The organism is Chitinophaga sp., from assembly GCF_017745275.1.
GTDB lineage: Bacteria > Bacteroidota > Bacteroidia > Chitinophagales > Chitinophagaceae > Chitinophaga.
In genome coordinates, this window is record NZ_JAGHZS010000004.1 from 1 (window position 1) to 57,671 (window position 57,671).

Consider the following 57,671-nt stretch of genomic DNA (forward strand, 5'->3'; position numbering starts at 1 on the left):
AAGCCGCATAATTTTTAAACGTTTAAAAAAAGTCTAACCTTTAGGGTGCACTTCATATTTATTCGCTTTGATCAATCGCTTCAATAGCTTTTTGCTTTCTGCTTTCTGCTTTCCTATAATCTGATGCTCGCTCCTACTGTTACCCATCTGCCGGGCATCATAACTGCGCCTGCTTCCACATAGGTTACATCCAGCAGGTTGCTGGCATCTGCATATACCTGGTAACGGGATTGCTTATACGCAATACGCGCATCAATCAGCGTATAGTCTTTGTAGTTAATACGCATGCAATAACGTGCCGCTGCAGAAACACTGAAGTGGTGCAACAATTCTGTCCGCACATTTGCCGTGAACTGATGGCGCAGGCTTTCAATTACATAGCGGGAAATTTTCGTGGTAATGGCATCGCCTTTGAATGAGGGCGAAAGGTAGTTGTAGCCGGCGTTTACACCGATGCTATTGAACAGGTAATGTGGTTGTAACGCAGTGGTATAGCCTGCATTGAGCGTAAACCCGGTCATGTCGGCCCGTTGAAAATTCTGCGGCTGCCAGTTGATAGTAGCCGGATTGGCTACGCCGGCGGTATCTTTTACGTAGTCGATAAAATTGCTGATCTGGCGATAGAATACAGATCCGCTGTAAGAGAAGTTCCCACTGAATTTACGAATCCCCACTTCCCCATAGCCGGCCTTTTCAGGGCCTAGCTTTTCGTTGCCAATAATACCTTGTCCTTTGTAATAGAGGTCGGTGTATGTAGGCAGTCGCTGGGCAGTACCGGCATTGGCATAGAGCTTCAGGTCAGGCGTGATATTAAAGCCCACATCGGCACCCGGGAAAAATTCCCAGCCATAGAACGAGTTATAGTTCAGGTAGCCGCCAACAGTAAAGCTAAAGCGACGATCAGCGATGGATTTATATTCACCGGAGAGCCCCAGGTTGGTTCTTTCATGATTCCCCAGGCTGGTACTTTTAATATGCTCATATCGGCCTTCCACGCCGGCGCCGAAGGTACCGATAGCAGTTGTAAAAGTGTTATTCAATTCTGCGCCCAGCACATTGGTATTGTGCAGGTTGCGGTATTTGTTGGGTTTGATGTAGATATAATCGTCTTTGGTATAGCGGTAGCTGATACGGGGTGTCATCACCCAGTTACGGGTAATGCGGGATGTATTGCTGACTGCTGCCAGGAAGGTTTTCACCGTTTCCTCTGAATTCAGATCTCCCGGAGGTGCATAAAAACCATTGGCGCCATAGCTGTTGTTGATGAAGCCTGCCATTACATTATACTGATGCAGGGAATCATTGTTAAACCCTGCCTGGTAAAGGGCGCGGTAGTTATCATACGCCGTATTGTAGCGATAGCCATTACCCTGGTTGCGGCTCGCCGACAGCGAATGGCTGTTGCCTCCTTTTACCAAATCACCGCTGGCGCCCAGGCTATAGGCATCATACAGTTTATTGTTTTCGTTCTTCTTAAAGCTGCTACCGACGCTGCCGTTGATGGTAAGACCACTTTCTGTGGCTTTCCGGGTCACGATATTAATAGCACCATTGAGGGCATTAATGCCGTATATGCGGGCAGCGGCCCCCCTCAGTACCTCAATATGGTCGATATCCGCCAGTGATACCGGCAGGTTCATCATATTATGGCCGGTTTGCGGGTCGGTAATTTTCACGCCATTCAGCAACAGCAGGGTTTGATCGAAGGTGCCGCCATCTATCCCGATATCAGCCTGAATGCCTTCCGGGCCGCGCTGACGCACATCCAAACCGGGTACAAATGCCAATACTTCTGTAATCGAGGATACCGGCATCGCCTCTATCTGTTTACGGGTAATGATGGTAATATTACGGTTAATGGCCTTTACAGGCGCCGCCAGCCTGTTTTCCTGTACAATCACCTCATCGAGCTGACGGGTAGCCGGGAGACTATCCCTCCGGTTTTGCGCAGACGCACTACCACAAAGGCCCAGCAAGAGGGAAAAGACTACTTTATTATTAGAAATTGCTATGCGCATCTTTTAAAAATCATTGCTAAAAAGAGCGCAAAGGTAAAGAATTACGAATTACGAATTACGGATTTGTGGGGAGATAGTAAACGCGAATAATGCCATTCGATACTATCTCCCCACAAATCCGTAATTCGTAATTTATTGTAATGCGTATACATACCCATCTGTGCTACCGAAGAACAACACTCCTTCTTCCAGCCAGGGCGAGGATAATATGCTGCCCATATCCAGGAAATCAGCGTACATTTTAATGTAGTCATCTTTATACCTGGCCATCAGGTCCGGGATTAATTTGTGGGAAACAGGATCAAAGAAGCGGTGTTCTTCCTGCCTGCTGGCGGCGGTTTGGAATATGGTAGTACTTTGGCCGCTGTCCAGTTTCATTTTTAATATTTTACCATCCAGGCTGCCCATATAGCCATAGGCGTTAGTGCTGGTGATGCTGCCGAAAGCATTTATTTCGATAGGCGCCTCCCACTTAAAACGGCCACTGGCAGCGCTAAAGGCGGCCGCGCGGTGAGAGTCGGAAGTAGATACCAGCAGGTGTTTACCTGCCAGGCTGGGCACACTGGGCCAGCTACCGGGTTCGTGGAATACCCATAATCCTTTGCCTGTGCGCAGATGCAGGGCATAGATATTGAAATCGCGGGAGCAGAAATACACGGAGCTGTCGGCTACTACCGCATGAAATTGTACCTCCCCCTCCGGGAAATATTTTTGTCCCATGGTATCAAATTTCCAGCGCAGCGTACCGTCGGTATTAACAGCGTAAAAGAAGCCATCGAAACTACCTGCGAGTACGATGTCTTCTGCCACTGTAGGCGAAGCATGTACTGCGCCACTTGTTTTATACTTCCATTTCAGTTTGCCGGTACGGGCGTTGAAAGCGTATATATGTCCGTCGGTGCTGCCTACGTATACAATACCTTTATGCACAGTGGCGGAAGAAAGGAAATAGTCCCACGGGTCAACGGCATGTTCCCCGCCGGTGTGGAACGTCCATTGCGGGCGACCGGTATGCATATCCAGCGCGTAAAAATTACCATCTTCACTCATAAAAAATACGGCGGTACTATCGCAGGCCACGGTAGCATTTATAGCGCCTTTGGTTTTAAATTGCCACAATACTTTTCCATTGGTACGATCCAGTGCATACATCGTTGAATCGGCACCGCCAATAAAGAGATAATTACCGTTGATCACAGGAGAGGCAACTATTTTACCACCGGTTTTAAACTGCCATTTAACAGTTGGATGATCAGAGATATCCTTTGAGGGACTTTGATTGGCTCTGTTGGCGGAACGGCCCAGCTGTTGGGCGTTGAGGGAGAGGCTCAGGGTGAGTAACCCCATCACTGGCCATAACAATAATTTCATAAGCAGAACAAATATTCGCTTGTTAAGATACATTTATCTAATCATAAAAAGCCGTATTTTCGTTGTGTTATGACACTAGATAATAACAGGAAAACAAAAATCATTAAGTGGCTCAAAAAGATCGGCTTCTGGGGTTTTCTTTTCTTCCTCATTAAAGGGCTTTTGTGGCTGGCTTTGGGCTACTGGGTATTAAAGTAAAGCACGCCCCGGAGAGCGTGCAGTAAATCACTCAAAATAACTATTACTTCTTACCCAAAACATTTAAGGGAATATACCTGCAAATGACTGCGCCGACGTAATGCCGGAGAGTTGTTGGAGGAGTGCTTTGTTAACGGCACGATATACGCTTCCGCCCATGCTGATGCGTTTTACTCCCGCGGCTGTCAGCTCATTAAAAGCGGGCAATCCCGGCATGGATAATACATTCACGGGCAAACTGCTGGCAGCAGTTACCTGGCGGATATCTGCGATATCATGGATGAACGGCACAAAGATCCCGTCTGCCCCTGCTGCGGTAAAAGCCGTTATACGGGTCAGCGTTTCGTTCATTTTGTTGGGTACGTCCAGTAAAAAGGTATCCGTTCTGGCGTTGATGAACATTTGAATATTTTTACGCGCCAATTCATTTTTGATGAAGTAGAGTGTACGACTGAAGGCTTCTACCGGTACCAGTTCCCGCGTGGCGTCTATCACAGAGTCTTCCAGGTTTACACCTACTACCCCGATATCGTGTAATTGTTCCATGTGCTGCACCACCACTGCCGGATCACTACTGTAGCCCCGCTCAATATCTGCAGAAAGCGGCACCGTAGTATGACGGGCAATTTTTTCTATGATAAAAAACAATTCATCAAAAGGAATCTGTTCGCCATCTTCATAACCCAGTGTATCCGCAATAGCGGAGCTGGAGGTACCGATAGCAGCGATACCATTTTCCTGTAAAATGCGGGCGCTGGCCACATTCCAGGCGTTGCCCAATAACAATGGTGCAGGCTGATGGTGTAGCTCTTTAAATAATTCGTAGTTGTTCATGCCTATTTTTTTATTAGGGTAAAAACTAAATGTGGAAAGTACCTTCAATCACCGTAATGGCTTGCCCTTTCAGCAGTACGCGATCGTCCTGCCAGATTACCCGCAGCTCTCCGCCACGGGGCGATGCCTGGTAAGCGAAGAACTCTTTTTTATGTAGCCGCTCTGCCCAATAAGGCGCAAGGCTGCAATGAGCCGAGCCTGTCACCGGGTCCTCGTCCACCCCAATGGGGCCCGCAAAAAAGCGGGAAACAAAATCATAGGGCGTATGGGCGGCACCTTTGGCGGTGATAATACATTTATGTGCCAACAACAGTTGGCGGTCCGGAAGAAAGCCTGCCACGGCATCCGCGGATGATAGCTCCACGATATAACGGTCTACACTATACGCTACATGGATGATTTCCTGGTTAAACATCGGTTGCCATGCTTCCGGTAATACGGCCGGCGCATTTTCCCTGGCGGGGAAATCGAGTGTAATCCAGCCATCCTGGCAGGTGGCGGTGAGAAGTCCACTCAGGGTATAGAAATGAATGGTTGCCGTACGGGGAACCAGCCCGGTTTCCCATAATACATGGGCGCTGGCCAGGGTGGCATGTCCACAAAGGGGTATTTCTACCAGGGGAGAAAACCAGCGCAGGCGGTATCCCTCCTGTTCCGGCAGCAGAAAAGCGGTTTCTGCGAGGTTATTTTCGCCGGCTATAGCGGCAAGGGTTTTATCATCCGGCATGCTGTTAAGGAGGCATACACCGGCAGGATTGCCTTTAAAGGGCTGATTCGTAAATGCGTCTACCTGGAAAAAACGTATACTCATGGCTACTGATTGTGATTATCTCACAAAATTGCCTATAATTTCCAGTTAAAAACAGATGCAAAAGTGCTGATTTGGACCATATCAGATTTGGGAGAGAAAGCAGAAAGCAAAAAGCTATTGTAGCCGGTAAAAGGGGATAAAAAAGCCCGGTAAGCAGCCATGGCCGCCTACCGGGCTTCTATGATATGATATTACTATTTCTTTGGAGGCAGTGCAAATGCTACTGCTTCGTGTTCGAAATGTCCTTTGTGAGAGCCATCACAGAAAGGTTTGTTGGCCGATAATCCGCAGCGGCAGATGCTCACCAGTTCCCGGCCGCCCAGGTCGTACTTGTTGCCGTCTTTATCTACAATTTCGAATTCACCTTCTACCCTGAGTGAACCATTGTTATTAACTGTAATCTTAGTAGCCATAAATGTCCTTGTTTAGCCGGCAAAAGTAGGAAAAACTATGCTACTCACTCACAACAGACAATATATTTCCGGCGGGATCAGTGAACCAGGCTACCGTAGGGCCTTCCGGGCCACGGTGAATGCCTTTTTCATTGGTTTTAATGGCACCTCCGTATTGCAGGAACTCCACCCCTATGGCTGTGAGCTGATCTACCGTATCTTCCACATTGCTCACCGGGAAATTCAAAATGGTGAAAGTGGCGGGTGTATGATCCGGTTTCAAATAAACGATAATAGGATGACCATCTGCTATTTTCAGGGTAAACATATACTCCCCTTTGCTTTCTATGTCTACGCCCAGTTTTTTGCTGTAAAAATCCTTTGCTGCCTGCAGATCATTGACAGAAAATCCGCTATATGCTTTGGTGTTCTTAAACATAAGTAATGATTTTTTCCTGGTGAAGAATACAGGCCGCAGCGGCCTGCTCAATAAAGATATCACCCTAAATGTACGATCATTACTGCAATAGTCGGGGGTGCGAACAAGGCAAAATAAGGGTGCTATTGCGACAATAATTGTTACATCATTTGCTTTCTATAGCGGGCTGCGGATTTTATCATCTTGCTACAACTAATTAACAACGGGTAAAAAACAAATGCCTGCAATATGCCGGTGACTTCAAACCAAACATCATTAGGCATTTCATAGACAGGCGGTGGGAATAGCATCCGAAAAAAAGAATTGTTACCGGTAACTAAAAAAATAATATTTTTAGCGAGGTGATTGTATACGCCTTCGTATAAACCAATCACCAGCAAAGGAAACAATATCACGGCAATAAGATATCCTACCAGCAACGGTTTGCTACCCGGGTGCTTCCGCAACTGCCAGTCTAATACATATACCAGTAACAGTACCGGTATGGCAATAAACAAGATGTGTAAACGCCACGGAGTATGATAAATCACCGCACCATAGGCGTGATGAATAGCGGTAAGCAATAACAATGCAGTGGTAAGGAAAGTGGTTCTTTGTAGTGTTTTCATTGTTTAATTTTTCTACAAAGTTGTTGCTTGTTCGCAGGAGTACCTATAGGTAACCAAAAACTCACTTAGCCACTTTTTTGGTTACCTGCCTTTAAATGAACAGATATGAAAAAAGAGATCACACCTGTTTTAATATATCCACCGGCGTTATGCCCAACGGCGTTAACGCTGAATATCATCAGCGGCAAATGGAAGCTACTGATCCTGCACTTGATTACGCAGCAAATGAATCGCTTTAGCCTGCTGGAGAAACAATTGCCGGGTATCAGCCGTAAAATGCTGGCTACTCAGCTGCGGGAGCTGGAAGGGGACGAATTAATTACCCGCGAAATATTTGCGGAGATTCCTCCTAAAGTAGAATACAGTCTTACTCCCAAAGGAGAATCCCTGGTGGCAGCGGTAATGCACCTGCATAACTGGGGAATAGAGCATCTTAGCCCCAAACAGCCGCGGCATAGCCCTATCCATTAAGGTGTAAACTGTTTAACGGCCTTACCCAGGTCATAGGCTTTCACCTGGTCTTCTAATACCGCCGCAATAATGCTGCTGCCGGCCGCGCTGCGGGTACCGCCGGCACAATGTACTACCACCGGCTTATCCAACGGAATTTCGTTGACCCGTTCCCGTAATTGGTCCAGGGGAATAGAAAGCGCCTGGTCAAAAATTTTGTAGTCAGCCGCCTCGTTGGGCATACGTACATCAATGATCGTGTAGTTTTCCGGGTGAGCGGTAAAATCTTCCAGCGGTACGGCATCCATGTGAGCTGCGCCAGTGGTATACACGGCGGCGCCTGTAATGAAAGGTTCATAACCAATTTTAGTGGTTTTCTTTATAACCTCCTGCAAGGCCGCATCATCGGTTGCCAGCAAATAAAAAGATTCTCCCGGAGCAACAATGCTGCCCAGCCAGGTTTCAAAGCGCCCGCCGTTTTGTACATTGATGGCCCGTGGCGGGTGTGCCTGTTTGAAAGCGTCGCCGGGGCGGGTATCTATAATGAGGGTGCCTGCCTCAAACGCAGGGATACCGGACAACACCGGCACCTTTTGCAGGGAAGCGGCCAAGGGTGCAGCTCCTGCCCTGTTGACATCTACATCATATGTAAAATATTTAGGAATAAAAGGCTGGCTGGATAGCAGCTCTTTTACGAATTCCGTTTCCGTTAATTCATCCAGGCTCCAGTTGCTGACTTTCTCGGCTGCAATGGTGCTGCTGTCTTCGTCGCTAAGCGACTTACCACAAAGCGTTCCCGCGCCATGTGCCGGGTATACTAATACATCGTCTGCCAGCACCATTAATTTTTCACGCAATGAATGATACATCATCCGCGCCAGGGCTTCTCTGCCAGCCGTAATATTACCGGCATTTTCGCGCAGGTCGGGGCGGCCACAGTCGCCAATGAATAAGGTATCTCCTGTAAATACAACCCGGTCTTCGTTCTTATAGGTCAGTACCACACAGATGCTATCGGGCGAATGTCCGGGCGTATTCAGCGCGCGAAGGGTGATATCTCCCAAAACAATGGTATTGCCTTCATCAAAACTGGTATGCGGATAAGCGGCCCCTACCAGGCGGGAACAATAAATCACCGCGCCGGTAGTTTGATGTAATTCCAGGTGACCACTGATAAAATCGGCATGAGGATGTGTTTCAATCACGCCGGTAATTTTTGCATGCAGTGATGCCGCATAAGCGAGGTAAGGCGCCAGATCCCGTGATGGATCAATTAAGATGACCTCATTTGAAATTTCGCTGTAAATAGCATAACTGTAATGAGCCAGTCCTTTGTCTTCGAATTGCTGGATATCCATGGATACGGTGCTGATTAATGGTGGTAAAAATACGAGGCGCTTCCACTGCTAAAATAGCTCACTCAATATACTCCCTATAACGGTCAGGGAGAAAAAAAGTTTGACGTCGCCCCGTATTTACCATGCCACCATTACTTCGCTGTTGCAAACCGGCTGTCAAGATAAGTAGCCAGCCCGGGAAGTTTTACCTTATAGCGGTACATACCTCCGAAGCTGTCTTCTTCTTTGAGGAACTCATGCCCAACTTTGCTGATCCAGAAAGTCTGGGTATAATGCCCGTTGGGTATATCCCCTTCTATAAACAGCTTCCAGCAATCTACCGTCCGGTTATCCAGTGTTTGCAGGGCCTCACTGCCAGTTACTTTGTAGGTCACATAAGCCGGTGGTTCCAGGCCGGCATCATAAAAACGGATCACAAATGTTTTGCCTGCAGCCAGCGGCAGCATTTCAAATGTTTCAATGTCGAGGTGCCAGTTGTAATTGGGCTGATCAAATGCCAGTTTAAATCCGGCGGCTTTGTTGTCCGGTGTGGCATCGCCTTCAATGCCGGTATGGGACCAGTTGTAGGCTTTTGTCGCCTTTCCTTTGATCTCCGCATGATACAACGGCGAAAAATCGGCTGCACTATTCACGGAATGAAATACACGGTATCGTGCGGTATCGTCGCTATACCAGTGTTGCGTGATCCTGAATGCAGGCTTATTATCCTGGCTGGTCTTTTCTATTTCGCGCACCCACAGGCTGAGGTTCAGCATATCGGGGCGTTGTGGCTGCTGGAAATAAACCAGGTATTGCCTTACGCCGGGTTTCAGCAGGCTGGTATTCAGCGGATGATGCCGTTGATCTATGGTGTCTGTTTGTGCGCCGGCACGTGCTGCGATTAACAACAAGATAACTACAGGTAAAGCGATTCGTTGCCTGAACATATGGTACATGTTTATGTAAGATTTAGGTTAATAATACGGTAAGTGTGCATAGGTTACCGGCATCAAAGTTTTCCCGTTTGCAGGAGGATAACAAACCTATTCAATCGTTGGGATGATATTTTAAATGAATGCCCGGATCCACCCCGGTTGAAAATAATGCGGCTTCGATTGAACCGGCCGGTTGTTTTATTGAATAACGATGGCAGTGCCATGGAATAAGTTTAAAACCTTCGTACATTGGGGATATGCAATTTCTCCTGGAAATGACCACAAGTACCCGCTTACAATGGCTCCTATGGCTGATTGTATTTTTGATGATGTTTTTTTCCATGTTACCTGAAGATGGTTTTAAGGAAGCGGCTCTTTTTTCTTCGCTCAACGTATGTTTCTATGCGATTATCATCTATGGCAATATCAATTGGCTATATCCGGCCCTTTACCTGAAAGGCCGTTTAGTAGCGTATATCCTGGCGGCATTCTTTTTCCTCGCCATAACAGGCCTGATTCGCGCCTACCTGCTGGACTGGATGTATATTACCTGGTTTGCACCCGGCTTCCGGCCTACCACCATTCCCATTTTACTGCGGTATATGGCGGGTATTCCGCTGCTGTTTTCACTCAGCTTTATTTTCCGGATTGCCATCATTTACTTTTCGCTGAAACAACAGGCTGCGGCATTGGTACTACAAAATGCCAAAACAGAATTAAACCTGTTGAAGTCGCAGGTACAGCCGCATTTCCTGTTTAATACCCTCAACAATATTTACTATGAAGCTTACCGTGAAGCCCCCCGTACCGCGGTGTTGATAGAACGGTTATCGGAAATCATGCGGTATTTTGTGGATGAAAGTCCTAAAGACCTGGTGCAGTTATCTACCGAAATCAGTTTCCTGGAAAATTATATTGCGCTGGAAAAGATCCGTATCCGCCATGAAATTACGCTTACCTTTAACTGTAAAGTAGCCGATGGCAGCAGTATTCCCCCCATGCTGCTGATGACGTTTGTAGAGAATATCTTCAAACATGGCATTGACAAAACCAGTATGCATAATGTAATTGATATCACCCTGCTGCAGGATCACCAACAGTTGTTGTTTACCACCCGGAATAGTTTACCGGAAGATGCCTCCGGCCAACGGCCAGGAGGTTCCGGTATCGACAATCTACGGAAGCGACTCACGCTGTTATACGGTGACGCCTATACGTTACAAACGGAAAAAACCGCCACTCATTTCACCGCCTTTTTATCTGTTCCCATATGAGCCTGACATGCATTATTGTAGACGATGAACCCAATGCAGTGAACCTGCTGGAACTGCATATACAGCAAACCAGTGACTGGCAACTACTTGCCAAATGCTACAATGCATTGGAGGCCCTGGCTTTCCTGAAAACAAATAAAACAGACCTGATTTTCCTGGATATCAATATGCCTAAACTGGATGGCATGGAGCTGGCCGCCCTGTTGCCCCCGGAAGTAAAAATTGTATTCACCACCGCCTATGCAGAGTACGCTGCGGCCAGTTACAATTTCCAGACTATCGACTACCTGCTGAAACCTATTACCTTAAAGCGTTTCCTGGCCGCGCAGCAAAAAATAGTAACAGCGTTTAGCCATGCCCGTTTACCGGATGCCAGCACGGCGTCTGCACCGGATTACTTCTTTGTAAAATCCGGTAAAACTTTGCAACAGATCCGTTTACCGGAGCTGCTTTACTTCGAAGGGGAAAAAGAATATGTCCGCGTAGTGACGGTTAAAGGTGAGACATTGGTATACAAACGCCTGAAAGATATTGCGGAACAACTGGGGCCGCCATTTATCAGGGTACATAATTCGTATATTGTCAATACCGGGCGGATTGATAAAATACAGGATAATCATATATTCATTGGAGAAAAAAGTATCCCGTTGAGTGATAAGTTCAGAGCGGGTTTTATGGAATTGATCCAGCAGCGGTTTTTATAATTAAAGTATCTCTATGAGCTTACGTAGCATATTTCCTTATATCGCGATTGTATTCCTGTTTGCATTTGTTTACTGGCTGACGATGGTGATTCCTACCGAAACATTGTATGCCATCTTTGGGGAGAAATGGCAGAACAATTGGCGGAGTACGAAGCTAGCTATTCAGATAGGTATCTTTGACTATGGATTAACGCCTTCGATATTGATGGTAAATATATTGGAGTATTGTACTACTGCTGAACATGGATTATTTAGGCGGATTTTGAAATCTACACTAACTATCATATTGGTATTTATAACTGCCTGGTGCATTTATCAGCTAATGGGCGCACCAAAAGTGTTTAATATGTATTATTACCACGGGTCCCCTGCCCGCCTTTGGTGTACACTCATCATTGTTTTCACTTTCCTGAGCCTCATAGTGCTTGAATTAATGCTGATATTTTTATTCTCATTAATCCCGAAAGAAAAAATTATCAGGCGTATTCCTTCATGGCTGCGAATAGAAGCCAGGCCAAACAATATTAACACTCATTGATACCGTATCTTTAAATGGCCTAAATTGTATCATTTATGTCGTTTGAGACAACACCGCATCGTTGTATTTTTGCTACATGAAACGCCATAATCCATCTGTTCCTGTTGTCCGCGAACGAAAGCTCACGGTTATTGTGGTCATGTCGGGGAATATATTGCTGGATATAGCAGGACCGGTAGATGTATTTGCCACCGCAGCCAAAATGCTGGCAGCCAAAGGCGCACCACAGGATTATGATATATTGGTAGCGGCTCCCGGTCGCACCACGGCGATTCCCTGCAGTGGTGGTATGCAATTGCACTGTTCCAGTTCCATACTGGATGCCGGCCCTATTGATACTTTACTGGTAGCGGGCTACGACAGCCACGCAGAAAACCAGCGGGATTATGACGGATTTTATGCGTGGTTGGCTGTTGCCGCAAAAGATATACGAAGAATCGGTTCCATTTGCGTAGGCGCGTTTGCGTTAGCCAAAGCAGGCTTACTTAACGGCAAACAGGTAACCACCCACTGGGAGTACTGTGAGCAGTTGCAATGCAACTATCCGGCGGTACAGGTAAACCCCAATCCATTCTTTATCAAAGACGGGAATATATACACTTCCGGCGGTGTATCTTCCGGCATGGACCTGGCATTGGCGCTGATTGAGGAAGACCATGGAAAGGACCTTGCAATGCAGGTAGCACGTAAGCTGGTGCTTTATCTAAAACGTCCCGGATCACAAGCTTCATTCAACGCATTGGTGCCGGTATATGCCATCCAGGATACCCTGGCAGGCAGGCTGCGTAACTGGATTGTAAAACACGCTCACCTGCAAATTGGCGTACCGGAACTGGCGGAGCAGGTGAATATGAGCACCCGCCATTTCAGCCGGATCTTCACCAGCGAAACCGGTTTATCACCCGCCAAATTCGTAGAAAAACTGCGGGTAGAACTGGCCAGGAAATACCTGGAAGACAGCTCCCTGAGCATAGAAGCGATTGCAGAAAAATGCGGACTAGGCAGCGTCGTATCTATGCGACGGATCTTTCTCCGGCAATTGTTACTATCGCCCAGCGACTACCGGAAAACGTTCCGCAGCTCCCTGGCAAAGGCCCATCATTAGGCGCTACACCCAGGTATCCATCTCCCCTGACTAATCACTGATAAGACATCCTTTCTTTTCATAATGGCATTGGTATGCCCTAAATACATTATATCCATGCAAACACAACTCCCCTCCCATCTCCCGGCAATGTTGGCATTACCGGAAGATCACATTTCCCGCGAAGCGCTGCAATTTGTAAAAAAGCATGAATCGCCGGCCCTCTATCATCATAGCATCCGTAGTTTTATTTTTGCCCGCCTGTATGCCGTCCACAAAGGCTTACACCGGGAGCCCGATTACAAAGAAAACCTGCTTTTTCTGTCTTGCCTGTTTCATGATATGGGGCTTACGGATATTGGCAATGGTCCCCAGCGATTTGAAGTGGAAGGAGCTGACCAGGCATTATTATTTCTTGCTGACACTCCTTGCTCCCACCAGGATGCGGACATTATATGGCAGGCCATTGCGCTACATACTTCTTCCGGTATTGCCGAACGACGGGGCACCATTCCCCTGTTGACCCGGATGGGCATTGTGATGGACTTCGGCGGCCCGCTCACGGCCTTTGTTACCGATGAACAAGCCAATGCTATTTTCACGGCCTGGCCGCGACTGTCTCTCGCCACTCACATAACAGATTGCATTGTTGGGCAGTGCAGGGCCAATCCTGCCAAAGCGCATCGCTATGCCATTGCCGGCGAGTTGCTGCGGGAGCGATCTACCGGCAACGGCACTACGCAATTAGAAGAAAATACTATTCATGGCAGATGGGGAAATTAAAATATTGACTCACGCAGGCTTCTGCCCTACGGTAGCCAACAACAGCGCGACCTTAGCCGCCATACCATCGGCTTGCCGGTTCTGCTGGTCTGCTTTTACCGCCTGATCGCAGGCCCATTGCAATAGCGCGGTGTCTTTTTTTGCGGCAGCCAGTTGCGCCACGCGATAGTAGATGTAAGCCAGCAGTTCCGGCGCATGCGACTCACATTTAATGCTGCGCATATAATAGTTCAGCGCCTCCTCCGGTTTATTTTGCATGGCCGCAATACGTCCGAGGTGATAGAGCAGCGTAGATGCCACACCGGTAGTATCGTTGGGGATACCTTCCTTCAGGTAGGACTGCGCCAGTTGTATCGCCTCCTCATTTTTATCTGCAAGGCGGAGATTGAGCACCCGCACTGCTTTCGCCTGGGATTTGGCCAGCGGTGTAAGGCTTTCGTCCCAGTGCAATACCCGGAAATAAGGATCTACCTGTACGGTTTTCACGGCTCCGTTGACAGGGAGCTTAAAAGTTTGTAAACGTTGGTCCACCAAGAGTTGATGCATAGCGGAAGTACCGTTATCATAAGTAACGAGTACTTCTAACGGTAACCGGTATACGCTATCTGCCTGGGTGATGTTTAGCTGGAGTTCCTGTTGATGTTGCTGCCAGGTGCTTTGCCATGAAGGCGCACCGGTTCTTTCGAACCATTGATTAAAAAACCATTGCAGCGATTGACCATATCCCTTTTCTATCTCCCGCTGAAAATCCTCCCAGCTGACACCCGTTTGCCGGTACTTTTCACCGATATTTCGAAGTGCTTCATTAAACACCCGGCGGCCTACTGTAGCGGCCAGCAGGTCTAATGCCAGGAAGCCTTTGCTGTCGGCCAGGATATGATCATTGGCGCCGGTGAGGGCTACCAGGGGTTCATCATTACCAGCAGCGGCATTTTTCAGGTAGCCCAACCCAGATTGGTCCCGCAAGTAGCCGGGATAGCCGGTCCGCCGATAATCCATGGCGTGGGTGCTGTCGAAGTAAGCAACTGTTTGCAGCGAGCCATATTGCGCCAGTGCTTCAGAAATCATGGATTCACCCTTGCTACCTCTGGCTCTTACTTTATTGCCCCACCACTGGTGGCCGATCTCATGACCGAAAAGCGCATAGTTAAATTGTCGCAGTGCAGCAGTAGGCATTACTACGCCGCCTAAAATACTGGCGCCGCCGATACCGGTCAACTCCGATACTGCATCCGGAAATTCGATAATGGAAAAATTAGGAATAGTCAGGGGGCCAAAGTGCTGCGATAGGAAACTCAATACCCTGGACGCTTTGGCGGACAAGTCGCTGCCATTAATCCCGCTGCTGAGGCTATAAGTATAGAAGGCATGGTTTCCTTTATATTCCTGCCTGGAATAATTTCCGATGTACAGGGAGAAAATATCGGGTTGAGTATAGTGATAAGTAAAAGTTCGTTTATCCGTAGCCGTATTTACTTCACCCGTAGCCGCCGCCATCACTGCCATCAATTTTGCAGATGTAGTGACGGCGATACTACCCGTACCACGGGCGCAACTACCGGTGCTGTCGTCTTCCCGGGAAATTACCTGCGGATACCAGGCCGACCCGTATCCACCGGCCATACAGAACGTGCTGTCGAGATAATATTGGAAAGTGGGTGCAGATCCCCGATCATATGCATATTCTACCTGTACATGGGTACCGGGTTTAAGGGCAGGATGAAAATACCAGCGGTAAACGATATCTCCGCCGGCGTTCACGGAGGTATCCATGCGTCCTGCGGCGCCTTTCATCTGCCAGGTGACGTTGCCCGTACCACGACTAACCACAATATCCAGGGAATCCGCACAGGCAGGCGCTGTTTCAAACGACAAACTACCTTGAACGATAAAGCTGCGTTGCTGCAGATCTACAGCAGCTTTTATCCGGTAATCCACCTGGTGCTGAGCAGCTAAAAAAGAGGGTAACAACAAACATATAAAGACAAGTACCCGACGCATATTTTTTTTATACAAAGTAAGGGTATGGCTGTCCAAAAAAATGGTATCAGATTAACTTTTTCAAGAGACTGCGAAACCGATGTGGGGTGGCCCCATAAAAGAAACGAAAAGAGCGTACCAGGTGAGAAGCATCTGAAAAACCGGCGGCATAGGCGATATCCGCAACGGGGAAGGCAGTAGTAAATAACAGCTCCATCGCCCTTCTTACCCGCATTTTAAGCTGGTATTCGCCGATGGTAACGCCTTCTCTTTCTTTAAAAGCACGGGCCAGGTAGATGGGATGAACAAACACCCTTGCTGCCACCGATTGAATGGTATGATGCGTATCGAACTCATTTTCCAATATCGCTTTTACCTTTGGCAACCAGGCCAGGCGCAGCGGCACCTGCACCGCAGAATATTCCGATAACCAGTTCAGCACATATTCTTCGTGCAAGGTAACGTGAGGATCTGCGGAGAAAAAATATAGCAGGCGATACAAATAATCAAAAGTGCCGGCTTTATACACCGTCATTTTCGTAGGCAGGGTAATGCGTTGTTCCAGTTGTTGCAGGTCGGCCTGTTTGAATTCGATATTGAGGCAATGACCGCCGGTATCGCGGAAATGGTTGGCATGGTGGTACCCGGCTGGTCTGAAGAGTACTTCTCCGGGCCTGATATGACTGCTAGTTTGCCGGTTTACTTCTTCATATCCACCATTGATCAACAGGCTCAGGTACGCATTTTCATGGTAATGTTCATGGAGATGCACCTCCGGCTGGTAAGCCGTAATGTTCAGCTTAAAAGCAGCATTTTCATTGCTCTGCTGCTCCTGGCCGAAATAATGACCGGGTGACAATACAATACCCATAAGTGGTGTCGGTGTAGATGATAAAGATACGGCTTTAAAGGTTATTGCGCCCGCCAGTCCCACGCTACCACGTCCCATTGGGCCCCGCCATCCGTATAGCTATGTATTATCTGAAACCCAACCCTGGCATGGGCGGCGTGAGAGCGGGTATTAGCAGCATTTATTTCGGTGATCAAACAATCGTGGCTACCTGCAAAACGCTCCTTATGCGCCTTATACAAGGCATCAAACAGTCCTTGTCCACGCCAGCCGTCCGCCACGCAGATTTGCCCGATAAAGTAGTGGCGCAAACCGGATACTTTGCTGCCATTAAGCGTGAGCGTGGCTGCCAACTCCATGGTAGGACGCATAATTTCAATGTCGGTGCAGGCACTGATAGAAGTAGCCAGCGCATATCCTGCCAGGGTGTTTCCCGACATGATCACCGGCTGCGCCATATCGGCCATCATCCTTTCTATCATGGGTTTTGTATACTCAAAAGTCAGAAAGCCCTGTGCCTGCGCAGTTTCAGGTGAAATATGTTTTTTGAGATTGCTGCGCAGCAGCGCTAATAAATCATCAACACTACGGGAGGATAATATAGTTGATTCAAATGTATTGGCAGAATTCATGCAGGCTTCAATTAAACAGGGTTCATTTTCTGTAAGTTGCAGTTTTCCCTTTAAAAAAGCAAATACTGTTATTTTGGGAAATGAATTTAGGTTGGCTAAAAACAAATAACTTACACCCACCTAAAATGTAAACCCATTATGAAACGAACTCCATGGTTTGAAAGAGTGTTTCTCCCTATTGAAGACAACGGTATGATGCCCTCCATTATTGAAAGATTAAGCGGCACCCCTGCCAGAGCAGAAGAAATTACGGCGAAACTGGCGCCACCCCAGCTCACCCATAAATTACCTGACCGATGGTCTGTAAAAGAAGAAATAGGTCATTTGGGAGACCTGGAACCTTTGTGGTCCGGCCGTTTAGACGATTTTACCCAGGGGCTGTCTGAACTGAGAGTAGCAGATTTAACCAACCAGGCCACTCATACGGCCAATCATAATGCCACTGAAATAAGGGTGTTATTGAAACGCTTCCGGGAAAGAAGACGTTCCCTTGTAGCCAAATTGTTACAACTGAGCGATGCACAATTAATACATACTGCGCTGCATCCACGGTTGAAAAAGCCCATGCGTGCTATTGACCTGGCCTATTTTGTAGCAGAGCATGATGATCATCACCTGGCGAGTATCCGGGAAATATTGGCCACGATAAACTGATATCTTTCATATAAAAACTAAAAAGCAAAAGCCCGACAGCTGGCTATTCCACTGCACGAGCTTTTGCTCCTAACCATGACTTTCTCAAATCAGTTTAACACAACCAAAATTTATCTAGGGTAAACAACAGTTGCGGAATCACTTCCAACAACTTGTCCCAGTTCATCATAAATTGATTTCATTACATTGGTAGCCAACCCTTTGTCGTTGTATAAATATCTGTACTTTATATGAGATACCGGGTAAGTATAACCTCCACCATTACGTCTGGTTGTTATTTCCTCCTTAATGTTATTAGCTGATAAATAGTAGCCAAACTCTGGTGCTATAAGCACGTAAGCCAGGCCAGCGGGGTAAATATTCTTCTTATCATCATAGGTATAGATAGTAGTATAAAGATCATGGGTCCAGGCATCATATCTCTCCTTTTTTATAACGTTGCCTCCGTCCCAAAAAAAACGATCAATGGATCCGATCATTGGCTGAAATTCGGGCCTTACGGTATGCGATTCTATCAGTTGTTGTTTGTCATTAAATATCAGTGAATCATATTGTTTTCGGTTGATGGTAGACCAATTAAAATTGACTCCCTTATCTTTATATTCAAATGTCCCGTATATATTGTCTGCTCCATCTGTCAGGTAATAGCCACGCCAAAACTGATATGGCTTATCATTGGCATAGCGGAAAATATAATTGTAGGTTATCATTCCCCAATGCGTTAAGTACATACGTTCCAAAGTATTATCAGTATTGTAGAAAAAACCCATTGTATCCGCACGCCAGCAGATGGCATCCGAATGTCTTTCCAGAATTGGCTTTGAAACGGTAGGCTCAGTATTTTTCTTGGAGCAGGCAACAAGCATTATAGCTACAACAGATAGGCTGACAAATAATTTCATAGGAAAATTTTGGCCAAAGATATAATATCTTCATATATATTATCGCCAATTGTTCAGTAAGTTTTTAGAAGATAGGTTTTCCGGCAGCTCAACAACTATTGCCCCTGTTATAACAACGGGCATAGCTGTGCAGCTACGCCCGTTTTTGGCAAAGGTGTATGATTACATCATTATAACTCCCCCAGCACTACATCTAAATGCCGTAAAAACGTATCGGCATTTTCTTTATTGAATACTAATGGTGGTTTTATTTTCAAAACATTATGCAGTGGCCCGTCGGTGCTGATCAGAAATCCGCGGTCCTTCATCTTTTCTACCACTACATCTATTTCCGGTACTGCCGGTTCCAGGGTTTCCCGGCTGCGTACCAGTTCGGCGCCAATGAATAATCCATGGCCACGTACATCACCGATGATCGGGTATTTCGCCATAAGCTCCCGTAACCCTGCCATAAAATGCTCACCGGTTTCCAGGGCATGCTGCTGCATTTCCTCGTCCTGGATGGTTTGTAATACTGCTTTACCGCAGGCCATGGACACGGGGTTACCACCGAAGGTATTGAAGTACTCCATGCCGTTATTGAAGGCATCTGCAATGGCTTGCGTAGTCACCACTGCTGCCAGCGGGTGACCGTTACCAATTGGTTTACCCAGTACTACAATATCCGGTACTACTTCCTGTAACTGGAAGCCCCAGAATTGGTTGCCTACACGGCCAAAACCTACCTGTACTTCGTCGGCGATACAAAGGCCACCGGCGGCGCGTACATGTTTGTATACCTGCTCCAGGTAGCCGGGAGGCAATGGTATTTGTCCGCCTACACCGAGCAGCGTTTCACAAATGAAGGCCGCAATGCCTTTTCCTTCTCCCGATAACCGGGTAATAATATCTGCCACATCCTGCGCATAAGCAGTGCCGGCGTTAGGATCATTATACTTGTAAGGACCGCGGTATAAGTCCGGGTTCATGGCTTTGTGCGTATGCGCCGGCTTCCCGAAGCCGCCTTTGCCATCGAATTTATAAGGGCTCAGTTCCATGGCAACGGTAGACGTACCATGGTAGGCGTGGTCCAGTACAATGACATCTTTCTGTTTTGTATAGTGGCGACTCATGCGGATGGCCAGGTCATTGGCTTCACTACCGGAATTGGTAAAGAAGCATACCTGTAATGAATCCGGCAAGGTAGCTGTGAGTTGCCGTGCAAAGTCTACCAGCTCATCGTGCAGGTAGCGGGTATTGGTATTAAGACGGGCTGCCTGGTGCTGAATAGCCTGTACTACGGTGGGATGGCAATGTCCTACATGACTCACGTTATTCACACAATCCACGAAGGTGCGGCCTTTATCGTCGTACAGGTATTGCAAAGCGCCCTTCCATATTTTCAGCGGCTGTTTGTAGCTGATGCTGAGGTTACGGCCAATGCGTTGTTTTCTTTCCGCCAGTAGTGGCGCATAATCATCGGCGGGCTTGATCAGCGGCGCCATTCCCGCAGCTACGCGGAAAGCGTCTGTAGCAGCCATGGGGTTGATCTGAATCAGTTGGTATAATAATTTCCAGGCCCCCGCTTCTGTAATAAAGTGGAAGGGATTATTACTCCCTTCTGCGGTACGGAGCGCAGAGTTAGTAACGCTGATGCATAAACGCGCTGCTACCAGGTAATAGAGGCAACCAATTTCCTGGTCTGTTAACGGCCACTCTGCCTGGTATCCTTTTACCACCTGTGCGGCCGCTGTTAAAGGATCTTCCTGGTGTAACATGGCGTAGGTACAGGCAATGGCCAGGTTGTTGACCAGTTGCGTGTATACCATGTCGCCAAAATCTATCAGGCCGGTTACGGCTTCATTTTTTACGAGCAGGTTATAGTCGTTGGCATCATTATGAATGACAGCCATTCGCAGTTGTGGCAACAGTGGAACTATTTCCGTTTCAAACTGTAACAGGAAATAGGCCACCATGCGGCGGCGTTCATGGTCTTTGATAGCGGGTAAATTAACACGGGCAGCGAGGGTATTGCGCAGGTCCCAGCTATAGATGCGATAAGCAGCCGGGTGTGCAAAGCCTTGCAGTGCACGATCCATCCTGCCCAAAAAATGCCCCAGGCTTAGTAACAGTTGTGGGGTATGTGCTATTTCATCTGCCCATATTCTTCCTTCCAGGAAAGTCAGGATGCGCATGTACCCGGTGGACAGCCGGGTTATTTCTTCTCCCTGTTGATTTAGCAGTACCTGCTGAAACCCTTTGGCTACGGGTGTATCCGCCAGGTGGCGCAGCATTTTCAACTGGGCATCCAACAGGTGCAGATCACTGCTGATGTCCGCCACTTTGCAGATGTATTGCTGCCCGGCTTTGTCTGCCAGGAGGAAGTTACGATCTTCATAACCGTCCAGCGCCTGTACACTTACGTCAATTCCATAGTGCTGCTGCACCAGTGCTTTCATTTCTGCTATATCCATGATGTTTAATTTACTCGCGCAATAACAATAAAGTATGTGCTGCCGACCAGCTAAAATTAGGCGCATTCAGTCCTTTGCCGGTCAGCGGATGATAATTTTCGTACAACGGCAGGTTGTCATTCATGCCGGTAGCGTTTTGCCACAATTTGTTGGTCAGCTCCGTTGCCAGGTCGTTATAGCCATATGCTTTCAATCCGGCGATGCCAAAATAAAACTGATCCAGCCATACAGGTCCCCGCCAGTAACCCTTCAGCGGGTCGAAGTTAGGATGATCTGCTGTTAATACCGGCATCGGCACTTTAGTATTGAATTTTCCCGGCTGTGCCATGATGGCGGCTACACCTGCCGCCTGCTGCTTGCTGGAGATGCCTGCCCACAGCGGAATCCAGCCCTCTGCACCTTCTATTCTGATCAACTCTTTCCGGCGATCATAATAAAAGCCGGTAGCGGAATCAAAATATTGCTGGTTAATTTTCGCTTTCAACGATGCGGTCTGCCCGGTCCAGGTATCCTCCAAATGCAGCAGTGATGCCATTTTCGCAAGATACTGCTTTTCTGCATAAAGATAGGTATTGAGATCTACGGATGACTGATCCAGGGACCACGCCTGTGCGTTGTTTTTCTGCATGCGTGCATGGTCGAAGCGTACAGCGTTGTCCATACCACTTTCCCAGGCAGCCGCAATGCGGGTACCATCGGTGGAACCGTATTCACAAAGACTATCCCCATCATGATCGCGGTTGGCATACCACCAACGGTGATAGCGTACCAATGGTGCATACATTTCTTTTACGAAAGCCGTGTCTTTTGTATGCCGGAATACTTCCCATACGGCCCATGCGGCCAATGGTGGCTTAGTATCGCGGGCGTTGTTCTCTTTACTGTTGGTGTAAATACAATCGATCACCATACCATCCGGCCATTGATAATCGAACATGGCGCGGATATTATTTTTAGCCAGTTCCGGATGGAAAATACTTACGGCAGCGGCCTGTTTCCAGCTATCCCAGGCCCAGAAGCCATAAAATCCCTGGTAGCTGGCGGACGGGAAGATACCTTCATGCTTCAGATCTCCGGCAGCGCTGCGCCAGTTGGTGAGCAGCGTCATAATACATTTCACCATGAGGCGGCGTTGCGTGGTATCAGCCGTAAACGCGGCTTCCAGGTAACCATTCCAGCGTTGCCTGTTTTGCCGCAAGGCCATCGTAAAATCGTGGCCACCGGTAGCGGGTTGCCGATAGCTCTGCAACTGCGTTTCCTGCCAGGTACCTTTTGCAGGTAATTGAATTTTTTTGACAGACGTATATCCGGCACCGTTAGTAGTAATTTTCCACTGGGCGGGTGACAGGTAATCTATATAAAACGTATGACCGTTACCGTTAATTTGCAACTGCTGGTGATGCTGTTTCCAGTCCGGTTGGCTTAACAGGCTGCTCCCCTCCCATTGTAACTCCAGCTGGCGGCGCTTATTGCCCTGGTTGGCAATAGTAGCCTGTATCATGGCAGTGGTGGCACTTGTAAAAATGAGTTGCAGGCGGACTTTCATGTCCGGCAACTGGTAACTTTGTTCCAGCAGGCCGGGATAATAATGCTGAGTACCGTTTTCGGGCAACAGCTCTTTTCCTCCTTCCAGCACGTGCAGCCGGGCAATGGCATTACTCAGCCAGCGGCCATCCATATCCATCAGCAACGGGCCAACGAAGCCGCCATAGCCGGCTGCCTGTGCAGGCAATGCATATGCATGCCATGCGCCCTGGTCTGAAAAAAAACTGACGCCTACGCCGGAAGTATCTGTTACCTGGTGTTTAATATCCAATACGTCTGCAAACTGTTGCCTGTCTGCCTGCTGTGCTTTCACGCTCAACGCGCTACAACACAGTAGCCACCACCATTTCCTCATATTATTCGAATCTTTGTTTTGCTTGTTGCACCGGTTCAGCACCGGCATTTAAAGGTCTTAAAGTAAAAGTATACTGATATGCTTTGCAGGGCAGCTGGTATTGTGGATGCGGTTTTGCGCCCCAGCTGTTATCGCCGCCCAGCCCTGATTGCAGGTAGTCGATATTCCACCAGATCAGGTCTTCATTGAGCATAGAATGACCGTGTTTATTTTGTTTGCGATCGAAATCCAGGCGGGCCATATCAAAATGCAGTACGCCTGCACTGAGTAAGCTGTCGGATACAAACATGAACCCGGCTTTGTCTTTGTCCTGCAGGGCCATCCAACTGATATCCGTACGGTAACCACTTTCCTGTGCCCGTGGATACGGGTGGAACAGTTCATCTGCCGCGAGGTGATATACGTCGATGTCTGCTGCATATTTGCGATCGGCGTAGTTATCGAAAGGTCCTCTGCCCAGCCAGGTGACCTGGTCGTAGCGGGACGGCAGGATCATGCGCATGCCCATGCGGGGAATCTCCGGCAACGTAGTATCTGTTGGCATAAACTGTACTGCCACGGTGATATCACCATTTACAGCAATGGTGTAGGTAGTGGCATAGTTTACTTTTACCTTAGGAAGATAATGCAGGGTTTGTACCTGCGTACGCGTAACGCTGAGGGACGTTACTTCAAACTTCTGCAGCACTGCGCCTTCCAGGGCATGTTGCCATACTTCACAACGAATCTGCTGGCTGTTGCCAATGTCGTTATCGGTAGCAGCACGCCAGAAATGTGGTTGCAAAGGTCCCTGCATCAGCGCGTTGTTACCGGCAGTATATGTTTCCAGCCAGCCGGTAGTTTTATTGAATCCGGCGCGGAATAAAGCGTTGCCGATGCTGCCATCGTTCTTTACTTCCAGCGCGGGACCACTGAGTACCTGTTTTACCACCGGAACATAAGCCGGTAGTGGAAACTGCTCAGTAGCTATTACTTTATTTTTTTTATCTACTGCTTCAAAGTGAATATAGTAGCGGGTGCCAGCCGTTGGGGTAACGTTGGGTAAGGCAATGGCTACCAGGGAATCCCTGCCGGGGGCGATGGAAAGTACAGGACAGTTACCACTTTCAATAGTAGCTCCGTCTCCCCTGATCCGCCACCTGATCGTATAGGCGTTTAAGTTAGTAAAATCAAAACGGTTAAATATACGCCATTTATCGCCTTCCGGTTTTACCTGTACGTTCTGATACACCTTTCTTACTTCAAACGCCTGCGGGTGCGGAGTACGATCTGCTGCCAGCATGCCGTCTGCACAGAAACTGGTATCGCTGGTAGCGCCTACCGTGCCCATATCACCGCCATAGGCCCATATCTGGCGGCCATTGGCATCTTTTTTCAGGAAGGTCTGGTCAGCGAAATCCCAGATAAACCCGCCCTGTAAGCGGGGATGCTGGTAAACCTGGTCCCAGTCTTCCTTCAGGTTACCACCGCTGTTACCCATCATGTGTGCATATTCGCATTGAATGATGGGGCGGTTATCATTTACATCCAGGAATTTTTTATCTATGGTGTAAATGGATTTATACATCGGGCAAATGATGTCTGTCCATTCGTTGTGGCCGGCGGCTTCATATTGTACCGGCCGGGTATTATCTTTTGCTTTGATGTACTTATACGTCGAAATAAAATTCTGTCCGAAGCCGCTTTCGTTGCCGAGCGACCAGGTGATAATGCTGCAATAATTTTTATCGCGCTCCACCATGCGCCGGGTACGATGCAGGTAAGCCTGCTCCCAGTCTGGTTTATCGGAGAGGGTTTGCCAGGGATGAAACGACATGCCATCGCATTCAATATTGGCTTCGTCCACCAGGTAAATGCCGTATTCATCGCAGAGGTCATACCATTCTTCCGTGTCAGGATAGTGGCTGTTGCGCACCGCGTTAATGTTGTATTGTTTCATCACTTCCAGGTCGTGCACCATGCCGGCACGAGATACCACGCGGGCGCGGTACATGTCGTGTTCATGACGGTTCACGCCTTTGATGTGAATAGCGACGCCATTGAGTAAGAACTGCCCGTTTTTAATTTCCACGGTACGGAAGCCGATGCGAAGCGCCATGCTTTCCAGTACGGCGCCACTTTTATCTACATGTGTAATAACCAGTGTATATAATGCCGGATGCTCTGCATTCCAGGGTTGAATATCTTTAAAAAGGGCGTCCATCTGCCAGGTGCTGTCTTTCCCTATCTTCCACTCTTTGGTGAGCATTACTTTGCCTTTATCCAGCAGCTGTACCTGCATGCGTTGCCCGGCTTCTGCAGGAGTTGGCTGCCTGTTCAGGGTGAGCGCGAGATTCAATTGGCCATCTTTGTACTGGTTAACCAGCAGTGGTTTAGCGAAGAAGTCATATAAACAGAGCTTAGGCCTGGCTACCAGGTATACGCTGCGTTCAATGCCACTGAGCTTCCACATGTCCTGGCCTTCCAGGTAAGAGCCGTCATTAAACCGGAACACCTGTATGGCTACACTGTTACTGCCTGCCTGCAGATAGGGCGTGATATCAAATTCTGATGGAGTTTTGCTGTCTTTACTCAGCCCCACATATTGTCCGTTTATCCAGAGATAGAAAAACGAGTTAACGCCGCCGAGGTGTATCCACACCTGTTTATCTTTCCAGTTGGCGGGTATGGTAAAATCGCGGCGGTAAGAGCCTACCGGGTTGAAGTTGGCCGGCACCCGTGGGGGATCAGGCGGGAAAGGATATTCCACATCTGTAAAAATGTAGCTATCGTATCCGGCTGTCTGCCAGTTTTCCGGCACCTGTATTTTTTTCCAGTGAGATACATCTGTTCCTTTCTTATAAAAATCCAGCGGTCGTTCCGAAGGGTTACGGGCAATATGAAACTGCCAGGTACCATCCAGCAGTTTAACAGCTGCACGCGCGGAGTCCCGGCGTACAGCTGCTGCTGCGTTGATATAGGGTATGAAATGGGCATGCGGTGCTAATACATGCTCTGCTACTTTATGCGGATTTTCCCAGTCGTTCGTTTGTGCCTGACCGGTAGTCACCACAGGTAACATGGCCAATAACAACAATAATCTATTATACATACATCTCCTTAGTTAGCCATCGGGTTATTCACGGTTTCTTTCAATGGAAGCGGGTAAAATGCTTTGTCTATAGAAAACGTGCGGTTTGCTTCTTTCATCTCTTTTTCCAACAGGCCCCACCTGCGCAAATCGTAGTAACGGCAGCTTTCCAGGGTCAGCTCCATCACTCTTTCATGTACAACCTGGTTGAAGATGGCTGTTTTATCTGTGAGGGTCAATGCCGGCATTTTAGCACGGGCACGTACCGTATTAATGAGATTCATCGCACCTGGCCGGCCCAGTTCATTCAGCACTTCCGCCTGCATGAGCATTACATCTGCCAGGCGGATCAGTGGCACGTTGATGGCGTTGTCATTTCCTAAACGATCGAGCGAAGCAGGTACCCATTTACGGAAAGCAATGGTATGAGCCGTTGCGCCGAAGATAGCATTATACGTATATCCATATGCCTTTTTAGTAGCATCGTTGAAGTAAGGATCATTGAAAAGGATGGTACTGTATACGCGGTGATCATACAACTGATCAGTGGCGGTTTTACCTTCTTTGAGGAACTCCGCCAGGAAACGTGGCGTACCATAAATTTCACCGTAACCGCCCATGTCAGAAGCAGCTACCCAGTCGCCCAGGTAAGAACCGTAGGCGGCGCCGTTGTTTACATCGGAAGACTGTTGCAATTCAAAAATAGATTCCGGCGTATTCCTGGCAGCACCGTTGAACATAGACATATAGTCGGTATTCAATTGGTACTGGTTAGAGGCAATTACTTTACCCAGCCAGGTAGATGATTCTGCGAGCAATGCAGGGGCGTTGCCTTTGTCTTCTCCCGCACGATATAAATACACTTTCCCTAACAGTGCCTGCGCAGCACCTTTGGTAACGCGTCCCAATTCATTATCCGGGCGTTCGCTACGCAGTGGCAGCGCAGCTTCTGCAGCTTTCAGTTCACTGCAGATGAAATCCCACGCAGCTTTACGTTCTGATAAAGCAGCAGGAAGCTCTCCTTCTTTCTTTGGCACCTTATCACGGATAATGATTTTTTCAAAATCAATGATCAGCTTATAGTGATAATAAGCACGCAGGAAATGGGCTTCTGCCAGGATCTGATTCTTAGAGGCATCGTCAATCATTTCCGGTTTCATACCAGCTACGGCTTCCAATACCTGGTTGGTATAATAGATACCACGGTAGTTTTCGCGCCATAACAGGTCGATGGCATAGTTACCGGAAGTAAAGTTGAAATTATAATGTTCCACCCACCATGCATAGTTGTAGGCATCATCACCAGGCTCTACATAGTCTTCACGGTAGAAGCTGCGTACTGAACGTGCTTCCACGTAGTTATCCCAATATACGAAGCCTTCTACCTGTGAATAAGCCGCCGACAAGCCTGACAGCGCCCTTTCTTTGGTAGTCCAGTACAACTCGCTTTCCAGTTTATCCGGAGAACGCTGATCCAGCACATCTTTACTGCAACCTGGTGTTAAGGCCAGGAATGCAAGTACAACGGGTATATATAAATATGATTTTTTCATCTTAAATGATTTTATGCTTAGAAAGACAATTGCGCACCCACCATTACTTTTTTGTTCTGTGGATATTGCATACGATCCAGACCTGTATCTAACACAGAAGCTCTTGAGATTTCAGGATCCAGGCCGCTGTATTTGGTGATGGTCCACAGGTTTTGACCAGCGGCATAAAAGCGGATTTTCTGAATTTTGTAACGGCTCAATAAGCTGGCAGGTAAAGTATACCCCACCTGGATAGTCTTCAGGCGCACATAGTCCCCTTTTTCCAGGAAGCGGGTGGACTCACGCGCATTCCTGTTAGGATCGCCCAAAATAGCACGTGGCATATCGGTATGGGTATTTTCCGGTGTCCAGGCATTTAAGGTGGTGGTCAGGAAATTACGGCCTGCATCCATTCCTTCCAGTTCGAAGCGGTTACCGTTATAAATTTTGTTACCTGTTACGCCCTGTACAAACAGGGTAAGGTCGAAATGTTTATAATTCAGGTTGATGTTCAAACCATATTCCAGTTTAGGGAAGCCGGAACCCTGGTAGGTTTTATCGTTATCATCGATTACCCCGTCACCATTGCTATCTTTAAAACGAATGTCCCCTGCTTTGGCAAAAGGCTGTAATGCATCTCCTGCTTTATTTTTATAGTTGGCAGCTTCTGCATCCGTTTGGAAAATACCATCTGCTTCATACAGGTAGAAGGCACCCACTTCTTTACCTACACGGGTTTGGTTAGCGATGTGATCGGAACCGAATTTAAGACCGGTACCATTTAATGACTGACCATTGTTACCCAGTTGCACTACTTCATTTTTAACGCTGCTGAGTGTACCGGTAACGTTGTATTGCAAGCCATTTAACTGGTTGCTGTAAGTAGCTTCCAGCTCCCATCCGCGGTTGTTGAATTTACCCACGTTCAGGGTTGGATTGTTTACGCCGGAAGATGGTGGTACTTCCTTCGTTACCAGCAAGCCGATGGTGTGATTATTAAAGTAGTTGAAGGAACCACTCAGCCGGTTTTTAATCAATGCGTAGTCAAAACCAATGTTGGCAGAGCGGTTGGTTTCCCAATGCAGTTCACGGCCTAACAGGTCCTGGGCAATAATACCAGGCCAGGGAGTCGCACCGCTACCCTGTACGGAACCACCTGCCCAGGTATTGTCAACATACATGAGGTTCAGGTGAGAATAAGGCTGCAACGCCTGCTCAATACCCAGTTCACCGTAGCTGGCACGTATTTTCAACATATCCAGCCAGGTAACATTGCTCATAAAAGCTTCTTTCTGCAGATTCCAGCCCACCGCTACAGACGGGAAGACACCATAGCGTTTGTCGAGGTCAAACTTGGAGGAACCATCTCTTCTGATAGCCAGTTGCAACATGTAGCGGTCGTCATATGAATAGTTGACACGAGCCAGTTGAGACACCCGAACATATTTTGTTTTGCTGCCACCGGCGCCGAAAGTGCCGCCCAAAGCGCCATCCATGGTTACAAAGGAAGGATCCAGGAAACCGCCTGGTACTGTTTTTTCTACCAGTACACCATCCTGTATAGTCCGTACAACGGTTTTACCATCAGCGGTTACATTGAGCCATTCATTGGTAATTTCCTGTGCGGTATAACCTGCCAGCAGGTTCAGGCTGTGCTTACCTTTTGACCAGTCGTAATACAGGAGGTTTTCCATCAGGCGATCCCGGTAATTAGAGCGCTGATTGTAAAGATTGGCATATGGTACCGCCCCATCGTTAGGATTGATACGCACCGCAGGACGGAAGCTGAACGAGAAATCATTTTCGTTGATCAGGTTCAGGTTGGTGGTAAACTTCAGTCCTTTTGCCAGGGCCAGGGTAAAGCGTCCATTGGCATTCAGGTATTGGGTAGTGATACTATTCTGCAAATAGTGATCTGCTGCCATTGGGTTCTGGAACTTCGGCAGGTTATCTACCTGCAGGCCATAACCATATTTCTCTTTACTGTCTAATACCGGCAGCAAGGGCGACTGGAAATAAGATTCACGCACAGAGAATCTTGGTACGCTGGATTTTGTTTCTGCATAAGCCACGTTTACTTCTGCAGTAACGATACCTTTTTTATATTCATTACGGGAGCGAATGGTTTTCTTCTTAAAATCAGATCCAACGAAAGTACCTTTTTCATTGGTGATATCTCCACTGAGGGAATAGGTGATATAGTCGCCACCACCGCGGAGGTTGAGGTTATAATTTTCTGCGGTGCCGGGGCGGGTTACTTCATCCTGCCAGTTGGTGTTTACACCGGTATTTTTAGTCACATAAGCAGGTAAGTTACGGCCTGCATTCTGGTACATCATTTTCAGCACAGACTTATATCCTTCTGCATCCAGCAGTTTATATTGGCCAGTTGGTTTTACGCCGGCATAGTAAGCGGTAAAATCAACTACCGGTGCACCTTTCTTTCCTTTTTTGGTGGTGATGAGTACCACACCGTTAGCGGCAGAAGAACCATAGATAGAGGCAGCTGCACCATCTTTTAACACCTCCATAGAGGCAATATCATTATTGCTCAGGTAAGCAGGGTCGCCGGGTGATCCGTCGATAACAAACAAAGGTTTATGTCCGCCCATAGTGCTTAATCCGCGAATGCGTACATCAGCAGTAGCGCCAGGCTGGCCGCCGCTATTCACTACTGTTAAACCGGCTACACGTCCCTGGAGTGCATCTACAGGATTATTGGTGGACATACTGGAAATGGTCTCACCTTTTACAGAAGAGATGGCGCTGGTTACGTTCCCTTTACGTTGGGTACCATAACCGACTACTACCACCTGGTCTAATACTTTTAACGAAGGATACAGGGTGATGCTCAGGTCTTTGTTGCCGCTTACTTTTACTTCCTGGTCTTCGTATCCGATGAAGCTTATCTGCAGGATAGCATTCTCCGGTACGCCTGTCAGGTTAAAGGCGCCATTTTCATTGGTTAGGGCGCCTTTGGCGCTGCCTTTTACTTTTATGCTCACACCTGGCATCAGTTCACCGGTGGATGCTTTTACGGTGCCCTTCAGGTTTTCTTCTTTTTGCTGATCCACTTGGGAAATGGCGGGTGGAGCGGCTGGCTTTACGAGGATGATGTCGGCTGTTATTTTATATTCCAGGCCGGTAGCATTACATATTTCTTTCAGTAAAGCTTCTACCGTACGTACTTTTTTGTCGATCGAAAATTTAGCCGTACGTTCCAGGTCGTCCCGGTTGTAAGAAAATTTCAGTGCCGTATTTTTCTCCAGGTAGCGTAACGCGTTGATTACGCTGGATTGGGAAAACCCTACTTCTACTTTATTCTTTAGTCCTTCCGTGATCTGTACCCATGACAGCAAACATACTGCCACCGCCATACAGAGCATGCGTCGGGCCATACCCTTGTAGGTACAAGAGATACTTTTCTTTCTCATAACATTAGAAAGTTTATTGTTTAGAATGGAATTGCAGCACCGCTGCTATCATCAATGGTTGATAAATAACTCGTCCTTTTGAATAACCGTTTTAAGATTCGTGATGTAACTGATAGAAGCCAGCACTTCTGGCAAAGATTTATTCATGAATTCACCGTTAAAATGAATAGCGGGATAATTACCCGGTTTGATATGTACTTTGATACCGTACCAGTATTCCAGTTGTGCGGCCAGCTCTTTCAGGGAAGCGTCCCTGAAAAATAATCTACCCCTGCGCCAGTCCTGTTCGCGGGCCACATCAAAGTTGCCTGGAATCAGCCTGCCATCCTGCGCTTCCAGGGTTTCGCCGGGTTGTAGTTCCCTGGCAGCATCTGCCGCTGCGACTTTCACTTTTCCCGAAAGCAGGGATACTTTTACCCCACTGTCAAATAAATAGGCCCGTACTTTGAATACCGTTCCCAATACCTGTACCCGGGTATTCCCTGCACTCACGGTAAATGGGCGCGCCTCATCTTTTTGTACATCGCATAATGCCTCTCCCGAAAGTATTAAATGGCGTTCCTGTTCGTTATAATTTGCCGGCACCTGTAATACGCTGTTCCGGTTTAGAATCACCGTTGTACCATCTGCCAGTACAATTTGTTTACGGGCGCTGTCTGCGCGGTAAGTTTTATAAGCGATCGCTGGTACCTGTACGTTGCCGGATGGCTGCTTCTTCCACATCCAGGCAAAAGCGATACAGCCGGCTAATACTGCGGCTGCTACATACGGCATATAATTCCTCCGCGGTGTGGTGATCACCTGGTCGGTTTCAATCATGGCCCGCAGCTTGTTAAATTCTTCCAGCTTTTCTGCTGCGTTCAGCTTTACACCTAAACGTAACACCCATTCCCGCGCTTTGTCTGTTTCGGCTTTTTTATGAGGATTACGGGCAATCCAGTCGGTCCAGAATACCACATCTTCCTCATTGCTCTGCAGGCAATAACGCACAAAAGAGTCATTCAGCATAAAGTCTTCCGCCATGAAAGATTGGAGGTTCATGTAGTCGCCTGTTTAAAGTAAAGAGGAGTAGTCCTTTAATTTTTTACCAAAGAAAAATAAATTATTTTTCGAAATACCACATAAGTGTGAGAAAGAGGAAGGACATTATCTTCCGGAGTTGTACAATGGCCGTGTGGAGAGTATTATAAATGGTACGTACAGAAGCAGCGGTTTGCTGGGAGATTTCTTCCATACTCATATTTTCATAAAAGCGTAAGCGAATAAATTCTTTTTGCCGCGCAGTTAACTGTGCCAGCACATTTTCCATTTTATGACGCAACTGCCCGTCAGATTCCAGGTTGATCAGCACCGCTTCATAGGGCTGCTCTTCCGGCTCCTGGAATAACTCTCCCACATATTTAGCGGAGCGTTTGGTTTCTTTCCCTAATAATTTACTGAGACGGCGTTTAAAGCAGATAAAAATATAATTTGGGATATGGTCGGGCATAATCAACTGTTCCCGCTTCTTCCATAACTCCACAAATACATCATTGATGCCTTCTTTCACCATTTGGGTATCCGGCACTACAGAGATCCCATAATGATATAAGCTATCGTATAATTCATGATAGATCTTATACAAGCCATGTTCGTTGTGTTGCTGTAATTCATTCCAAAAAACGGACAGTCCTTCCCCGGTAGCACTGCTGCTACGTTGTACAGGAATCTGTGCAATGTTTTTATCGGAATTAGTTAGTGCCACTGGAACCAGGTTATTGGACGCCAATTTATTTCTTTTCCACACTGCAGAGTATATAAAAATTATCTCAAAGTATACGGATTTTAACCTTTAGCCGGGTGAAATATGAGCAGAAAGCAGAAAGCGGAAAGCAGAAAGCAGAAAGCTATTGTAGCGGATGATATAAGCGGGTTTTGTTTTTTGTACAGGATTAAACTGATCATATTGATTTTTGTTTTTATAATTTCGGAAGATTGGTAAAAGGATATGACTATACTGTGCGACATATTTTGCGAATCTTTTTTAATCAAAAAAAATAATCAATATGATCAGTTTAATCCTCTACAAAAAACAAAACCCGCTTATATCATCCGCTACAATAGCTTTTTGCTTTATGCTTTCTGCTAATTCTTTTATATCTTGTCTGCTCACTTGTGAATGCTATTTTTAACCGACACTTGCTGTTTTATAAAAACATCATTTAATTGAGCGACAGTCCTTCTATTGATGTTGCCGACTTGTATCACCGTGTTGCCAACGGCGACGAAGCCGCCTTCAGACGCCTTCTCGAGATACATACACCACAGCTGCTGGCGATGGCCACCCGTATCACGGGATCTGTGGCCGTGGCAGATGACCTGGTGCAGGACACCTTTTTAAAGGTATGGATTACGCGTGATCAATTAACAGACGTGATATATCCGGCCGCCTGGATTAAAAAGATCTGTTTTTTCCTGGCGGTGAATTATGTACGCCGGCAAACGGTGCGCGACAAGGTGATGGCCGAGGTAGCTCCTCAGCAAGAGAGCGTGGAAGCCCCCATCGATTTTCAACAACTGCTGCAACTGGTCAACAAAGCCGTGGCGCAGTTGCCGGAAAAACAGCAACAAATTTATCGCCTGAGCCGGGAACAGGGTCTCTCCATCCCGGAAATAGCCATCCATATGGATTTGGCGGTGAGCACCGTCAAGAACCTGTTGGTGATGGCATTAAAGAGTATCCGGCAATTTCTTCAAAAGTCCGGCTATCCCCTGCTACTGGCCCTTTTCATCGATATCCTGGGCTAGCTTCAAAAAAAGTTTATTTTTTTTCGGTACCATTTTTCCGCTCAATTGTCTGATAATAGAGAGGGGGAGATCTAGGGCTTCGTTTACCTGTATTCACCACACATTAAATGGAACAACACACCCGATTACAATATTTACTGGAGCGGCTGGTCGCCTATACCGCCACAGCAGAGGAGCTTACCGAGCTCACTACGCTGGTGGAACAGGACAATGGAACCACTATGGAGGAAGTAGCACAACTGCTGGCTTCGGAAACAACTGCCAGCTACCAGCACGACCACTGGATGTCAGTGGCAGACCGGATACTGGCAGCCGATAAGCTGCCGGCGGATCCGGCAACTGCACCTGTACACCGCCTACCATTCCTGCACAGATGGGGCTGGGCGGCTGCGGTGGTAGTACTGCTGGGAACAGCAGCCTACCTCCTGCAACATTATCAGCGCACGCAGCCACCAGCACTGGTGACGGCCCCCCATCAACCGGATGTGGCGCCGGGGAGCAACGGCGCCATACTTACGCTGGCCGATGGTTCCCACGTGGTACTCGACAGCGCCGGCAAAGGAGTGATCACCACACAGGGCAACACCCGTGTGATGCTGAAAGATAACGGTCTCCAATATACACCGGGAGGAGGCGCCAACAGCACCGTTGCTTACAACACCATCACTACGCCCAAAGGCAAACAGTTTCATGTGGTGTTGCCGGATGGTACGCAGGTATGGCTGAATGCGGGGAGTGTGTTGCAGTTCCCCGTAGCTTTTTCCGGCAAAGAAAGACAGGTAGACCTCAGCGGGGAAGCCTTTTTCGAGGTGGCAGCCAAAGCAACGCAGCCCTTTAAAGTACTGGTGCGCAAACAACTCGAAGTAGCAGTACTGGGCACAGGATTTAACGTAAGCGCCTATACGAATGAGCAAAGTATTGCCACTACGCTGATCACAGGATCTGTCAGGGTATCCCTGCCGCACGCCACGCAATCGTTCCCGGTAATATTAAAACCGGGGCAGCAGGCCCGCTGGGAGGACCAACAGCTCACCGTAGCGGCTGATGCCAACGTAGAACAAGCCATCGCCTGGAAAAATGGGCTGTTTAATTTCGAGGGCGTAGGCCTAAGAGAAATGATGCGACAGTTGGAACGCTGGTACAACCTGGAGGTAGTATATGAAGGCAATGTGCCGGATGTACGCTTCTTTGGGGAAATGAGCCGGTCGTTAAAGCTGTCTGATGTGCTGTCCGGACTGGAAAGCGCCGAAGTACATTTCCGGCTGGAAGAGGGCCGGCGACTGGTAGTAATGCCTTAATCTAACATATACCGTGAATTAAAAAGATGAACACAAATAGTCAACCACAATAAAAAAACCGGGAGTGCGGCTAACACTTCCGGTTGCCTTTGATCGCTCAAAGGATTGTTCAATTGACTGGAAAACAGGGTTTCGCGACCACCATTTTTAAACAACCAAACGCTGCAAATCTATGCAAAAAATTGCTTCCTGGAGCGGTGGGGATATGCCATGCCGGCTCCCAACCAAAATGCTCCGGATTATGAAACTAACAACTGTCCTCCTTCTTGCCATCTGTCTACATGTTTCAGCCAGTACCTATTCACAATCCATCACCTTTTCAGGGAAGGAGGTGTCAATGGAAAAATTATTTACGACCATCAAAAAACAAACTGGTTTTGTAGTCTGGGGGAAATCAGATGTATTAAAACAGGCCAATGCGGTTACGGTGAATGTTCGGGATATGCCCCTATTAACTTTCCTCGACCTGGTAGTCAAAGACCAACCATTTAATTACAAAATTGCCGGCAACACTATTATGCTGTTCGCCAAAAAGGAAGCCAATGCACCAGATGCAGCCATGTACGAATCGCCGGTAACCGGGCATGTTACAGACAGTATCGGCGTACCACTTGCCGGCGCAACGGTAATCGTGTCAGGGACTTCACAGGCTGTTGTCACCAATACCGAAGGTAATTTCACTATTACTGCCAGCGCGGGCCAGGTGTTGCGTATCACCTTTATAGGATTTAAGACCAAAGAGCTGCATATTACCGCTGCAATGCTGAAGAACGGCACCGTAGGTAATATCGCGCTGCAGGGTATGCCCGCTATGCTGTCTGAATTAAATGTGACCGCTAACACCGGTTATCAATTGATCCCGAAAGAGCGGGCAACCGGCTCCTTTGGCATTGTCACAGAAAAAGCACTGGGCGCCCGGATGGAAACCAGCATCATGGACCGGCTGGAAGGCATGATACCCGGTATGGTCATGCAGAATGGTGAAATAACTATTCGTGGTATATCCACGCTTTACGGCAACCGGGCTCCTTTATATGTAGTGGATGGCTTCCCCTATGAGGGAGACCTGAACCTCATTAATCCTGCCGACGTCACCAATGTAACGGTGATGAAAGATGCCGCAGCCGCTTCTATTTATGGTACCCGTGCCGCAAATGGTGTAATATCCATTACTACCCGTTATGGCGGAAAAAGAAAGCCGACTGTCACTTTTTCCAGCACACTGTTGCTGAAGCCTAAACCCAGCTATGGCGCTATGCACCTGCTGAACTCTCCACAAATGGTAGATCTGCAACAGGAATTATTCAACATCTGGCATCCCACTATGGATGATCAGATGATGAGAAATGCGCAACCCAAAGCGATAGAAGCCCTCTACAAATACGAACAGCAGGAGATCACCAAAGCGCAACTGGATGCCACCCTCAACACATTAAGGGGAAATGATGGCCAAAGCCAGCTGATGGATCTATATACCCGCAACTATTTCCAACATCGGTATGCTTTCTCCGCCGGCGGTGGTAATGACCTGCACCAGTATCAACTGACCATGAACTATACCGGCGACAGAGGTACCGGGCTTAAGAGCACTACCGAAGCAGTCAATATTGGCTTAAAAGAAAAAGTAAAAGTATTCAACTGGCTGGACGCTGAAGCGGGTGTTTTTACGAATACCTCCAATGCTGTATATCAACAGCAGCCACCAGAAACCTTCTACAACAGGATGCCCTATGAATTATTGCGGAATCCCGATGGTAGCTCTTCTCCCTGGAATTATCTGAAGTCGCCTTATGAAATAAACAGGCTAAAACAGGAAGGCCTGTTGGATGAAACCTACAATCCACTGGACGAATTGGACAAATCAGATTCCCGTGGCAAATCTAATTACTTCCGGTTACAGGGAGGATTTACGGTAAAAATCATTAAAGGACTTAGCCTTGATCTGAAATACCAGACCGAAAGAGGTAGTGTTTATAGCAAGACATATAACGGCCCGGATTCCTATAGCGCTAAAAATATGATTAACAACGCCACCCAGATCTTTGGTGACAGTATTGTTAAAAATATCCCTGACGGCGGACAAATACAGGAATTCAGGGGTACCGACCGGTCCTATACCGCCCGTGCCCAGCTTAACTTTGATCGCAGCTTCAATTCCCGCCATCATATTTCCGCATTAGCCGGCGCCGAAAGAAGAGTGGTGACCTCTGAAGGAACAGGAGTATTCAGAGCTGGTTACAATGATAACAACCTCCAGTTTCTCCCCATCAATGAGAAGGCGCTCGGTAGCCTGAAAGGCACCGAAGCAGTAGGAAGTGTTTTTTATTATGATTATAATGGCAGAAACTATTTCACCAACCCGGAAGACCGGTATATTTCAGCCTATGGCAATGTAGGCTACACTTATAATGAGAAATACAATTTTACCGGAAGTGTTCGTGTTGATAATTCGAATCTCTTTGGTACAGATCCCCGTTACCGCTACCTGCCACTCTGGTCTGTTGGTGCGAGCTGGAGAATATCTGAAGAAGAATTCATGAAATCCCTTTCCTGGTTAAGCAACCTGACCATCCGCTCCACTTATGGATTAAGTGGTAATGTAGCCCGTAACGTGGGACCTTACCTGCAGGCAAAATCCATGTTTGTATCTGAAGCACAAACCATGGGATCAGAAATTATTTATCCTCCTAACAAATCACTGAGATGGGAGAAAACTGCCATCACTAATATAGGTATTGACTTCGGCCTCTTCGACCAGCGAATTTCCGGTTCTATTGATTATTATATCCGTAAAAGTACCGACCTGTTGGGAGATAAGTCAACCGATCCTACCAATGCATTTCGTACTGCCCTTATTAACTATGGCAGCCTTAATAACAAAGGGATAGAGCTGGCATTAAATACCCAGAATATCCGGCATAAAAACTTTAACTGGACCAGCTACTTCACACTCAGCCTGAATAAGAACAGGCTAACTGAAATCAATACCAAAGATCCTACCATCGTTGGTATGACCTCCGTTTATGGCGTCAATAAAATAGGATATCCTTCTGATGCGATGTTTAGTTTCCGTTCTGCAGGGTTAGATCCTACCAATGGCTCCCTCCTGCTATATGATGCAGCTGGTAAAGTGGTAAAAAATTATGACCAGGGAGGCACCATTGTAACGAATATGACGGATATAAATGCACTGGTGTACAGCGGTACCGTAAGGCCTAAATATTCTGCCGGATTCACCAATACCTTTTCCTGGCAACAGCTTACGCTGAATATCATGATTATCGCCAACGGCGGCCATGTGACCCGTGATGCAGTTCCGCTGATCACCTCCGGCATCTTTTCTACCAATGTGGACAACCGCGTAAGGAACTTCTGGCGGAAACCGGGAGATGAAAAAATTCCGGGTATGGCGCCAGCGCCGGATCTCAAAGGCAACGGAGGAATCTATTACCAGCAAACATGGTTTGCTGCAGATCAAAATGTAATAAAGGCAGACTATATCAAAGTAAGAGATATCTCCTTATCATACGATTTTGCGTCCCTCCTGTCCAGTGCGAAAAAGATACAGTCCGCGAAGTTCACCCTGCAGGTACAAAACCCTTTCCATTGGTTTAATAACAGCCAGGGGATTGATCCGGAAAGCTACTGGCCATCTAGTTACTATGCGAACAGGGGTATGCCCGTTATGCCTGCTTATATGGCCGGATTTGATCTTACTTTTTAAAATGATGCATCATGAGGAACATCCAACTTTCTATACTAATATGCGTGGTGATATTATCCGGGTGTAACAAATTCCTGGATATTAAGCCAAAGGATAAATTCATTCCCATTACAGTGGCTGATTATGAAAGCCTCCTGAATTCAGGCTACAACATCAACTACAACGATTACTTCTGGGATCTTTTATCGGACGACGCTTTCCTTCCTGAAGGAGAACCCGGTAACCTGTTTAGCAAACAACAGTTGTGGGGCAGGAAAATATATACCTTCAACACAGTACCTTTTGAAATAGGTAGCAATGACTTTGAATGGAGTGAAGGATATAAGCGGATTTTCTATTTTAATACCGTGATCAATAATATTGCAGATGCTACGGAAGGAACGGAAGCCAATAAAAAAAGCTTACGCGCAGAAGCCCTGCTGGGACGCGCCATGGAGCATTTGCTACTGGTAAATATGTATGCACAGCACTATGATGCTGCCACTGCAGGCACGCAACCAGGTATTCCTATCGCGGTCATTGCGGATATCAACGCTAAATTTAAGAGAAACACCGTTAAAGAAGTATATGACCAGGTGATCAGCGATCTGAATGCCGCTATTCCGGATCTCCCGGTGAATCATAAACTCACTAAGTTCAGATCCTGCAAAGCTGGCGGGTATGCTGCTTTGAGCCGGGTATACCTTTTCATGGGCGATTATGCCAATGCTAAAAAGAATGCAGACGAGGCGCTGGCACTACAATCTGACCTGGCAAATATGAACGATTACAAAATCATTAAGCCGGGACCTTTTCCAAACGTACCAGGCGCGCCACTCGGATGGACCGATATCCCTGATGCTCAGTTCAACAAGGAAACGATTGTTGCCCGTCACTTCCTCCGTCCTTTTGGATTAGGCATGGATGTTTGCGCCTCCCCGGAATTAGCCGCCCTCTTCAGCAGCGACGACCGCCGCTGGATGCTCTACTATGCTGATGGCTGGCCTCCGGCGCCACCTTTCAATTACATGAATCGTTACCATGTAAAAATATTCCTGCGTGGCGACTACTACAGCAACTTCCTGAACGTGCCTGAGCTATATCTGAACCGGGCCGAATGTAATGCCCGTAGTAATAACCTGGCAGATGCACTGGCCGACATCAATAAGCTACGCCTGAACCGTATTACACCCGCTGCCTACAAAGCCTTTACACCAGCCGATTTCAGCAATGATGCAGAAAAAGTACTGCGCTTTGTACTGGAAGAAAGAAGACGGGAACTGGCCTTTACCGGCATACGTGTCATTGACCTGAAACGCCTGAACAAAGAACCGCGTTTCGCAAAAACCATCACGCATGTAGCAGAAGGTAAAACATATGAATTAGCACCTAACAGCAATCAATACCTGCGTCAGCTCTGGCCAGACGCCACGGTGTTTAACCCGGACTGGCCACTAAACCCATAAATGTTTTGTCCTTGTCCCTATTCCATAGGGTGCCGGAAATGCCGGCACCCTTACTTTCCTGTTGACTTTAACTTTTCCGCCATGCAAGAAAACATCGTTAAAATTGAAGGGCTTTCTCACCGCTACAGCAAAGACTGGGCAGTGCAGGATGTCAGCTTTGAAATCAATAAAAAGGGAATCGTAGGATTACTTGGCTCCAATGGAGCCGGCAAATCCACTACCATGAACATTCTTTGCGGGGTGCTCAGTCAAACGCAAGGCTCCGTGCTGATTGAAGGCATTGACATGCGTACCCACCCGGAAGAAGCCAAGAAAAGAATTGGTTTCCTGCCGCAGAATGCCCCTTTGTATTTAGAACAAACAGTAGATGAATACCTCACCTATTGCGCCCATCTGCGATTTGTAGACAAACGTAAGATTAAAACCGCCGTATCGGAAGTAAAGGAAAAATGCGGGGTGGCACATTTCAGCAATCGCCTGATCGGTAATTTGTCCGGCGGCTACCGCCAACGCGTGGGCATTGCCCAGGCTCTCATACACCGGCCTATGCTGGTGGTACTGGATGAACCCACCAATGGCCTTGATCCCAACCAGATCCTGGAAGTACGGCAACTCATCAAAGAAATTGCGATCGATCGTGCCGTCATCTTTTCTTCACATATTCTTTCTGAAATACAGGCTACCTGCCAGGATATCATTATGATCGAAGGCGGTAAAATGGTGTTCAGGGATACCATGGAATCATTCAACAATTACATTGAACCGGATAGCCTGATCACCACCATGATGACGCCTCCTGCCCTGTCTGTGCTGCAACAGCTGCCAGGCATTAATGAAGTCAGCTTTCTCAGTGATAACACCATCCGCATGCACTTTGACCCAACCGCAGACATCGCGGAAAGCATCGTAGAAATGAGTGTACGTAACGGATGGCGACTCAAAGAAATCACCCTCGAGAAAAGCTCGCTGGACGCCATCTTCGCCCAATTATCCAATAAAAAAACCAAACCTGCTTTACCATCATGAGAATCATCATACGCATCGCCCGGCAGGAACTGAGCCTCCTTTTTCATTCACCGGTAGCATGGCTCATCTTAATTGTGTTCCCGATACAAATCGGCATCGACTACCTCTATTATGTACAAATGATTGGCCGCGCACAGCGCATGGGCAACCATTTCACCGATGTTACCGCCATGATTTTTGGCAGTAAGGAAGGCTTCTATCCAGGCGTAAAAAGTACGCTGTACTTCTATATCCCGTTACTGACAATGGGATTGATCAGCCGCGAAACACACAGTGGATCTATTAAACTGCTGTTGTCGTCTCCTATCAAAGTAAAAGATATTGTACTCGGAAAATACCTGGCCATGATGGGCTATGGCGCAGTACTGCTGGCAATCATTTGCGGCTATGCCATTTCCGGTTCGTATTTCATTCAACATATCGACTGGCAATTACTGGCGTCTGGCGCCCTGGGGCTATATCTGCTGATTTGCGCCTACGCTGCCATCGGTTTATTTATGTCTTCCTTAACAACCTACCAGGTGGTAGCCGCTATCAGCACGCTTGCTGTACTGGCAGCGCTGAACTTCATTGGCAGCTTGTTCCAGGGTAATGATACCGTGAGGCATATCACCTATTTCATGTCCATCGCCGGCAGAACAGAACAGTTTATTGCCGGGTTAATCAGCACGGAAGATGTACTGTATTTCCTCCTGGTCATCGGCTTCTTCCTGACCATTACCTGCATGCGTTTACAGGATCAGCGCGAAGCCAGATCCCGCTATTTTCGTATAGCCAGGTACGTTGGCCTGGTAGCGTTTTGTTTTCTCGTGGGCTATATCAGCTCCCGCCCGGCAGCCACTGGTTATGTGGATATGACCGTTACCCGCAAACATACGCTGGGCCCGCAAAGCCGGGAACTCATCAAAAAAATGGATAAGCCTTTAAAAATTACCACCTATGTCAACATCTTCGATGGTAATTTTTACCTGGGTGCCCCAGAAAAGAAAAGTGCCGATGAAAGATTAATGACGCCTTATCGCCGTTTCCTGCCGGATATGGAGATGAACTACGTGTACTATTACGACTTTGGTGATAATACCTCCCTGTATAAAAATTACCCGGGAGAAACGGATGTGGCCATAGCGAAAAAGGTAGCCGATATCCAGGAACTTGATTTCAAAAAAGTACTGTCGCCTGCCGCTATCCACAAAATAGTAGACCTGCGTCCGGAAGAAAACAAACTGGTACGGCTCCTTCAATACGGCGACGGACAAACGTTCCTGCGGTACTACAACGATATGAGGATTTACCCCGGTGAAAAGGAGTTCACTGCGGCATTAAAACACCTCGTAACGCCTTCCCGTATGCCACTGGTGACCTTCCTCAGCGGCCACGGGGAAAGAAGTATTTCCAAAGAAGGAGATGCTGCCCTGAAGATGTTTGTAAAAGAAGGTTCCTATCGCAGTGCGCTGATCAACCAGGGCTTTGATGTAGATACGGTGAACCTTTCACAGCAGCCGATTCCCGCGCGAACGGCTATACTCGTCATTGCCGGCCCGCAAACACCTTTATCTGCGGATGAAGAAAAACAGCTGCAGCAATATATCGCTCAGGGGGGCAACCTGATGGTGATGGCTGAACCGGGATCTGCAGCAGTATTATCCGGCTTATTACAAACCCTGCACATACAGGCCGGTGACGCGCCCGTACACGAAGAGAGCCGCGATTATACACCGGATTTTATCCTCACACACTTCTCCCCTGAAGCGGCTAAAGTATCGCCTACGCTCGGTGCATGGCAGGCAGATAGCGGCATCGTATCGATGTCAGGCGCCGTAGCCCTACAATACACGCCAGGCAACGATTTCCGGACAACACCACTCCTGGTATCGAAGAACAATCAACCCCTGGCCCTTGCGCTTGAAAGAAAGCAACCGGGTAAAACACAGCGTATCATAGTGACCGGCGACGTGGACTTTATGAGCAGTGTGGAAATTGTACGGCGCAAACCTACTGTATGGAACCCTTACTTTAGTACTGAATTATTCCGCTGGTTTACTAATGGAGAATTCCCGGTAGATACCGGTACCCAACCAGCACAGGATGTAATTGACAGTGATGATGCAGGTATCCTCACCATGCGGATACTTTTCTTTGGTGTACTGCCGGCTTCCCTGCTAATACTGGCCACTACCCTGCTGATTTACCGTAAAAGAAGATAACCTATAAGCCAACCAACCCGTAAGGTCGCTCCCCCATGGAGCGGCCTTTTTTTATGCCTGCTGCCGATACGGCTTTGTAGCAAATAGTTTAAATTAGGGTACATCAAATATCGCGTTATATGTCATTCGGTGATGTTGATTTCGATACCTCCTTCAACCAGGTGCCCATACTGGAAAACTACAACTCATATACATCGCATCCCATGTTGCAACAAGTCCTGCAACATTATGGCGGTAGTTGGATACATGACAGGGCAACTTCATTTGGCGCATTAATGGGAAGCCGTGCCATGCAGGAAGCCGGTGACCTGGCGAACAAAAATACGCCGGTACTTAAAACGCATGATCGCTTTGGCAATCGTATAGACCAGGTAGAATACCACCCTGCCTATCACCAGATGATGGATGCCGCCATCCGTGAGGGGGTACATGCCATTGCCTGGACCGCTCCTCAGCAAGGCGCTTACCTCGCACATAGTACGTTGTCGTTTTTGAAACAACAAATAGATGAAGGCAGCAGTTGTCCCTTAACCATGACCTTCGCCGTAGTGCCTTCACTAAAAATAGACGGCAGCATTGCCGCTGCCTGGCTGCCCAAAGTGCTTTCCTCCGAATATGATCCCAGGCCAGTGCCGTGGTTCGATAAACCCGGCGTTACCTTTGGTATGGCCATGACAGAACCGCAAGGGGGCAGTGACGTTCGTGCTAACACGACTTTCGCGGTACCACAGGGCGATGGCATCTTCCAGATTACCGGTAGAAAATGGTTCTGTAGTGCGCCTATGAGTGATGCCTTCCTGGTGTTGGCGCAAACAGACAAAGGATTGAGTTGCTTCCTGGTACCAAGGTTTACGCCCAACGGGAAAAAGAATGCGCTCTATTTTCAGCGGCTGAAAGACAAGCTGGGCAATCGTTCCAACGCTTCTTCAGAAGTGGAATTTCACGGCGCCTGGGGACAGTTGATCGGGGAAGCAGGACGGGGAGTGCCCAACATCATGGAAATGGTACGGCATACGCGGCTCGACTGCGCCATCGGATCGGCTGCCAGCCTGCAACGCGCGCTTGCGGAAGCTATTCATCATTGCCGGCACAGAAGTGCCTTCGGCAAAAAACTCATTGATCAGCCACTCATGAAAAATGTACTGGCCGATCTCTGCCTGGAATCTGCCGCAGCTACTACCCTCGCTATGCGCCTGGCCAAAGGATTTGATGATGCCGGCACAAATGAAGCCGCCATGCACTTCACCCGCATTGCCACCGCCATCGGCAAATACTGGAATACCAAAAGAGCCGTGCTCGCCATGGGCGAAGTGCTGGAATGTATTGGCGGCAACGGCTACGTGGAAACTTCCATTCTTCCCAGGTTATACCGGGATATCCCTGTCAATGCCATCTGGGAAGGCTCCGGTAATATACAGGCATTAGATGTATTACGCGCCATGCACAAAGAACCCGCCAGCATTGCTGCATTGATGGAATACTTCGACCAGGCGAAAGGCCTGGATCCTTATTTGGATCAACACCTCGCTAACCTGCGCTCCTCCCTTGCACAACCCGATGAACATAACGCACGCATCCTCGTGGAAAAAATGGCGTTGGCTATTCAGGCCATTGAACTGGTAGCCATCTCCCCGGATGTAATGGCGCCGCTGTTTTGCGAAGCCAGGCTTTCGCCACAACGGCATTTAAGCTGGGGAACGCTACCCGGCGGCAAGCTGGATGAAGTTATTGGGCTTGTATTTAGATGAAAGCAAAAAGCTATTGTAGCGATTGATATAAACGGAGAGTTAATTACTTATTCGCTTATATCAATCGCTACAATAGCTTTTTGCTTTCGGCTTTATGCTTTATGCTAAATAACTACTGCTTCACAGCCTTAGTAGTATGCCGCTGTCCGCCATGATATATATCAATGATATATACCCCTGCCGGCAAAGTCGACAAATTAGTCAACTGCAATGTGTTGTCGCCCTTCACTACATTTCCTTTCTCTTCTTTTATCATATATCCGTTGAAGTTATACAGGCGTATCAACACCGGCGTAGTTACGCCGGATTTGTAATTCACGTTGATATGATCCGTAAATGGACTGGTAGCACTGAACCGCGAAGTAGTAGCCTGCTTTTTCTCCATCAATGCCGTACCGCCGGTTATTTTGATGGTGTAATCTTCTACCTCTCCCTGATAATTATCTACACCACAAGGTTTCATATCACTGCCATACCCCATTCTGACACGCATCAGGGTATTGCCGGTTTTCGCATTGGCCGGCACAGTGATCGTTTGAGAGTACGGACCACTACTACGTTTTACATATACTTTTTCGGTAGTATCGTTGAGTTGTTTATCGCCGTTCCAGTCGATCCATGCCGCCACTGAAATATCAGGCCAGTATTCGATATACAGGTTGACCTGTAACTGGTAGCTGCCTCCGGCGGCTACAGTAGCCGATTGAGCGGTAAAGTCCTTGTATCCGTTCCATCCGGAGCTGTTATCGAGGTTGGCGAAACGTACCCGCGTAATGGTGTTATAATTCAGTGCGGTGCTGGCGGTACAGTAATCGCTGACGTGCACACCGGAATCTGTTGCAGGTGGTGCGGAGGACATTTGCCCGGCTTTGATGCTACCGCCTGGCAACGTATTATATGCATAGTCCATCAGCGTATAGCTGGTACCGTTAGTATTTACTTTGAACCGGAACCAGCCATAGAATGTTTCTCCGCCGGTAGTAAATGTAAAGCCGGCATAACCTGTTTGTCCTTTCCAGGCAGTATAGGTAGCGGTAGTGAGGTTGTGTTCATCGGGGTAAGCGCCACCGGCCACAAAATGAGACGTGTCGCTGATCACCGTATTGGCGGGTATCAGGGCAATGTTTTTAGTGGCCCCTGCACAAACCATTGGCTTGCTGTAGGTTTCGAACCGTAACCTGCCGCTGTCCGCCCACAGGCCGTAGGCCGCATCGGCGATATTATCCACCAGGAAATAATACCAGTTGTTGGTAGTATTGATGGTATATACTGTATCATTCACGTCCACGTATTTAATTTTATATGGATCGCGGAAGTTGATCTGTAGTTGTTTCTGGCTGCTGTCGGCTGCCTGTTGGGTGCTGAAGGCCGCCGGCAGGATATTAATAGTTGCTGCGCTGCTATTGGCGGCCGCATTGCTGCTGGCATTGCCAATAAACTTCAGACTGGCGGTGGTACTGTTTAATGCTTTCAATTGTACACTCAATCCTGCCGGCAGGTTGCTTACAGTGTAGTGTACGTTGTTGGTAAAGTTGCCGGAACTGATAGCAAAGGTATTGCCGAGGATACTTATTTCAGCGGTGTCGGTAATACTGCCGTCGTTGGCAAAAGCCTCCCTGAACTGGGTTTTAGACCAGGACAATGTCCTGCTGCCTGCATCGCCGGCGCGGATACCTGCATTGGGGGCCTGGTTCCAGGCGTAGTCTTTGATGGTGTAGCTGCTGCCATCTGCGGCAACGCTGATCCGGATCCACCCGTACCTTGCTTTACCATTCAAGGTGAATTTAACGCCAATATAAGCCGTTTTACCGCCCCATTTGGTGTAGGCTGTACTGTAGATGTCATGTTCGTTTGGATAGGCGCCTCCTGCCACAAAAGAAGACGTGTCTGCAATCATGGTATTCACAGGCAGCGGCGAAATGTTCCGCGACGTACCTTCACACACTACTGATTTCTGATAGGCCTCGAGGCGAAGCTTGCCGCCATCGAACCAGCCGCCGAAGTTCGCATCTCCCGTATTAAAACTAAACCAGGTCCAGTTGCTGGTACTATTGACCAGGATATCCGGGATATCGTTATAAACGATTTTGTAGGGATCCAGGAAATGAATACCCAGGCTAATATACGGGCGGTATAAGGTAGCAGCGCCGCCCTGGATGGCTGCATTCAGGAAAGTAATTTTAATACTGTCGGTGCTGTTGCTGGCATTATGTTGCGTGGCCTGACCGCTGAAAGATAATACCGCCGTAGTATTGTTAATGACCTGTATGGCCACTGATAAGCCGGCGGGTACATTTTGTACGGTAAAATGCGTGCCCTGGGTCATGCTGCCACTGCTGAAAGCAAACTGACCGCTGCCCATCATTTTTAGTGTATCCGTTAACGGTACCGATCCATTGTTAACATCGCTCTCATTAAACAGGGTGAAGCCCGGTACTATTCTCCTGATGGAATCAGGCAGCAAGGTAGCAGCAAGATTAGCAGCCGACCATAAATTGTTGCGCTGCGCCACCGTATTGGTAAGTGCGGCCAGCATACGGTCGCTCTGCCCTACGGTAAACATCTTGGTGCAGGAAGAGTAGTCCATGTAATTCTCCACGTTGGCCACGGGACCACAGGAATTGGCATTGACGTTACAGCCGCCATAGTTGGACAAAGTAGGCGGCGTATCGTCTACTTCATCGCCGGGGGCATTACAACCATTTTCGAAAGTATGCTGTAAGTTGAGGAAGTGACCTACTTCGTGTGTAAGTACTCTTTTCATATAGGCGTAACCGTTTTCCGAGCTGCCTACTCCCGGTGCGCCGAGATAGCGCCAGTTGTATACCACGCCATCCAGGTGGTTGGCAGCCACCCAGTCATCTGGCAGATAGGTCCAGCCGGAATTGTTGTATACACCTTTCTGCTCTACTTCATTCACGATCCAGATGTTCAGGTATTTTTCACCGGGCCAGTAAGAGATGCTTTTCACCGCACTTCCGGTACCATCAGGGGAACGGCCATCGAGGTCGTTGTAGTGATAGGTGACACCTGTAGTAGGATTGCCCTGCGGATCGATATCTGCCAATCGAAACGTGATGTGCAGATTGGCGGCCAGGCCAATGAAACGGGAATCAATCTGGCTGTAGTCAGGATTCTGCAGGTTATAGTCCTGGTTCAGTATATCAATGGCGGAACGGATTTGCGCCATCGTTACCTTATAAGGATTCACGGCGTCATTGACGTGGAACACTACAGGTATTGTGTATTGTGTAGGCACCAGTGCGGCCTGTCTTGCAGAGCGGAGCTGCGCTGCTATGCTTTTAATCCTGTTTTCCTGGGCCCGTGCGGCCTGCAGGGAAGCGGGATGTTTCTTATACAGCTCCTGCATAGCCCTGGAAGATGAGCAGTGGTCGGGCAACGGAGCCGGGGTATTTCGTTGTTGTGAGATGGCGCTCCCGCTGATGGCCAGGCATAGCAATCCCACTATTATCTGTCGTGATAATGGTAACATATAAAAGGTTTAAAGTATGGACATTAGAATAACAGGCGATAGCGCGCTGCTATCTGCAAAAAATCAAAAACGTGAAACAGACCAACAGGCCTGCGATACGGGTTATAAGGGCATAAAGTCTACTTCATAAGATTATTATTTGAGTGATAAATCATCTGGTAGAATTGGAGATACTTATTGACCTGCAGGGTTTAGAAATTCAATTCAGTTGATTCAATATTGTTTTGGTTGCTTGGTTACTTGGTTGAAAATACAGGAATGGCTTATAAAGCCCTCATAAACGGGACTGCTGACACATTTTGCTGTTGCAATTGTCTCGACTCGATCTTGTATTACGAATTTAGTGGAATAACAGGTAGGGATATATGCTGAAATTAATCCGTTTTTTGCCAATATTAACCGTAATGAAAAATTACGAATTACGAATTACGGATTTGTGGGTAGATACAAGCGAAGGTAGTCTTCGTGTTTACCATCTACCCACAAATACGTAATTCGTAATTCGTAATTCGTAATTCGTATTTTTTTATTACTCCGACCGCAGTGACTTCACCGGATTCAGCATAGCAGCCCTGATAGACTGATAGCTGACAGTCAGCAATGTAATGAGCAATGCGCCTATACAGGTAAGTATAATAATCCAGGCAGAGATACCTGTGCGGTATTCAAAATGCTGCAGCCATTTATGCATGCAATAGTAAGCGACCGGTACCGCCAGTACAAGAGAGATGAATACCAGCAACACGAATTCTTTTGACATCAGTCCCCACAGGTTAACAATAGAGGCGCCCAATACTTTGCGTACACCAATTTCTTTCACCCGCTGCTCTGCCATAAAAGAAGCCATACCAAAGAGCCCCAGGCAACTGATAAAAATGGCCAGTATGGCGAAAAAGCTGGATAGCTTACCGACACGTCGTTCTGAGTTAAATTTTGCAGCGTAGGCATCATCTACAAAATTGTAGAGGAAGGGAACACCGGGATTATATTTTTTAAAGACAGCCTCCATCTGCGTGATGGCGGCCTGTACGCTTTTATCCGGGCTGATCCTGGCATTGATGGTGAAACCGTCATCCGAATTAAGAGAAAACACGGTGCGGAATACGGGGCTGTAAGGAGATCCCATCACCATATCTTTCACCACACCAATAACGTGGAATGGCTTCTTATCCACGTTGACAATTTCCCCCACAGGATTTTTCAGTCCCATAAATTTCACGGCAGCCTCGTTGAGAATAATGGCAGAAGAATCTGTAGGAAAATCTTTTGAAAAGTCCCGCCCTTCAATCACTTCCCACTGAATAGTTTTTCCGAATTCAGGAGATACACGCACTGCACCGAAATTACCCTGTGTGCCTGGCATCATTCCTTTCCAGGTATAACCATTGTTAATGGCGCGCAGGTCCATAGTACCACCGGTTGAGCGGGCCATATCCGCTACTACACCGGTGTTTATCAATTCATCGCGGATCAGGTTAAAATCCTTCGCTAATTTTTCGGTGGTTACCGGAATAGCAAGGAGTCCTTCCCTGTTATAGGAAACAGGCCTGTTTTGCGCATACCGGATCTGGCGGAATACCACCACGGTGCCTATAATCAGGATAACTGAAACGGTAAATTGCATTACCACCAATGCTTTGCGGGGAATAGCAGCATAACGTCCGGCACGGAAAGTACCCTTCAGTACTTTAATAGGTTCAAAGGAAGAAAGGTATAATGCCGGGTAGCTACCGGCAATTAACCCTGTTATCAGCGTGAAGCCCAGGCCTATCAGCCAGAATAAAGGATCGGCTACCGGCAGACTCACTTGTTTATCTGCCACCGTATTAAATGCCGGCAATGCAAACTGCACCAGTAATAAAGCCAACATAAAACTAATCAGGGTCACCATCAGCGACTCACTGAAAAACTGCATGATCAATTGCCCACGAACAGAACCTATAGCTTTCCGTATTCCTACTTCCCTGGCGCGCTTTTCAGAGCGGGCGGTACTCAGGTTCATGAAATTAATGCAAGCCAACAGCAACACAAAGATGCCGATGATAGCAAACAGCCATATAAACTGGATTCCACCACCTATATTCTTACCATTTTTCCAGTCGGCATACAAATGCCATTTGCTCATTGGATGCAGAAATACTTCCGGTTTAAACGCGGCATCTTCTGCACGCACCTTACGAAGCTTTACATCTTTTATTTTGGCGGATACTTTTTCCAGATCGGCATTATCTGCCAGCTGCGCATAGGTTTGCGTGAAATTGGATCGCCACGGATTCTCCATCTCCCGGATCCATGGCTCACTGCTCACATATAGTTCCCAGGGAGCCATGAATCCAAGTTCCCGGAAAGAAGAATTGTAGGGCAGGTCTTCATATACACCGGTCACCTTCACATCCATCCGGTTATCTATTTTCACCAACTGATCCATCGGGTCCGCGGTGCCAAACAATGCTTTTGCTGTACTGGCCGACAACAGAATGGAAGCCGGATCTTTTAAACCCGCACGTGTGCCCTTCAGCATTTTAAGCATTAACATCTCCGGGAAATCCGGTTCAAAGAAATTACCCGTGCCAGACACCGCCTGCGTGCTGTTATGGACCAGTACATGTTTTTCTGTCCAGGATGCCATCACCACATACTTAAAGTCGCTGCCGTATTTATCCCGTATTTCATCACCCAATAAATAAGGATTGGCGGTTTGAGTTCCCACCACGCCATTAAAAGTCTGATGCTGCATCACCTGCACAATACGATCGTAATTGGCATGATGCTTATCATAGGTCAGTTCATCGCGCAACCATAAGCCAATCAATAAAGCTACCGCCATACCGGTAGATAACCCTACAATATTGATAATAGAGAAGGTCCTGTTCTTCAGGAGATTTCTCCAGGCAACCTTAGCATTACTTTTTAACATGAAGAGGCAATTTTCCGAAGGATGACAAAAACGTTGCCATAGGCACAACTCCCACAGCACAACGGGTTTACACATTTATTATCGCTTCCGGACGTCCGGATTTGAACACCAGGCGTTTGAAAATGAACGGGGAAGTTACAGGATTTTATCTACATAAGGGAAGGGCTGGCGAGGGCCAGCCCTTGGTTTTTGGGGAACGGGGAAATGGATCAGCAGCTGATCTTCTGCTGAATATCCTTTACGGATTAAAGGAACGGGAATGATGTAACTGACTGGAACGCGTCCTTGTATTACATTTGATTAGTTGGCGGCAGCCGGTTTCGAAGCAGTTATGATGTATTCATCGGTTACAACGCCCTGCATAGTAATCCCGAAATCCTGCTGTCCCTGGTCTTCCAGTCTCAGTACATATTGCCCACTATTCTGAGAAAGCTTCATGGCAGTACTATTATTGAATTTTAATGTCAGATTTACATACATGGTGACTTTATCATGTCCGTTGGGATATTTTGTACCGGTCACCGTCAAATTACTTAGTGCCTTTTTGGTGAGTTCCTTTGGATCTACGCCTGGTAATAATGTTAGTGGTGCTGTCTGTGAGGCGTTACCTTCAAGTGGCCAGTTATTACTTTCGTTGAAATAAGCAAATACTTCCTTCCCGTTGGCGTTACGAAACAAAAAATGCATATGGGTATCAGCATCTTTTCCATCCATCCAGGCTGCTGTGGTGAGCTCAATTTCGCCGCTGACGAGTGTGGTCAAGCGTGGCGCCGGAAATATTTTCTTAGATGCAGTTAACTGTCTACCGGACAAACTACGCCCTTTAAGTTCCAGTAACAACGTATCAACTACTTTAATTGTTTTCTCACCCTTAGCCGGTACTATTTCACCATTCAGGGTAACAATATCTGAAGAAATTATTTCCCATTTTACAGTTACGGAATCGCCTACATATACCTCCTGTTGATCACTGTAGAAATACACAAGCCCTAATGGTGGCGGAGATTTCAACTGCGCATTCTTTGATTGGGCAGTGGTCTCAAAAATGATGTTCAGGCTTTTTCCGGCGATACGTTTCAGCATCACACTTTTGCCACCACTTCCAATGCGTATACCTTTTTTAAATGGATTAGCAGATGGGCGTAGCACCTTTCCTCCATCAATGCTCATATTAGAAAACCTGGTACTGGCATCATCTCCAATACCATCGAATGACGCTGTCAGAATAGCCAGGTTTGGACCCGCATCCTGCAGCAATAATTGCAGCCCTTTATCCTGTACTCTTGCCTGTAAATACTTACAACGATACCAATTATTGGTAAGACTGGTATCTGCATAAGAACTGATAATAGTAAAAGCTAACTGCTTCGACTGAATATCTGTAATTTGCCGGTTATATAAACTCCTCCACTCCTGGTATTTTTGCTGGTCGAAATTACCTGACCCGCCAACGGGAATACCGATATCTGTGAGCAATTGTACACTTAGCCCGGCATCGGTAACGTCTTGTGCCGACTGGAAATTACTCTGATAAATAAAGTCGAAAAATGCCCGTCGATAGTTTTCATTGTACTTGATAAAACTGGTTCTGAAGACGCCATTACGCAGAATGGCTTCACAGGGATCATCCGATGTTTGTTTCATTGGAATGACCGCTTTCTTTAATGGCTTCCGAGGTCCATGGCCGAAGGCCATTATGCGACAACTGAAAGCAAGCATCAACAAAACAATAAGGGGAAAAACAATATTTTTCATGGCATTAAAATTTATTATTACAAATAAGAAGATACCAGATGCTATGGTCTCAAAATAATCCCGGTAATATAATTAGGCTTATTTCCTTGTATAAAAGTAGCGTCTGCAAAGAATCCTATCTGACTACTGATAGGTAGTATCACAGTAACGTCCAGTGAAACAAGACTGCCTTTCTTTTCTTTAAATACAAGATTGTAACGGTTCTTATCCATCAATGCAAGAGAAGCTTCTGCAGATATATTTATCTTACCCCCTTTAACCAGCTCTAATCCTTCAAATTCAGCACCTACGCTATTCCTAAACTGAGAGATATTAACGGTGGCGCTATCTGCACCTACGTTCTTATAGGTATTCAACCGGTATGCCGGCAAATAATAAAACCGGATAGCCCACTTTTCACCGCCATCATCTTTTTCCTTATGCCATGGGGTATAAGTGCCGGCCATACCAATGGATAGCCCTGTTAGTGTCAATGCCAGGTCAGTAATACCCTTCTTTCCTTCATCAGCATTAAGCCTGGTAACAAAATTGCCGAAGTTACCAACAACTGCTACATGCCATTTTTCAGGAAGTTGCTTCAGCGCATTCAATGTGATTTTTGCTGACCCGAAATATTCCTCCCCTGCATCACCATCAAGGTTATACCCTATTTTGGCGCCCGTCCATGTGCTTCTTGGCGATATGGCAGAAACAACACGCTCATGCAACTCCTGGTCATCCTTCATTTTGATAACCAATGGGGCCAGATTTTCCTTATCAACTACATAGGAAACAGATTTGTATCCGACATAGTTAAAACTAATGCGATCCCCATGCTGTACCTCCAGCTTAAACGACCCATCCCTTGGAGTCATTATACTCCTTTTGGCCGTCTTTACAGTTACTCCTTCCAATGGCTCTCCTGCTGCGTTTTTCACGATACCCTTTAGTGTATCTTGTCCCATACACCAGGTAGTAAATAAGAATTGTATTATTAGTAATAGGCTATACTTTTTCATAAAAAGGATTTTAGGGGTTAGGATTTTATGATGTAAAAATATTCCCATCTATCACCTTGGGCAATGGGAAAAGCAAGGATTATCCGGAGGGTATTTTTCCCGTATTTGAGCGGATTTTCCCCGTTATCAGCAATGGCTATTGCTAATCCTATCCGTTTGATTTAACTTGGATATTATTCTTTAACCTCTCAAAAAAACACACCATGACCCCTAAATGCTTACAACTATGTGTTGCTGGTTTACTATTCTTACAGCTATTTGCATGCAAACCCTGTCCACAGGAATTAACAGATGCAGATAAAGTTTTGCTGGAGGAAGAACGGTTCCTTAATAGCTTCCTGGACGATAACACCAAGATTACCGGATACTCGGTAGACAGTATCGAAGCAGGCGAATGCTTTACCGCCTATACTACCGCGATGCAACTACACAATATTACAGACACGCCACTACTCCGGAAAGCCGTTACAGTAGATGGGCGAAGAATTACCCAAACAGAAATTTTCAGTTACAATGAAGTAAAAAAATTCCTGAAGAAAGAGGCGAAAAAATATGAGAACCGCGGCTTTAAAAAAATGTCAGTTAAAATACAGTTTGGCGTTTACACCCAAAAATATTTTGATTATGTCATCAGGACTTTGAAGAGAAATAGGGTCGATCAAGTCGTTATCAATCAGGCAAATGACAACAGCCGGATAGGACGTGTTGGTATATTTGTGGTTACTGAGCCGAGAGGAGATCAGGCACTCCTCAAGCCAGAAGACAATAATAAAATGGTTGGCGACAAAACTCAGGTTTTCGATTTCGGCGCTTTACAACCCTGATCCCATGCAACTGGAATGGTTCCAATATTTTCAGATCGCCAGCCTGCTGACAGCTATCATTTGCTGGCGTGGGCTGGCACGCTTTTCCCTGCTCGCATTTATTCCTATACTTATCATCACCAACATTACGGAAACACTAGGTGCCAATATCCGGTCACTAGGTTTAGCCAATAGTTATAATATCTACAATATTTATATCTTACTGGTGACTCCTTTTTACTTGTATGTGTATAGGAAGATGTTATTGATGGGAAAAAACGAAAAAAAAGTTTTTATCATCATTGCGGGTTTATGCATGTGTTTTCTGCTGCTTAACTTTTTGTTCATGCAAGGGCCCCAACAGTTCGATTCTTATTCTGCCATGCTGATTGAATTGCTGAACATCGTGTTTTGCAGCCTTATCCTGCTACGATTGTTAATGGTAGAAAACGAGGAAACTATTTTATATGGCACGCCCTATTACTGGATATCCGCCTCTACCCTGTTATTTAGCATCGTGGCACTGGTGGCATTGGGGTTACAGCCCTATATTATCCGGGAAGGCATTACACTCTGGCAGCGAAGCCTCTACCGCGCACTGTTGCCGGTAGCAAATGCTTTTCTGTATTCAGGTTACATTTATTCGTTTATATTATGCAGCAAAGCAAAGAAGAAGTAATTGTCACCATTATTGCCATCATTGGCGTACTCCTTTTCCTGGGAATCCTCTTCCTGGTGATGCTGCTTTATTATAACAACAAGAAAATGCAAATGACACAGGCTACCTTGCAGATGAAAAACGATTTTGACCAACAACTACTACGCTCGCGACTGGAAATACAGGACGAAATTTTCAACACCATCAGCCAGGAAATACATGACAATGTAGGACAAACATTGAGTCTTGCTAAAATACAGGTCAGTATTATAGATCAACAGAAAATACCTGATAAAAAAATGCTGCAGGAAGTGAAAGATAGCATCGGCAGAGCCATGACGGATCTCCGCGATATCGCCAAAAGCCTGAGTGGCGAACGCATTCAGCTATTAGGGCTATCCGACTGTGTAGCGGAAGAATTGGAACGCCTGAAAAAAACCGGCACCATCAATACCTCTTTAACCATCATCGACAGCGACCAAAAACCAGGATACCAACAAAAACTCATCCTATTCCGCGTATTACAGGAACTTATTCAGAATATCCTTAAACATGCTAATGCCTCAGAAGTAACGGTACAAATTGATTACAATGACCCTTTAAAAATCGTTATTCAGGATAATGGCATCGGCTTCGATGTTCCAACTATCCAGGAGGGAAAACAAGGACTAGGACTTCAGCATATCAAAAAACGCGTTGCCTTATTAAATGGCAGCATCCAGATAAACAGCATCATTAACAACGGTACCCACATCACTTTAATTATACCATATGCCTGATAAAAAAACAATCGTCATCGTCGATGATCACACTATGTTCCGCAGGGGATTAAAAGCACTCATCGACTTCTTTGAAGATTATACCGTACTCTTTGACGCCGCCAATGGGCGCGATTTTATCCGTCAACTGAAGCCCGATTCGCCTCCCGATATTGTATTACTCGATATCACCATGCCCGAAATGGACGGATATGAAACCGCCGCCTGGTTGCAAAACCATCATCCTGACATTGCAGTGCTTGCCCTTAGCACGATGGATTCCGAAACGGCTATCATTCGTATGATCCGGCAGGGTGTCAAAGGGTATATCCTCAAAGATGCCGATCCCCTGGAATTGAAATTCGCATTCAACGAAGTATTGACCCAAGGCTATTTCTTCAATGACCTCGTTACACGCAAAGTAATGCGTTCCATCAATCAACTGGTGCAGGAAAACGATAAAGCTTCCCAGCAGAAAATCACTGACCGGGAAAAAACATTCCTGAAACTGGCTTGCAGTGAGAAAAGCTATAACGACATTGCCAAAGAAATGTTTCTCAGCGAACGCACCATAGATGGCTATCGCGAAGCCTTGTTTAAAAAATTTGGTGTCAGCACCCGTGTGGGATTAGTTATTTACGCTATTAAAAACCAGTTGGTACAGTTGTAGGATCACCGCTTTCTCAATCCTTCGGCTCCCACAACTCAATTTTATTTCCTTCTACATCCAGGATATGTACAAACTTTCCATATTCCGAATCATCGATCTTATCTAAAATCGTCACCCCTTCTTTCTTTAATTCTTCTACCAGCGTCACCAGGTTCTCTACCCGGTAGTTAATCATAAAGTCCTTTTCGAAGTAATTGCTTTTGT

At 47.1% G+C, this 57,671-nt stretch carries 43 protein-coding genes (1 of these 43 running past the window's edge); 18 read left to right on the plus strand and 25 right to left on the minus strand.

Annotation, left to right across the window (positions count from 1 at the left end):
• Nucleotides 1–113: 113 nt before the first annotated feature.
• The 7 genes from J7623_RS12900 to J7623_RS12930 form a co-directional block, all read right to left on the minus strand.
• Nucleotides 114–2,018, minus strand: a complete 1,905-nt coding sequence (locus J7623_RS12900) for a TonB-dependent receptor (RefSeq protein WP_291920712.1) — start codon at nt 2,016–2,018, stop codon at nt 114–116.
• A 132-nt stretch (nt 2,019–2,150) separates the two neighbouring features.
• Entirely contained in the window at nt 2,151–3,389 is a 1,239-nt protein-coding gene (locus J7623_RS12905) for a PQQ-binding-like beta-propeller repeat protein (RefSeq protein WP_291920713.1), read from the minus strand.
• A 261-nt stretch (nt 3,390–3,650) separates the two neighbouring features.
• Nucleotides 3,651–4,421, minus strand: coding sequence for an isocitrate lyase/phosphoenolpyruvate mutase family protein (locus tag J7623_RS12910; RefSeq protein ID WP_291920714.1), 771 nt, complete (start codon nt 4,419–4,421; stop codon nt 3,651–3,653).
• Nucleotides 4,422–4,446: 25 nt separating this feature from the next.
• The gene (locus J7623_RS12915; protein WP_291920715.1) at nt 4,447–5,232 is read right to left on the minus strand and encodes a PhzF family phenazine biosynthesis isomerase; all 786 of its coding nucleotides are present in this window, start codon (nt 5,230–5,232) and stop codon (nt 4,447–4,449) included.
• Between the two features lie 194 nt (nt 5,233–5,426).
• Nucleotides 5,427–5,645 carry a CDGSH iron-sulfur domain-containing protein gene (locus J7623_RS12920; protein ID WP_291920716.1) on the minus strand — a complete coding sequence of 73 codons (219 nt, stop codon included), beginning with the start codon at nt 5,643–5,645 and terminating at the stop codon, nt 5,427–5,429.
• A gap of 40 nt (nt 5,646–5,685) precedes the next feature.
• Nucleotides 5,686–6,063 (minus strand): VOC family protein, encoded by a 378-nt coding sequence (locus J7623_RS12925; protein ID WP_291920717.1) that lies wholly within the window; start codon nt 6,061–6,063, stop codon nt 5,686–5,688.
• 140 nt (nt 6,064–6,203) lie between these two features.
• Complete coding sequence (locus J7623_RS12930; RefSeq protein ID WP_291920718.1) at nt 6,204–6,671, minus strand: hypothetical protein; 468 nt, start codon at nt 6,669–6,671, stop codon at nt 6,204–6,206.
• A gap of 105 nt (nt 6,672–6,776) precedes the next feature.
• Between J7623_RS12930 and J7623_RS12935 the strand changes: the two genes are divergently transcribed.
• Complete coding sequence (locus tag J7623_RS12935) at nt 6,777–7,142, plus strand: helix-turn-helix domain-containing protein (RefSeq protein WP_291920719.1); 366 nt, start codon at nt 6,777–6,779, stop codon at nt 7,140–7,142.
• On the opposite strand, the gene J7623_RS12940 is transcribed toward J7623_RS12935, so the two are convergent.
• Nucleotides 7,139–8,479, minus strand: a complete 1,341-nt coding sequence (locus J7623_RS12940) for an MBL fold metallo-hydrolase (protein ID WP_291920720.1) — start codon at nt 8,477–8,479, stop codon at nt 7,139–7,141. The genes J7623_RS12935 and J7623_RS12940 overlap by 4 nt on opposite strands.
• A 131-nt stretch (nt 8,480–8,610) precedes the next feature.
• Complete coding sequence (locus J7623_RS12945; protein WP_291920721.1) at nt 8,611–9,405, minus strand: hypothetical protein; 795 nt, start codon at nt 9,403–9,405, stop codon at nt 8,611–8,613.
• Between the two features lie 263 nt (nt 9,406–9,668).
• Between J7623_RS12945 and J7623_RS12950 the strand changes: the two genes are divergently transcribed.
• The 5 genes from J7623_RS12950 to J7623_RS12970 all read left to right on the plus strand — a co-directional run bounded on the left by J7623_RS12950 (nt 9,669) and on the right by J7623_RS12970 (nt 13,776).
• Nucleotides 9,669–10,667 (plus strand): histidine kinase, encoded by a 999-nt coding sequence (locus tag J7623_RS12950; protein WP_291920722.1) that lies wholly within the window; start codon nt 9,669–9,671, stop codon nt 10,665–10,667.
• The gene (locus J7623_RS12955; RefSeq protein WP_291920723.1) at nt 10,664–11,371 is read left to right on the plus strand and encodes a LytTR family DNA-binding domain-containing protein; all 708 of its coding nucleotides are present in this window, start codon (nt 10,664–10,666) and stop codon (nt 11,369–11,371) included. Before J7623_RS12950 ends, J7623_RS12955 begins: the two co-directional genes overlap by 4 nt.
• A 13-nt stretch (nt 11,372–11,384) precedes the next feature.
• Nucleotides 11,385–11,909, plus strand: a complete 525-nt coding sequence (locus tag J7623_RS12960) for a hypothetical protein (protein ID WP_291920724.1) — start codon at nt 11,385–11,387, stop codon at nt 11,907–11,909.
• 76 nt (nt 11,910–11,985) lie between these two features.
• Nucleotides 11,986–13,014, plus strand: coding sequence for a GlxA family transcriptional regulator (locus tag J7623_RS12965; protein WP_291920725.1), 1,029 nt, complete (start codon nt 11,986–11,988; stop codon nt 13,012–13,014).
• A gap of 96 nt (nt 13,015–13,110) precedes the next feature.
• Complete coding sequence (locus J7623_RS12970; protein ID WP_291920726.1) at nt 13,111–13,776, plus strand: HD domain-containing protein; 666 nt, start codon at nt 13,111–13,113, stop codon at nt 13,774–13,776.
• Nucleotides 13,777–13,785: 9 nt separating this feature from the next.
• Here J7623_RS12970 and J7623_RS12975 read toward each other — a convergent pair whose 3' ends face one another.
• From J7623_RS12975 to J7623_RS12985, 3 genes are read right to left on the minus strand one after another with little or no spacing between them, the layout of a single operon-like run.
• The gene (locus tag J7623_RS12975; RefSeq protein WP_291920727.1) at nt 13,786–15,777 is read right to left on the minus strand and encodes a M1 family aminopeptidase; all 1,992 of its coding nucleotides are present in this window, start codon (nt 15,775–15,777) and stop codon (nt 13,786–13,788) included.
• Nucleotides 15,778–15,823: 46 nt separating this feature from the next.
• The gene (locus tag J7623_RS12980) at nt 15,824–16,627 is read right to left on the minus strand and encodes a helix-turn-helix transcriptional regulator (protein WP_291920728.1); all 804 of its coding nucleotides are present in this window, start codon (nt 16,625–16,627) and stop codon (nt 15,824–15,826) included.
• 41 nt (nt 16,628–16,668) lie between these two features.
• Nucleotides 16,669–17,238 (minus strand): GNAT family N-acetyltransferase, encoded by a 570-nt coding sequence (locus tag J7623_RS12985; RefSeq protein WP_291920729.1) that lies wholly within the window; start codon nt 17,236–17,238, stop codon nt 16,669–16,671.
• 138 nt (nt 17,239–17,376) lie between these two features.
• Here J7623_RS12985 and J7623_RS12990 point away from each other — a divergent pair, with 138 nt between their 5' ends.
• Nucleotides 17,377–17,892 (plus strand): DinB family protein, encoded by a 516-nt coding sequence (locus J7623_RS12990; protein WP_291920730.1) that lies wholly within the window; start codon nt 17,377–17,379, stop codon nt 17,890–17,892.
• A 110-nt stretch (nt 17,893–18,002) separates the two neighbouring features.
• Here the strand turns inward: J7623_RS12990 and J7623_RS12995 are convergent, their stop codons facing one another.
• The 8 genes from J7623_RS12995 to J7623_RS13030 form a co-directional block, all read right to left on the minus strand.
• A complete protein-coding gene (locus tag J7623_RS12995; protein ID WP_291920731.1) occupies nt 18,003–18,794 on the minus strand; it encodes a hypothetical protein in 792 nt (263 codons plus the stop codon).
• 170 nt (nt 18,795–18,964) lie between these two features.
• A complete protein-coding gene (locus J7623_RS13000) occupies nt 18,965–21,247 on the minus strand; it encodes an aminotransferase class III-fold pyridoxal phosphate-dependent enzyme (protein WP_291920732.1) in 2,283 nt (760 codons plus the stop codon).
• Between the two features lie 10 nt (nt 21,248–21,257).
• Nucleotides 21,258–23,147, minus strand: coding sequence for a trehalase family glycosidase (locus J7623_RS13005; RefSeq protein ID WP_291920733.1), 1,890 nt, complete (start codon nt 23,145–23,147; stop codon nt 21,258–21,260).
• A gap of 1 nt (nt 23,148) precedes the next feature.
• Entirely contained in the window at nt 23,149–26,238 is a 3,090-nt protein-coding gene (locus tag J7623_RS13010) for a glycoside hydrolase family 2 TIM barrel-domain containing protein (RefSeq protein WP_291920734.1), read from the minus strand.
• 8 nt (nt 26,239–26,246) lie between these two features.
• Nucleotides 26,247–27,770, minus strand: a complete 1,524-nt coding sequence (locus J7623_RS13015) for a RagB/SusD family nutrient uptake outer membrane protein (protein WP_291920735.1) — start codon at nt 27,768–27,770, stop codon at nt 26,247–26,249.
• 17 nt (nt 27,771–27,787) lie between these two features.
• A complete protein-coding gene (locus J7623_RS13020) occupies nt 27,788–31,183 on the minus strand; it encodes a TonB-dependent receptor (protein ID WP_291920736.1) in 3,396 nt (1,131 codons plus the stop codon).
• Nucleotides 31,184–31,234: 51 nt separating this feature from the next.
• Nucleotides 31,235–32,224: a FecR family protein gene (locus tag J7623_RS13025; RefSeq protein ID WP_291920737.1), complete on the minus strand. Its 990-nt coding sequence runs from the start codon at nt 32,222–32,224 to the stop codon at nt 31,235–31,237.
• Between the two features lie 61 nt (nt 32,225–32,285).
• A complete protein-coding gene (locus J7623_RS13030) occupies nt 32,286–32,927 on the minus strand; it encodes a sigma-70 family RNA polymerase sigma factor (protein ID WP_291920738.1) in 642 nt (213 codons plus the stop codon).
• Between the two features lie 461 nt (nt 32,928–33,388).
• Here J7623_RS13030 and J7623_RS13035 point away from each other — a divergent pair, with 461 nt between their 5' ends.
• The 7 genes from J7623_RS13035 (at nt 33,389) to J7623_RS13065 (ending at nt 45,415) form a co-directional block, all read left to right on the plus strand.
• Nucleotides 33,389–33,970: a sigma-70 family RNA polymerase sigma factor gene (locus tag J7623_RS13035; protein ID WP_291920739.1), complete on the plus strand. Its 582-nt coding sequence runs from the start codon at nt 33,389–33,391 to the stop codon at nt 33,968–33,970.
• A gap of 107 nt (nt 33,971–34,077) precedes the next feature.
• Nucleotides 34,078–35,268: a FecR family protein gene (locus J7623_RS13040; protein ID WP_291920740.1), complete on the plus strand. Its 1,191-nt coding sequence runs from the start codon at nt 34,078–34,080 to the stop codon at nt 35,266–35,268.
• A gap of 241 nt (nt 35,269–35,509) precedes the next feature.
• Nucleotides 35,510–38,992 carry a SusC/RagA family TonB-linked outer membrane protein gene (locus J7623_RS13045; RefSeq protein WP_291920741.1) on the plus strand — a complete coding sequence of 1,161 codons (3,483 nt, stop codon included), beginning with the start codon at nt 35,510–35,512 and terminating at the stop codon, nt 38,990–38,992.
• Between the two features lie 11 nt (nt 38,993–39,003).
• Nucleotides 39,004–40,437 carry a RagB/SusD family nutrient uptake outer membrane protein gene (locus tag J7623_RS13050; RefSeq protein ID WP_291920742.1) on the plus strand — a complete coding sequence of 478 codons (1,434 nt, stop codon included), beginning with the start codon at nt 39,004–39,006 and terminating at the stop codon, nt 40,435–40,437.
• Between the two features lie 81 nt (nt 40,438–40,518).
• Nucleotides 40,519–41,463, plus strand: a complete 945-nt coding sequence (locus J7623_RS13055; RefSeq protein WP_291920743.1) for an ATP-binding cassette domain-containing protein — start codon at nt 40,519–40,521, stop codon at nt 41,461–41,463.
• Entirely contained in the window at nt 41,460–43,667 is a 2,208-nt protein-coding gene (locus J7623_RS13060; RefSeq protein WP_291920744.1) for a Gldg family protein, read from the plus strand. Before J7623_RS13055 ends, J7623_RS13060 begins: the two co-directional genes overlap by 4 nt.
• Before the next feature lie 119 nt (nt 43,668–43,786).
• Entirely contained in the window at nt 43,787–45,415 is a 1,629-nt protein-coding gene (locus tag J7623_RS13065; protein ID WP_291920745.1) for an acyl-CoA dehydrogenase family protein, read from the plus strand.
• A 112-nt stretch (nt 45,416–45,527) separates the two neighbouring features.
• Here the strand turns inward: J7623_RS13065 and J7623_RS13070 are convergent, their stop codons facing one another.
• The 4 genes from J7623_RS13070 to J7623_RS13085 all read right to left on the minus strand — a co-directional run bounded on the left by J7623_RS13070 (nt 45,528) and on the right by J7623_RS13085 (nt 54,578).
• Nucleotides 45,528–48,908: a M43 family zinc metalloprotease gene (locus tag J7623_RS13070; RefSeq protein ID WP_291920746.1), complete on the minus strand. Its 3,381-nt coding sequence runs from the start codon at nt 48,906–48,908 to the stop codon at nt 45,528–45,530.
• A gap of 529 nt (nt 48,909–49,437) precedes the next feature.
• On the minus strand, nt 49,438–51,825 hold the full coding sequence (locus tag J7623_RS13075) for an ABC transporter permease (RefSeq protein WP_291920747.1): 2,388 nt from the start codon (nt 51,823–51,825) through the stop codon (nt 49,438–49,440).
• A gap of 300 nt (nt 51,826–52,125) precedes the next feature.
• On the minus strand, nt 52,126–53,469 hold the full coding sequence (locus tag J7623_RS13080) for a hypothetical protein (RefSeq protein ID WP_291920748.1): 1,344 nt from the start codon (nt 53,467–53,469) through the stop codon (nt 52,126–52,128).
• A 152-nt stretch (nt 53,470–53,621) separates the two neighbouring features.
• On the minus strand, nt 53,622–54,578 hold the full coding sequence (locus J7623_RS13085) for a carboxypeptidase-like regulatory domain-containing protein (RefSeq protein ID WP_291920749.1): 957 nt from the start codon (nt 54,576–54,578) through the stop codon (nt 53,622–53,624).
• Between the two features lie 203 nt (nt 54,579–54,781).
• Here J7623_RS13085 and J7623_RS13090 point away from each other — a divergent pair, with 203 nt between their 5' ends.
• The 4 genes from J7623_RS13090 to J7623_RS13105 are packed head-to-tail and all read left to right on the plus strand — an operon-like array spanning nt 54,782 to nt 57,467.
• Nucleotides 54,782–55,402, plus strand: coding sequence for a hypothetical protein (locus J7623_RS13090; RefSeq protein WP_291920750.1), 621 nt, complete (start codon nt 54,782–54,784; stop codon nt 55,400–55,402).
• 4 nt (nt 55,403–55,406) lie between these two features.
• Nucleotides 55,407–56,060, plus strand: a complete 654-nt coding sequence (locus J7623_RS13095) for a hypothetical protein (RefSeq protein WP_291920751.1) — start codon at nt 55,407–55,409, stop codon at nt 56,058–56,060.
• Complete coding sequence (locus tag J7623_RS13100) at nt 56,036–56,818, plus strand: ATP-binding protein (RefSeq protein ID WP_291920752.1); 783 nt, start codon at nt 56,036–56,038, stop codon at nt 56,816–56,818. Before J7623_RS13095 ends, J7623_RS13100 begins: the two co-directional genes overlap by 25 nt.
• A complete protein-coding gene (locus J7623_RS13105; protein WP_291920753.1) occupies nt 56,811–57,467 on the plus strand; it encodes a response regulator transcription factor in 657 nt (218 codons plus the stop codon). Before J7623_RS13100 ends, J7623_RS13105 begins: the two co-directional genes overlap by 8 nt.
• A gap of 13 nt (nt 57,468–57,480) precedes the next feature.
• Here the strand turns inward: J7623_RS13105 and J7623_RS13110 are convergent, their stop codons facing one another.
• Nucleotides 57,481–57,671: the 3' end of a VOC family protein gene (locus J7623_RS13110; protein ID WP_291920754.1), read on the minus strand. The gene runs 277 nt beyond the window's last position; the window shows 191 of its 468 coding nt (coding positions 278–468); its start codon lies beyond the right edge, outside the window — the gene reads right to left on this strand; it ends in the stop codon at nt 57,481–57,483.

Bases quoted from the DNA above. Each gene is read 5' to 3' on its own strand.
- J7623_RS12900 (WP_291920712.1), bottom strand. From the start codon at position 2,018: ATGCGCATAGCAATTTCTAATAATAAAGTAGTCTTTTCCCTCTTGCTG.
- J7623_RS12905 (WP_291920713.1), bottom strand. From the start codon at position 3,389: ATGAAATTATTGTTATGGCCAGTGATGGGGTTACTCACCCTGAGCCTC.
- J7623_RS12910 (WP_291920714.1), bottom strand. From the start codon at position 4,421: ATGAACAACTACGAATTATTTAAAGAGCTACACCATCAGCCTGCACCA.
- J7623_RS12915 (WP_291920715.1), bottom strand. From the start codon at position 5,232: ATGAGTATACGTTTTTTCCAGGTAGACGCATTTACGAATCAGCCCTTT.
- J7623_RS12920 (WP_291920716.1), bottom strand. From the start codon at position 5,645: ATGGCTACTAAGATTACAGTTAATAACAATGGTTCACTCAGGGTAGAA.
- J7623_RS12925 (WP_291920717.1), bottom strand. From the start codon at position 6,063: ATGTTTAAGAACACCAAAGCATATAGCGGATTTTCTGTCAATGATCTG.
- J7623_RS12930 (WP_291920718.1), bottom strand. From the start codon at position 6,671: ATGAAAACACTACAAAGAACCACTTTCCTTACCACTGCATTGTTATTG.
- J7623_RS12935 (WP_291920719.1), top strand. From the start codon at position 6,777: ATGAAAAAAGAGATCACACCTGTTTTAATATATCCACCGGCGTTATGC.
- J7623_RS12940 (WP_291920720.1), bottom strand. From the start codon at position 8,479: ATGGATATCCAGCAATTCGAAGACAAAGGACTGGCTCATTACAGTTAT.
- J7623_RS12945 (WP_291920721.1), bottom strand. From the start codon at position 9,405: ATGTTCAGGCAACGAATCGCTTTACCTGTAGTTATCTTGTTGTTAATC.
- J7623_RS12950 (WP_291920722.1), top strand. From the start codon at position 9,669: ATGACCACAAGTACCCGCTTACAATGGCTCCTATGGCTGATTGTATTT.
- J7623_RS12955 (WP_291920723.1), top strand. From the start codon at position 10,664: ATGAGCCTGACATGCATTATTGTAGACGATGAACCCAATGCAGTGAAC.
- J7623_RS12960 (WP_291920724.1), top strand. From the start codon at position 11,385: ATGAGCTTACGTAGCATATTTCCTTATATCGCGATTGTATTCCTGTTT.
- J7623_RS12965 (WP_291920725.1), top strand. From the start codon at position 11,986: ATGAAACGCCATAATCCATCTGTTCCTGTTGTCCGCGAACGAAAGCTC.
- J7623_RS12970 (WP_291920726.1), top strand. From the start codon at position 13,111: ATGCAAACACAACTCCCCTCCCATCTCCCGGCAATGTTGGCATTACCG.
- J7623_RS12975 (WP_291920727.1), bottom strand. From the start codon at position 15,777: ATGCGTCGGGTACTTGTCTTTATATGTTTGTTGTTACCCTCTTTTTTA.
- J7623_RS12980 (WP_291920728.1), bottom strand. From the start codon at position 16,627: ATGGGTATTGTATTGTCACCCGGTCATTATTTCGGCCAGGAGCAGCAG.
- J7623_RS12985 (WP_291920729.1), bottom strand. From the start codon at position 17,238: ATGAATTCTGCCAATACATTTGAATCAACTATATTATCCTCCCGTAGT.
- J7623_RS12990 (WP_291920730.1), top strand. From the start codon at position 17,377: ATGAAACGAACTCCATGGTTTGAAAGAGTGTTTCTCCCTATTGAAGAC.
- J7623_RS12995 (WP_291920731.1), bottom strand. From the start codon at position 18,794: ATGAAATTATTTGTCAGCCTATCTGTTGTAGCTATAATGCTTGTTGCC.
- J7623_RS13000 (WP_291920732.1), bottom strand. From the start codon at position 21,247: ATGGATATAGCAGAAATGAAAGCACTGGTGCAGCAGCACTATGGAATT.
- J7623_RS13005 (WP_291920733.1), bottom strand. From the start codon at position 23,147: ATGAGGAAATGGTGGTGGCTACTGTGTTGTAGCGCGTTGAGCGTGAAA.
- J7623_RS13010 (WP_291920734.1), bottom strand. From the start codon at position 26,238: ATGTATAATAGATTATTGTTGTTATTGGCCATGTTACCTGTGGTGACT.
- J7623_RS13015 (WP_291920735.1), bottom strand. From the start codon at position 27,770: ATGAAAAAATCATATTTATATATACCCGTTGTACTTGCATTCCTGGCC.
- J7623_RS13020 (WP_291920736.1), bottom strand. From the start codon at position 31,183: ATGAGAAAGAAAAGTATCTCTTGTACCTACAAGGGTATGGCCCGACGC.
- J7623_RS13025 (WP_291920737.1), bottom strand. From the start codon at position 32,224: ATGAACCTCCAATCTTTCATGGCGGAAGACTTTATGCTGAATGACTCT.
- J7623_RS13040 (WP_291920740.1), top strand. From the start codon at position 34,078: ATGGAACAACACACCCGATTACAATATTTACTGGAGCGGCTGGTCGCC.
- J7623_RS13045 (WP_291920741.1), top strand. From the start codon at position 35,510: ATGAAACTAACAACTGTCCTCCTTCTTGCCATCTGTCTACATGTTTCA.
- J7623_RS13050 (WP_291920742.1), top strand. From the start codon at position 39,004: ATGAGGAACATCCAACTTTCTATACTAATATGCGTGGTGATATTATCC.
- J7623_RS13055 (WP_291920743.1), top strand. From the start codon at position 40,519: ATGCAAGAAAACATCGTTAAAATTGAAGGGCTTTCTCACCGCTACAGC.
- J7623_RS13060 (WP_291920744.1), top strand. From the start codon at position 41,460: ATGAGAATCATCATACGCATCGCCCGGCAGGAACTGAGCCTCCTTTTT.
- J7623_RS13065 (WP_291920745.1), top strand. From the start codon at position 43,787: ATGTCATTCGGTGATGTTGATTTCGATACCTCCTTCAACCAGGTGCCC.
- J7623_RS13070 (WP_291920746.1), bottom strand. From the start codon at position 48,908: ATGTTACCATTATCACGACAGATAATAGTGGGATTGCTATGCCTGGCC.
- J7623_RS13075 (WP_291920747.1), bottom strand. From the start codon at position 51,825: ATGTTAAAAAGTAATGCTAAGGTTGCCTGGAGAAATCTCCTGAAGAAC.
- J7623_RS13080 (WP_291920748.1), bottom strand. From the start codon at position 53,469: ATGAAACAAACATCGGATGATCCCTGTGAAGCCATTCTGCGTAATGGC.
- J7623_RS13085 (WP_291920749.1), bottom strand. From the start codon at position 54,578: ATGAAAAAGTATAGCCTATTACTAATAATACAATTCTTATTTACTACC.
- J7623_RS13090 (WP_291920750.1), top strand. From the start codon at position 54,782: ATGACCCCTAAATGCTTACAACTATGTGTTGCTGGTTTACTATTCTTA.
- J7623_RS13095 (WP_291920751.1), top strand. From the start codon at position 55,407: ATGCAACTGGAATGGTTCCAATATTTTCAGATCGCCAGCCTGCTGACA.
- J7623_RS13100 (WP_291920752.1), top strand. From the start codon at position 56,036: ATGCAGCAAAGCAAAGAAGAAGTAATTGTCACCATTATTGCCATCATT.
- J7623_RS13105 (WP_291920753.1), top strand. From the start codon at position 56,811: ATGCCTGATAAAAAAACAATCGTCATCGTCGATGATCACACTATGTTC.